We start from the raw sequence: 55,770 nt of genomic DNA, 5'->3' as shown, positions 1-55,770 counted from the left end.
CGGGCGGGCCTGCCGGCCGAGCTGGCCGAGGAGCTGACCGACGCCGAGCACCGGGTGGTGATCGCCCGCCGCGTCCACAACGACGCCGTCCGCGACACACTGCGGCTGCGGCGGCGGCGGAAGGTGCGCTACTTCCGCCTCGCGGGGACCGCGCCGTTGCCGGAGTACTTCGAGTTCGCCGAGCCGGAGGTCTGAGATGTGGTGGGTGGTCGTGGAGGAGCAGCGCGGCACGGGCGACGGCCGCAGCTGGTCGCTGTCGGAGACGTTTTCACAGCCCGACCAGGCGACGGCCGAGGCCGAGGCGCTGCGGCTGGCGCGCGAGTACCAGCCCGTCTACCCGTGGTCGCCGAAGTCGCGGAAGGTCCTGCGCGGCCCGGGCGGGTACCTGGTGATCGTCGAGGGCCGGACGTCGACGTTCCACTTCCGGTTGAGCGTGCTCGAAGAGCTCTGAAACCGTCCGTGGCCCGGCCGCGTCGGAACCGGCATGGGTGCAACGTGGTGGGTGGTCATCGAAGAGCAGGGCGGCATGGGCGACGGCCGCGGCTGGGGAGTCGCGGAGGCGACGCCGTACCCGGACCGCGAGAGCGCGGAGGGCGACGCGTACCTGCTCGCCAAGCAGCACCGGCCGCCGCGGCCGTCGTCGCCGCAGCACCGGCTGGTGCTGCGCGTGAGCGACGGCTACCTGGTGCTCGTGAAGGGCAAGACGGACCTGTGGCAGTTCCGCGTGACGGTGGGCGAGCAGGCCTGAGGCTGACACACTGGGCGGCATGAGCGAGACCTGCGACGTCGCCCACGGGGCGGCCCCGGCCGACCCGGGAGTGCGGACCCTGGTGGCGGTGTTCGCGTCGCCGGTTTCCCGGTTCCTGCTGAAGTTCGCGAAGGACCTCGGGTACCGCGTGGCGCTGTTCGAGCCCGATCCCGCGCGCGTCACCGACGTCCCCGAGGGCTTCGACGCGGACACCGTCCTGCCGCCGCTCGACGCAACCGCCGACGTCGTCGTGACCGACCACCACCGGCCCGAGCTGGGGCAGGTGCTGAAGGCCGCGCTCGAAGGCGAGCCGCGGTGGGTGGGGGTGCTCGGCAACCCGCGTCACCCGGGCCCGCACCTCGCGGCGCTGCGGGGACTGGGCGTCGCCGAGGCGGACATCGCCCGGGTGCACCGCCCGGTGGGGCTGAACATCGGCTCGCGCACCCCGCCGGAGATCGCCCTGGCCACGCTGGCCGGCCTCCTCGCCGACCGCAACAACCGCCCCGGCGGCTTCGACTTCACCTAGCAGACTGCCGCCGGCCGAGGACCGCCTGGATCCGGCCGAGGCCACCGCGAGCCCGGTCCTCCTCGGCCGCCAAGCCGACTTCGCCGGCCAGGACCAGCGCCGCGCGGTAGCAGCCGGCGGCGGCGTCGTGGCTGCCGGCCGACCAATGCGTGTCAGCCAGGTCGTTGAGCACGATGGTGCGCAGGTCGCGGGCACCGTTTGTGGCGGCCAAGGCCAGCGCTGCCGTGTGCAACCGCACTGCCTCGTGGGGCTTGCCGAGAGCCGCCTGAACCGTGCCCAAGCGCGTATGCGCCATCGTTTCGACGAACCCGGCGGAGGCTGCGCAGTCCGTGACGAGCTCGCAGAACAGGCGCTCGGCCTCCGGAAGCCGGCCTCGGCCGAGGTGGACCTGACCGAGGGCCAGGAGCGCGCGCAGTTCACCATCGCGGTCGCGCAGCGTTCTGGCCCGATCCAGGGCCAGCCGGAGTTGTTGCTCACCATCCTGGTAGCGCTCGAGGCGCAGGTGCAGCATGCCCTGGATGTAGTGGGCGTTGCCGACGCGCAGTAGCGGCCCGGTGCGTTCCACCGCCGGCAGTGCCTCGTCGAGAGTGCGCTGTGCCTCGGCGTACCTGCCCGCCTGCGCGTACAGATTGGCGAGCCCGAGGAGCGTGGTCGCCGTGCGCTGGTCGTCTTCCAGAGCGCGGAAGGTTTCCAGCGCGGCCTGCATGTCCTGCTCAGCCTGCCGGTACCCACCCATCGACTGGTGCAGCGCGCCCATCCTGGCGAGCGCCCGGCCCTCGGCGAGGGTGACCGCGGCAGCGCCGGCGACCGTTATGGCTTCCGTGTAGTGCTTGCGTGCTTCGGCAACCCTGCCCAGGTGGTGCTCCGCAGCGCCCAGCTCGACCAGGATGTGCGCTTGGGCGGTCTGGTCGTCGGCGCGGCGCGCGGCCTGCAGCGCCGCGTGCTGGGCTGTTCGCCGCTCCGCGGCGTGGTGCGCCTGGGAGTGAAAGGGCGCCAGCGCCCGCGCCAACCGCATCGCCTCGCCGTCCAGTCCGGCCACTGTCGCCGCCTCGACGGCGGCCACGAGGCTTGGCCGCTCCGCTTCCCACCACGCCAGCGCCTGCGTGCGGTCGGCGAGTGGCGGCAAGCCGTCCGCACCGGAGCGCGGGCCGGGGAACCGCGGCGGGTCGACGACCTTGCCCGCCGCGTCCAGTGCCCGCACGTAGTGCGTCACCAACCTGCGCAGGGCTGCCTTTCGCTCCGGCTCCGGCTCGTCGCGGGCCAGAATCGTGTTCGCGTGCCCGCGCAGCAGGTCGTGACACGTGTACCGGCCAGGAGTGTGCTCGCGCCGCAGATGAGCCTCCGCCAGCTCCTCCAGCACCCGCCACGCCTCCGGCACGGCGCACCCGAACAGCGCCGCCGCCGCGTGCACGCCCACGTCGGGACCGTGGTGCAGGCCGAGCAACCGGAAAGCTCGCTGCTGACCGGCGGTGAGCCTGCGGTAAGAAACCTCGAACGCGTCCGCGACACTGCGGCTGCCCACCGACAGCTCGGCCGGTCGCCTTTGATGGTCGCGGAGCAGGTCCGCGAGATCGGTGGCCGACCAGGAGTCGTGGTGTCGCAACCGAGTTCCCGCGAGCCTGATCGCCAAGGGCAGTCGGCCGCACAGCTCCACCACCTCGGCCGCAGCGCGGTCGTGCGTCACCGGACGACGAGACACCCGGACCAGCAGCTCCCGTGCTTCGGCCTCGGACAGCGGCTCCAGCGACAGGTGGTCGGCCCCATCAAGCTCGGGCAACCGCCATCGGCCGGTGACCAGGACCAGATGGCCCGGCGAGCCGGGCAGCAGCGGCACGAGCTGACGGGCGTCCAGCACGTTGTCGAGGACGATCAGTACCCGCCGGCCGGCCAGCCACGACCGCCACAGCGCCGACGACTGACCGGTGTCGCGGGGAAGAGCCTCGTCGGGCACTCCCGTCCTGCGAAGCAGGTCGTGCAGGGCGACGTGCGGCGTGGTCGGTTCCCGGTCCGGGGTGTGGCCGTGCAGGTCCAGGAACAACTGGCCGTCGGGGAACCACTCGGTGCACCGGTGCGCCAGGTGGACGGCGAGCGCGGACTTCCCGGCCCCGGCCATCCCGGTCACCACCACGATCGCGGTCGCGCTCCTGCGCTGAGCGACGAACTCCAGGCATCCGGCCACCTCGTCGGCCCGTCCGGTGAAATCCGGCAAGTCGTACGGCAATGACCGGAGAGCGGGACCCGGAGCAGCCGCTGTCGGATCATCCGGTGGCAGCTGCGCCGACGAGGGAGGCCGGTGCGAAGCACCCACCACCCGGCGCTCGGCCGGCTCGAGCAGCTCGCCCGGCGGCGCGGCGCGGCCGGCGAAGCCGGGGACATCGGCGGATAGGTGGGCGATCGGCCGCTGTTTCCCGGCCGCGGTGGCCAGGCCGAGCGCCGGGTCCGCGCGCAGGATCTGCGCGTGCACGCGCTGGAGGCCGGGCCCGGGATCGACGCCGAGTTCCTCGGCCAGCAGGCGCTGGATGTCGCGGAACACGGCGAGTGCGTCGCCTTGGCGGCCGCTGCGGTAGAGCGCGGTCATCAGCAGCTCCCGCGCGCGTTCGCGGTACGGGTGCTCGTCGGTGAGCCGGGTCAGCTCGGGGATGGCCGGCGCGTGTTCCCCGCGCAGCAGATCGAGTTCGGCGAGGTCTTCCAGGGCGCCGAGGCGGTATTCCTCCAGCCGGGCGCGTTCGGTGGCGGCCGCGGGGGTGTCGATGCCGTCGAAGGCGGGTCCGCGCCACAGCCTCATCGCCTCGGCGAGGTGCTGTCGGGCGACGGCCAGATCTCCGCTGCGCTTCGTCTCGCTCGCCTGAACGAGGCCGTCGGCGAACTGGGAGCTGTCGAGCCGGTCAGGGGCGACGCGGAGCAGGTACCCGGTGCCCACCGTCTGCAGCGACGCGCCATCGAGGCCGAGCGACCGGCGCACGGTGCCGACGTACTTCTGGACGAGGTTGACCGCGCTCCTCGGCGGTTTCCCGCCCCAGGCGCCCTCGATGATCTGCTCGCGGTCCACCGGCTGGTTCGCGTGCAGCAGCAGCACCCCGAGCACCCGCAGGCACTTACCGGGGCCCACTTCGACCGGAGCCGTGCCGCGCCAGGCCGTGACCGGTCCGAGCACACCGAATCGCACACCAGTCATGCCAACGCGCCCCCTCCCGCGGCCGAGCGTACCTCCGGCCGGCCACGTTCGCGGCCTGCCACCGTCTACCGGGGCGCGGTTGCCCTCCCTACCGTGATCACCTGGACCAGGGCATTGTCGACACACCCCGGCCGGTTCCCGTAACTCGCGTGATTGAAGCCGTAACTCGCGTGATCGGAGCCGTAACTCGCGTGATTGAAGCCGTACCGCCTCGAATCACGCGAGTTACGGGCTCGATCACGCGAGATCCGGCTCTGCTCACGCGAGATCCGGCTAGTGGACGGCCATGCCCTCCGGCATCGGCTCGAACCTCGCGTGCTGCCGGGTGAACGTGGCCGTGCCCGAGGTCATCGAGCGCAGGTCGATCAGGTACCGCACCAGCTCCGTCGCCGGGACCTCCGCGCGGATCACCGTCCGGCCGCCTTCGCCCGCCTCCGTGCCCAGCACCCGGCCGCGCCGGGACGACAGGTCGCCGAGGACCGTGCCCAGGTGCTCGTCCGGCAGCCGGATCGCCACCTCCTCCAGGGGCTCCAGCATCGTGATGTGCCCGCTCGCCGCGGCCTCGCGCAGGGCCAGCGCGCCCGCCGTCTGGAACGCCGCGTCCGAGGAGTCCACGCTGTGGGCCTTGCCGTCGACCAGCGTGACCTTGACGTCGACGACCGGGTGCCCGTCGGCCAGCCCGCGCTGCAGCTGGGCGCGCACGCCCTTCTCCACGCTCGGGATGAACTGGTGCGGCACCGAACCGCCGACGACCTTGTCGACGAACTGGAACCCGCTGCCGCGCGGCAGCGGCTCGACCTCGATGTCGCAGACGGCGAACTGGCCGTGCCCGCCTGACTGCTTCACGTGCCGCCCGTGTCCCTTGGCCGGCTTGGCGAACGTCGAGCGCAGGCTGATCTTCACCGGTTCGGTGTCGACGTCCGCGCCGCCTGCGCGCAGCCTCGACAGCACCACGTCGGCGTGGGCTTCGCCCATGCACCACAGCACCAGCTGGCCGGTCTCGGCGTTGCGGTCCAGCCGCAGGGTCGGGTCGCCCGCGACGAGGCGGGAGAGGTTGCGGGCCAGGGTGTCCTCGTCGCTGCGGGTCTTGGCGACCACGGCCACCGGCAGCAGCGGTTCCGGCATCGCCCACGGCTCCATGAGCAGCGGGTCGTCGGGCGAGGAGACGGTGTCGCCGGTCTCGGCCGAGCCGACCTTCGTCAGCGCGCAGAGGTCGCCCGCGACGCAATAGGGCACTTCCCGCAGGGCCGAGCCGAGCGGGGAATACAGGTGGGCGACGCGCTCGTCGGCGTCGTGGTCCTCGTGGCCGCGCTCGGCGAGGCCGTGCCCGGACACGTGCACCGGCCGCTCGGGGCGCAGCGTCCCGGAGAACACCCGGACGAGGGACACCCGGCCGACGTAGGAGTCCACCGCCGTCCGGACGACCTCAGCGGCGAGGGGGCCCGCGGGGTCGGCGGTGATCGCGGCGTGCTCGCCGCCGTCCGGGGTGGTGACGTCGGGGGGCCGGTGCTCCAGCGGGGAGGGGAACGCGCGGACGATGCCGTCGAGCACCTCGGCCAGGCCGAGGCCGCTGGTCGAGCACACCGGGATGACGGGGTGGAAGGACCCGCGCGCGACCGCGGTCTCCAGGTCGGCGATCAGGGTGGCCTCGGCGATCTCTTCGCCGGCGAGGTAGCGGTCCATCAGGGACTCGTCCTCGCTCTCGGCGATGATCCCTTCGATCAGCTCGTTGCGGGCCTCGGCCATCCGCTCCAGGTCGGTCGCGGCGGGCTCGCCGAGCTTCGGCGGGTGCCCGCCGGAGTAGTCGAAGTACCGCTGGGTGATCAGCCCGACCAGGCCGTCGCCCGCGGGCAGGTACAGCGGCAGCACCCCGGCGCCGAACGCGGTCTGGCAGGCGGCGATCTCGGCCATCGCGTCGGCCCGGTGGTGGTCGAGCCGGGAGACGACGACCGCGCGCGGCATCCCGACCGCGGCGCACTCCTCCCACACCGCGACCGTCGCCGCGTCGACGCCCTCGGCCGCGGAGACGACGAACAGCGCCGCGTCGGCGGCGCGCAGCCCGGCCCGCAGCTCCCCGACGAAGTCCGCGTACCCGGGTGTGTCGATCAGGTTGATCTTGTGGCCCTGGTGCAGCACGGGCGCGACCGAAAGGCCGACCGAGCGCTGCTGGCGGACCGCCGCCGGGTCGTGGTCGCACACCGTCGTGCCGTCGACCACCGAGCCCGCCCGCGGCACCGTGCCGGAAGCGGCGAGCAGGGCTTCGGCGAGGGTGGTCTTCCCGGAACCGGCCGGACCGACGAGCACGACGTTGCGGACCTTGGCGGGGTCGTCCACAGCGACGGCGGCCCCGGTGTCGGCGTTCTTGGCTTGTCTGTCTGCCATGACGACTCCTCGGCGAACGGCTGGTGTACGGGATGTGTCCTCGATCACACACCCGCTACCCTGGTCACGGCAAGACAGGGCTCCCGGTACCAGCCGAATGCCCGGGGGAGTGGCGTGGACAGGCGGGCGTTCTTGCGGATTTCCGGAGCAGTACCGGTGGCGGGCCTGGCCGGCCGCCCGCCGTCCGGCGATTGGGAGCGGCTCCGCGGGCGGCTCACGGGGCCGCTGCACCGGCCCGGCGACCCCGGCTACCCGGAGGCCAAGCAGGGCTTCTTCACGATGTACGACGCCCGGATGCCGTCGGCCGTGGTCGGTGCCGCGCGCGTCGAGGACGTCCAGGCCGCCGTCGCTTTCGCCGCCCGGCACCGGTTGCCGGTCGCGGCGCGCAGCGGCGGGCACAGCTACCCCGGCTACTCCACAGTGGACGGCGGCATCGTCGTGGACCTCAGCCGCTTCTCGGGCATCGAGGTGCGTCCGGACGGCCGCGCGGTGATCGGTGCCGGCGCCCGGCTGGGGCCGATCGCCACGACGCTCGCGGCGGCCGGCCGGGTGCTCCCGGCGGGCAGCTGCGACACGGTCGGCATCGCCGGGCTCACCCTCGGCGGCGGGGTCGGCGTGCTCGACCGCCGGTACGGCCTGACCTGCGACCACCTGGAGGCGGCGCGGATCGTCACGGCCGACGGCCGGGTGCGCACGGTGTCGGGCTCGGCGGAACCCGACCTGTTCTGGGCGCTGCGCGGCGGGGGTGGCGGCAACTTCGGGATCGTCACCGGGTTCACGTTCCGGACCGTGCCGATCGCCGACGTCGCCACCTTCCGGCTGGTCTTCCCGGCGGGCACCCAGGCGGCGCTGCTCGCCGCCTGGCAGGAGTGGCAGCCGTCGATGCCGGACGAGCTGTGGTCCGGCGCCAACCTCGACGCGGCCACCGCCGCCGTCGCCGGCACGTTCCTCGGCGCGCAAGCCCGGATGAACGAGCTGGTCGACGACCTGGTCCGCCGCGTCGGCACCCCGCCGGCCGAGCGGGACGGGCGGGTGCTGGACCACGTCCGCGCGATGCGGTCGTTCGACGACCCGGAGTCCCGGCCCGGGGCCGCCGTGGCGCGGGCGGCGTACGTCGGGACCTCGCGCATGCTGCTGCGGCCCGTCACCGACCCGGCCGCGGTCGTCGAGCTGCTGACCCGGGCGCCGCGCGTCGGCACGCTCATCGACGCCGGCGGCGGCGCGATCGCCCGCGTCGGCGCCCGCGAAACGGCCTTTCCGCACCGGTCCGCCCTGGCGAGCTTCCAGTTCCTGCACGGCGCCGCACCCGAGGACGGCGGCGAAGCCGAGGCGCGGCGCGCGCTGGCCGCCGTGCGCGACGGGCTGGGACCGGAGTTCGGCACCACCGGGTACGTCAACTACCTCGACCCGGAGATGCCGGACTGGGCGCAGGCGTACTACGGGGTGAACCTGCCGCGGCTGCGCGCGGTCGCCCGGAAGTATGACCCGCGAAGAATCTTCGCGTTCCCGCAAGGGCTCTCGTCGCCCCGCTCGACTGTCCACAAGGGAGAGTTCTAGACTGCGCCGGATTCTCCCCGGCAGGAGGCAGCAGTGCTCGACCTGGCATTCTCCACAGAGGACCTGGCGCACACCCGGTTCGCGTTCTCCCCGGCCTGGGAGGTCGTCGCGAGCGTCCGCGTCCTCAACTCCCCGGGGCAGCACGCCCTGCACCTGCCGTGGATCAAGCGCGCCACCGCGGCGCTCGACGAGGCCGGCCTGGACATCGGGCTGCTGCGCGACCTCGTCCCGCTGCGGCACCTGCCCGGTTTCCTCGCCGGGACGCCGTCGACGCCGCTGCCCGAGCTGGCCGACGAGCTCGCCGACCTGCGGGACGTGCCCGGCCGCCTCGTCCGGCGCGAGCTGGACGCGATGGCCGGGCCGCGCTCGCCCGCCCTGGCCCGCTTCCACCGCGAGCCGGAGGCCGGCCTCGAGCGGCTCGCGACGCTGATGGAGCGGTACTGGCACCTCGTGCTGGCCCCGGACTGGCCCCGGATCCGCGCGCTGCTCGAGGGCGACGTGCTGTACCGGTCCCGGCTGCTGGCCCAGGGCGGGGCCGCGGAGCTGTTCAACGACCTCACCCCGCTGATCCACTGGCAGGCCGGCACGCTCACGGTGGCGCACCGGCACCTGCACGCCGCCGTGCCGCTCGACGGGCGCGGCCTCGTGCTGGTGCCTTCGGCGTTCGTCTGGCCCCGGGTGTTCTCCAAGACCGACGCGCGCTGGCAGCCGGTGCTGCGCTACCCGCCGCGCGGGATCGCCACGCTGTGGGAGACCGGCACGGCCACCGCACCCGGCGCGCTGGCCGCCGTCGTGGGCCGCGGCCGCGCGATGCTCCTGACGGAGCTCGCCGCGCCGGCGTCCACCGCCGAACTGGCCCGCCGGACCGGGCTGAGCGCCGGGGCGGTGTCGCAGCACCTCGGCGTCCTCAAAGCTGCGGGCCTGGTCAGCGGGCACCGTGCCGGACGTCACGTGCTCTACGTGCGCACTTCGCTCGCGGAAGCCCTGGTCGCGGGCACCGGCGAAGTGGACTGCTGAGATACCCGCGTACTGGCCTGCCTGAAGAGGCCACCCCGGACCTACCCTCGGACTCGTCCACCCCCGAACCGTGTCGAAAGGCCTCGTCGTGTCCGAGCAGCAGCCCACCCCTTCCAGCGGCACCGTCCAGTCCGTCACCGGCACCGCCAAGGTGAAGCGCGGCATGGCCGAGATGCTCAAGGGCGGCGTGATCATGGACGTGGTCACCGCCGAGCAGGCCAAGATCGCCGAAGACGCCGGCGCGGTCGCGGTGATGGCGCTGGAGCGCGTGCCCGCCGACATCCGCGCCCAGGGCGGCGTCGCCCGGATGAGCGACCCCGACCTGATCGACGGCATCATCGAGACCGTCTCGATCCCGGTGATGGCGAAGGCCCGCATCGGCCACTTCGTCGAGGCGCAGGTCCTGCAGTCCCTCGGCGTGGACTACGTCGACGAGTCCGAGGTCCTCACCCCGGCCGACTACGCCAACCACATCGACAAGTGGGCGTTCACCGTGCCCTTCGTCTGCGGCGCGACCAACCTGGGCGAGGCGCTGCGGCGCATCACCGAAGGCGCGGCGATGATCCGCTCCAAGGGCGAGGCGGGCACCGGCGACGTCTCCAACGCCACCACGCACATGCGCAAGATCCGCCAGGAGATCCGCCGGCTGCAGAACCTGCCCGAGGACGAGCTGTTCGTCGCCGCCAAGGAGCTGCAGGCGCCGTACGAGCTGGTCCGCGAGGTGGCGCAGGCGGGCAAGCTGCCGGTGGTGCTGTTCACCGCGGGCGGCATCGCCACCCCGGCCGACGCGGCGATGATGATGCAGCTGGGCGCCGAGGGCGTGTTCGTCGGCTCGGGCATCTTCAAGTCCGGCAACCCGGCCCAGCGCGCCGAGGCGATCGTCAAGGCGACGACGTTCTACGACGACCCGGACGTGCTCGCGAAGGTTTCGCGCGGCCTGGGCGAGGCCATGGTCGGCATCAACGTCGAGGAGCTCCCGGAGCCGCACCGCCTCGCCGAGCGCGGCTGGTGACCTCCTAGAGGTATTCGGAGATCTCGACGCCGTACGTACCCGGCTCGAGGGCTTCGAAGATGTGCGGCACGTCCCCGGGGTAGCAGATGTAGTCCCCGGGCAGGAGTTCCTCCGGGGCGTCCAGGACACCGATGCGCGCCCGGCCCGCACAGAGCACGATGTGCTCGACCACCCCGGTCATGTGCGGGTCGGAGCGCCGGGGCGTGCCCGGCTCGCCGCGGACGACGTAGATGTCGCGGCGGGCGCCGGTGGGGCAGGCCGACAGGAGCGTGCACGCGTAGTCGGCGTGTTCGGCGAACACCGTCGGCCCCTTGCCCGCGCGGACCACCCGGACCTTCGGCCGGTCCGGTTCGACCAGCCGGGAAAAGGGTACGTCGAGAGCGACGCCGAGGGCCCACAACGTCTCGACGCTCGGGTTGCCGGTACCCGACTCGAGCTGCGAGAGCGTCGACTTGGCCAGGCCGGCGCGGCGCGCCACCTCGGTCAGGGACAGCCCGGCCCGGGTTCGTTCGCGGCGCAGTGACGCCGCGATGATTTCCAGCGGCGCCCCGGTGGCTTCCTGAGACATCCTGTTCGCTCCATCGGTCTGTTCGTTCGCCTTGACGAACACGTGGCCTGGCGTTCACCATAGAACACATGCGTTCGATATGGCGAACACTCGATCGGGGCCTCGCCCGTGACATCGGCCTGGTCTGTCTGGCCGATTGTCTCGTGGGGGTGTCCTACGGCGCCATCGCGGTGAGCTCCGGCTTCCCCCTGTGGCTGCCGATGCTGATGTCGCTGCTGGTCTTCGCCGGGGCGTCGCAGTTCATGTTCATCGGGATCGTGGCCGCGGGCGGCAACCCGTTCGCCGCCGTGCTGGCCGGGCTGCTGGCCAACACGCGGCACCTGCCGTTCGGGTTCGCGATCGGGGACGTGCTGGGGACGCGGTGGCCCGCCCGGCTGCTGGGCAGCCACCTGATGAGCGACGAGACGGTGGCGTTCGCGATGGCCCAGGACGAAGCCCCGCGCCGCCGCGCGGCCTACTGGGCCTGCGGGCTGGGCATCTTCGTCTTCTGGAACACCGGGGTGCTGATCGGGGCGTTCGCCGGGACGGCGATCACCGACACCGACGTGTTCGGCCTCGACGCCGCCTTCCCGGCGGTGCTGCTGGCGCTGGTGCTGCCGTCGCTGCGCGACAAGGCGGCCCGGCTGCCGGTGCTGGTGGGGGTGCTGGTCGCGCTGGCCGCGACGCCGTTCCTGCCCGCCGGGCTGCCGGTGCTGCTCGCGCTGGCCGGGGTGCTGGTGGGCGTCGCCGCGAAGGACCCGAAGCTGCAGGAGGCGAGCTGATGGACGGGACGGAACTGCTGATCGCCACGGCGGTGCTGGCCGTGGGCACGTTCGCCTTCCGGTTCGCCGGCCCGGTGCTGCGCAGCCGGGTGAAGCTGTCCCCGAAGGCGGAACGGCTGATGGCGCTGGCGGCGGTGGTGCTGCTGGCGGCGCTGGTCGCGGTCAGCGCGCTGACCGAGGGACACGGCTTCGCGGGCATCGCCCGGCCGGCGGGGGTGCTGGTCGCCGGGGTCCTGGCGTGGCGGAAGGCGCCGTTCGCGCTGGTGGTGGTGGCGGCCGCGGCCACGGCAGCACTGCTGCGGCTGGCCGGGGTCCCCTGAGCGCCGGTCTGCCGTTGTTGTCCGGTTGCCAGCGCCCCAATGTGGCGTTGGGTGCGTTCAACGCACCCAATGTGGCGTTCGGTGCGTCAGATGCACCCAATGCCACATTGGGGCGCTCGGGGCGTGGGCCACGCGGGAAGCCGGGCGCCGGCGGCCGCGTGGCCGGGGAGCGGTTCTGACCTGCCGGTCCGCCGTGGGGCCGGTGCGTCTAGGCTGGTGGGAAGGTCTTTCGGGAGGTCGGGTGTCGTCGGAACCGGTCATCGGTGTGCTCGCCATGCAGGGCGCCGTGCGGGAGCACGTCGCCATGCTGGAAGAAGCCGGTGCGCGTGCCACGCCGGTGCGGCGGGCCGGTGAGCTGTCCGAAGTGGACGGTCTGGTGCTGCCCGGTGGCGAGTCGACCACCATGTCGCGGCTGCTGGAGAGCTTCGAACTGCTGGAACCCCTGCGGGCGCGGATCGCCGACGGCCTGCCCGCGTTCGGCTCGTGCGCCGGGATGATCCTGCTCGCGCGGCAGACCCTCGACGGGCGGCCGGACCAGCAGCAGCTCGGCGGGCTCGACGTCGTCGTCCGGCGCAACGCCTTCGGCAGGCAGGTCGACTCCTTCGAGGCCGACCTGGACTTCGCGGGCATAAAAACGGCGCCGGTGCACGCCGTGTTCATCCGGGCTCCGTGGGTCGAGAAGGCCGGCGACGGCGTCGAGGTGCTGGCCACGGTCAGCGGCGTGCCCGGCGTGGACGACGACACCGCTAGGATCGTCGCGGTCCGGCAAGGGGCGGTGCTGGCGACCGCGTTCCACCCGGAACTGACGCCCGACGTGCGGGTGCACCGGCTGTTCGTCGACCTCGTGCGACAGGCTGCCTGAGACGCGGTGCCCGGCCGGGGTACGGAACAGATGGAGGAGAGATGAGCGGCCACTCCAAGTGGGCCACCACGAAGCACAAGAAGGCCAACCTCGACGCGAAGCGCGGCAAGCTCTTCGCGCGGTTGATCAAGAACATCGAGGTGGCCGCCCGCACGGGCACCGGTGGTGGCGACCCGGATGGCAACCCCACGCTCTACGACGCCATCCAGAAGGCCAAGAAGAACTCGGTCCCGCAGGACAACATCGAGCGCGCCCGCAAGCGCGGCGCCGGTGAAGAGGCCGGCGGCGCCGACTGGCAGAACATCACGTACGAGGGTTACGGCCCCAACGGCGTGGCGGTGCTGATCGAGTGCCTCACCGACAACAAGAACCGCGCCGCGATGGAGGTCCGCACCGCGCTCACGCGCAACAACGGCTCCCTCGCCGACCCGGGGTCGGTCGCCTACATGTTCAACCGCAAGGGCGTGGTGATCATGCCGAAGGGCGGCGCCACCGAGGACGACGTCCTCATGGCGGTGCTCGATGCCGGCGCCGAAGAGGTCAACGACCTCGACGAGAGCTTCGAAATCGTCTGCGAGGGCGGCGACCTGGTGCCGGTGCGCAAGGCGCTCCAGGAGGCCGGGTTCGAGTACGAGTCGGCGGAGCTCACGTTCCTCCCGACGGTGAGCGTCCCGCTCGACGCGGACGGCGCGAAGAAGGTCTTCAAGCTGATCGACGCCCTCGAAGACTGCGACGACGTCCAGAACGTCTACGCGAACTTCGATGTCTCCGACGAGGTGCTCGCCGAAGTCGGCTGACTTTTCCCTTGCGTCACACCGCTTTTGGGCCCGGGCCGGAAACTTTCCGGCCCGGGCCCTGGGCTCGGGCGGGCGAGTCGGGCACAATGTGCGCCGTGACCTCGACGACCCCCGCCGCTGCCGCCGACATCACGGCCGAGCTGTCCGCGGACGAACTGCGCCTCATCGAATGGATCGAGGAGCAGGCGAAGGAACGCGGCAACGCGGTCATCACCGTCGCCGCCGACGACGAAGGTGCCGGCTACTGCTTCACCGCCTGTGCGTGGGCGCTGCACCACGTGCCGGAAGCCGTCGTGGTCGGGCTGCCCGACCACATGGGCCAGGTCCTGCTCGACGCCTACGTCGACCGCGCGGCCAACGGCGAGATCTTCGAGGTCGGCAAGCGCTACGACGACTTCTTCGAAGGCGTCCCGGTGGTCCTCGAGCGCGTCCACAAGGGGCACTACCCCGAGTACTTCGGCACGGCGTTCCTCATCTACCCGGACGGTGACTTCCCGGCCCTGCAGCTGATCGTCGCGACGCCGGAGGGCAAGTTCCCGTGGCACCCGGACGCGCCCGAGGGGTTCGCGCGGTGGCAGCCGGTGCTGACCGGGAGCGGCGACCCCGAGAGCTGGACCCCCGGGGTCGACGGCCCCTAGAACTTCCGCAGGTCGGCGGCCGCTTCCGGATACTCCAGGGCCAGCTCCGCCGCGGCGGCGAACTCCACGCAGTCGTCGGTGTAGGGCGGCACCACGACCGTGCCCAGCAGGCTCCACGAACCGCGCGTGACCGCCGCCTGCCACGTCCCGGCGGGCACGACGACCTGCGGCCGCTCGCCGGCGGCGACGTCGGTGCCCAGCACCGGCCGCTCGACCGAACCGTCCGGGTGCAGCAGCAGCATCGCGACCGGCGCCCCCGCGTGGTGCACCCAGACCTCGGTGCGGTCCAGCCGGTGCGGCGCGGAGCGCTCCGGCGCGACGAGCAGGTAGTAGATCGCCGAACCGGCCTCGGCCCGCCAGCTCTGCGCCCACCGCCCCCCTTCGACGGGCAGCGGCTCGAGGCCCAGGTGGGTGACGAAATCCGACGGCTCCGGCATGTCACCCATCCTGCCGCAGACGCGCCCAGTAGCCTGCAAGCTCGAACTGGTGTTCGCGGCGGGAGGAAAACGGGTGCGGGTGCTCGGGGTCGACCCCGGTCTGACCAGGTGCGGCCTGGGGGTGGTCGACGGCGGCAAGGGCCGGGCCGTCCGCTGCGTCGCCGTCGACGTCGTGCGGACGCCGCCGGACGCCGATCTGGCGCACCGCCTGCTCGGCATCTCCGACGAGGTCGAGCGGTGGATGGACCGGTACAAACCGGCCGCGGTGGCGGTCGAGCGCGTCTTCGCCCAGCACAACGTCCGGACCGCGATGGGGACCGCGCAGGCCGGCGGGGTGGTCGCACTCGCCGCCGCGCGCCGGGGGCTGCCCGTCGTGTTCCACACCCCGAGCGAGGTCAAGGCCGCCGTCAGCGGGTCGGGCCGGGCGGACAAGGCGCAGGTCACCGCCATGGTGATGCGCCTGCTGAACCTCGAAGTCGCGCCCCACCCCGCCGACGCCGCCGACGCGCTCGCCCTGGCCATCTGCCACCTCTGGCGGGAGCCGATGCGGGCCCGGCTCGCCGAGGCCGAAGCCCGCGCCGCCGAGATGGCGCGCACCCACAAAGCCCGGCTCGCCGCGGCGGCGAAGCAAGCGAAGAACCCTGGAGCAGCACGATGATCTCGTCGGTACGCGGAGAAGTCCTGTCGGTCAGCCTGGACCACGTCGTGGTCGAGGTCGGCGGGGTCGGCTTCGCCGTGCAGGCCACCCCCGCGACGCTGGCGACCCTGCGCCGCGGCGAAGAGGCCCAGCTGCACACCGCGCTGGTCGTGCGCGAGGACTCGCTGACGCTGTTCGGCTTCGCCGACGCCGACGCGCGGGAGCTGTTCGGGCTGCTGCAGACGGTGTCCGGGATCGGGCCGCGCCTGGCGCTGGCCACCCTCGCCGTGCTGGATCCGGACAAGCTGCGGGCCGCGCTGGTGGAAGGCAACATCACCGTGCTGACCTCGGTGCCCGGCATCGGCCGCAAGGGCGCCGAACGGCTCACCCTGGAGCTGCGCGACAAGGTCACCGCGCTCGCCGGCGCCGGCGACACCCCGGCCGTCACCGCCCCCGGCGCCCTGCGCGCGGAGGTCGTCGAGGCGCTGGCCGGGCTCGGCTTCCCGGCCAAACAGGCCGAACAGGCCGTGGACAAGGTCATCGCCGACGGCGACGGCCACACGACGGCGAGCGTGCTGCGCGCGGCGCTGGCCACCCTCGGCCGGAAGCGGTAGGACACGGCCGTGGAGTATGAAGCGGTGGAAGAGGACGAGGCGCTCTCGGCGTGGGCCCAGACCGGCGAGGAGAACGTCGAAGGCACCCTGCGGCCCCGCAAGCTCGACGAGTTCGTCGGTCAGCCGCGCGTGCGCGAACAGCTGGAGCTGGTGCTGGAGAGTGCGCGCCGCCGCGGCGTGCCGCCCGACCACGTCCTGCTGTCCGGCCCGCCCGGGCTGGGCAAGACGTCGATGGCGATGATCGTCGCCGCCGAGCTGAACGCGGCCATCCGGATCACCTCCGGCCCGGCGCTGGAACGCGCCGGCGACCTGGCCGCGATGCTGTCCAACCTCGCGCCCGGCGACGTCCTGTTCATCGACGAGATCCACCGGATCGCCCGGCCCGCCGAGGAGATGCTCTACCTGGCGATGGAGGACTTCCGCGTCGACGTCGTGGTCGGCAAGGGCCCGGGCGCCACCAGCATCCCGCTGGAGATCGCGCCGTTCACGCTGGTCGGCGCGACCACCCGGTCCGGCTCGCTGACCGGCCCGCTGCGCGACCGGTTCGGCTTTACCGGCCAGATGGAGTTCTACACCGACGCCGAGCTGGAGCTGGTCGTCCGCCGGGCCGCGACGATCCTCGACATCCCGATCGACCGCGACGGCTGCGCGGAGATCGCCCGCCGCTCGCGGGGCACGCCCCGGATCGCGAACCGGCTGCTGCGGCGCGTCCGCGACTACGCCGAGGTCCGCGCCGACGGCAAGGTGACCCGCGAGGTCGCCCGCGCCGCGCTGGCCGTCTACGACGTCGACGACCTGGGCCTCGACCGCCTCGACCGGGCCGTGCTCACCGCGCTGACCAGGTCGTTCGGCGGCGGGCCGGTGGGGATCTCGACGCTGGCGGTGGCCGTGGGGGAGGAGGCGACCACCGTGGAAGAGGTGTGCGAGCCCTACCTCGTGCGCGCCGGTATGCTCGCCCGCACCCCGCGTGGCCGCGTCGCGACGGCGACCGCGTGGGAACACCTCGGCATGGTGCCTCCCGCGGACCTCCCGGGGCGCCCGGACCAGGGCGGGCCGTCGCTGTTCGAGCAGGACTGAGTTCGAACAGGCCAAGCGGCCCGTACCGGCGGGTGGGTGCTGGCGTCCGCGCTGGTACCTGGCACACTTGACCGGAGCACATACCCAAAAACCGGACATTTCGGCTGGGCCCGGGTGTCCGTCGAACGGAGAAATATGCAACAGCTATTGCTGCCCCTGCTGCTCGTGCTCGTCCTCGCGGTGCCGCTGGTGATGAGCACGCGAAAGCAGAAGAAGCAGCAGGCCGCGCAGCAGGAACTGCAGAGCAGCCTGGCGCCCGGTGACCGTGTGATGACCACGTCCGGTCTCTACGGCACCGTCGCCGACGCCTCCGGCGACAACACCATCGACATCGAGATCGCGCCCGGTGTCGTCACCACCTGGCTGCGGCTCGCGGTCCGCGAGAAGGTCGAGCCGGTCGTCGAGACCGAGGAGGACTCCGTCGAGGACGCGGAGATCCCGGCCGCGGAGCCGGCGATCATCGAGTCGACCTCCGGCATCAAGGACGACGAGCCGCAGACCACCGCGCAGGTCGCGCCGCCGCTGGAGCACGGCAAGAAGTAAGCACTCCGGGGCACTCCTGGGCGGGGACGGGAATCCCGACGAAAGTCGGTACGGCCTCGCACGCCGGGCTCACGCAGCACCGAGTACTGTCTCGGTGCTGCGTGCGTGTCCGCCGTCATACCCGCGCCCGGGAGTGAATCGCACACAGTCCCTCCCGGTAACCCTCCGGGCGGGCACCGCAACGTTGGGGTCCACCCCGTCCGAGGAGACCGAAGCACCGTGGCAGCTTCAGCCGGGCATCTCCGCCCGGGACGCTATCTCGCCCTGTTCGCCTTGATCGTGATCGTCTTGTACGCGCTGGTGTTCCTCACCGGCAACCACAAGCCGACCCCGAAACTGGGCATCGACCTGCAGGGCGGCACCCGGGTCACGCTCACCGCCCGCACCCCCGACGGCGGCCAGCCGACCCGTGAGTCCCTGAACCAGGCGCGCCAGATCATCGAACGGCGCGTCAACGGGATCGGCGTCAGCGGCACCGAGGTCCTCCTCGACGGCAACAACGTCGTCATCACGGTCCCCGGCGAGCAGGGCGACCAGGCGAAGAACCTGGGCAAGACCGCGAAGCTGGGCTTCCGGAAGGTCGTCTCGGCCGCCACCCAGCCGGTGGTGCCCCCGCAGACGACCACCCCGCCGCCGGCCGCGACCCCGCCGACCTCGGGGGCCCCGAGCTCGTCGACGGCGCCTTCGTCCTCGGGCGCCCCGACGACGAGCAAGGCCGCCGGTGGCGGCGCGCCGGGCGCCGCGCCCGCGCAGCAGCCCAGCACCACGCCGGCCGCCCCGAGCAGCAGCACCCCGCCGCCGCCCGCGTCCACCCCGGCGCCGGCACCCGCGGACGGCTCGGTCGACGCGCAGACCGCGCAGGAGATCCAGGCCGCCAAGGCGGTCCGGCAGAACCCGCAGCTGATCGGCGCCGACGGCCAGCCGAACCAGGAGCTCGTCTCGAAGGCGATGGCGGCGCTCACCTGCGCGCCGAACGCCAAGGACCCCCTCGAGGGCAACGACGACCCGAAGCTGCCGCTGGTCGCCTGCGGTGACCACGACACGTACAAGTACCTGCTGGAGCCGGAGTTCCTGCCGGGCACCGAGATCGCCGACTCGACCTCGGGCTACGACCAGCAGCGCGGCCAGTGGGTGGTGAACCTCAGCTTCAAGGGCGAGGGCACCAAGACCTGGGCCGACTTCACCTCGAAGAACACCGGCCAGCAGGCCGCGTTCGTGCTCGACACGCAGGTCGTCTCCGCGCCGAACATCCAGGTGGCCATCCTCGACGGCAACACCCAGATCACCGGCAAGTTCACCCAGTCCGAGGCGAAGAACCTCTCGGACATCCTCAAGTACGGCTCGCTGCCGCTGTCGTTCGCGTCCTCGGACGCGACCACGGTGTCGGCGACCCTCGGCCTGGCCTCGCTGGAGGCCGGTCTGATCGCCGGCGGCATCGGCCTGCTGGTCGTGTTCGTCTACTGCCTGTTCTACTACCGGCTGCTCGGCGTGCTCACCATCCTGTCGCTGGCCCTGTCCGGCGCACTGGTGTTCGCGGTGCTGGTGCTGCTCGGCCGCTGGATCGGCTACACGCTGGACCTCGCGGGCATCGCCGGCCTGATCATCGCCATCGGTATCACGGCGGACTCGTTCGTCATCTACTTCGAACGGCTCAAGGACGAAATACGGGAGGGCCGGACGTTCCGGTCCGCGGTGCCACGCGGCTGGGTCCGCGCCCGGCGCACCATCCTGGCTTCGGACGCGGTGAGCTTCCTGGCCGCGGCCATCCTGTACGTCATCGCGGTCGGCGACGTCCAGGGCTTCGCGTTCACCCTCGGCATGTCCACGGTGCTCGACCTGGTCGTCGTGTACCTGGTGACGCACCCGCTGGTGGCCATGGTGTCCACGTCCAAGAACGCGTTCCTGTCCAATCCGAGGCACCTGGGCCTCGGCGCCGTGCAGCAACTGGGTTCGCAGCGGAAGAAGGCCACCTCGGTCGGCCGCGCGAACGTGAAGGAGGCCTGACGTGGGGGTCGAAGAACTGGGCACCGACGCCGAAGGCAACGCCAAGGTGGCGGCCAAGCCCGGCAAGAGGGAAAGCGTCTTCCACCGGCTGTACGTCGGCACGGGCGCGTTCGACGTCGTCGGCAAGCGCAAGCGCTGGTACGCCTTCTTCGGCGCGCTGGTGCTGGTGTGCCTGCTGTCGATGATCGTCCGCGGCTTCAACCTCGGCATCGAGTTCGAGGGCGGCACGCAGATCCAGATGCCCGCCGACGGCATCCACGGCGTGATCACCGAGGACCAGGCCAAGGCGTCGTTCCAGAAGGCGCTCGGCCACCCGGCCGCGGAGGCGCAGAAGGTCGGCACGGGCGCCGCGTCGACCATCCAGATCCGCACCGAGACGCTGAACGCGGCCGACGTCGCCAAGCTCAAGCAGGGCCTGTTCCAGGACCTGGGCCCGAAGGGCGGCAACGGCCAGCCCAGCGTCCAGGCGATCAGCGACAGCGCGGTGAGCGCGTCCTGGGGCGGGGAGATCTCGCAGAAGGCGCTGCTCGCGCTCGCGGTGTTCCTCGTCGCGGTGGTCATCTTCCTGGCGATCTACTTTGACCTGCGGATGGCCGCGGCCGCGCTGGTCTCGCTGCTGCACGACATCCTGGTCACCGCGGGGGTGTACTCGCTGATCGGCTTCGAGGTGACCCCGGCGACCGTGATCGGCCTGCTGACCATCCTCGGGTTCTCGCTGTACGACACGGTGGTGGTGTTCGACAAGGTCCGCGAGAACACGCGCGGCCTGCTCGGGCTGACCCGCCGCACGTACGGCGAAGCCGCGAACCTCGCGCTGAACCAGACCCTGATGCGGTCGTTCAACACGGCGTTCATCGCGCTGCTGCCGATCCTGGGCCTGCTGGTCGTCGGCTACGTGCTGCTCGGCTCGGGCACGCTGCAGGACCTGGCGCTGGTGCAGCTGACCGGCACCCTGGTCGGCGTCCTCTCGTCGGTCGCGCTGGCCACCCCGCTGCTGGTCGACTTCAAGATGCGCGACCCGAAGTACCGGCAGCAGGCCGAGCGGGTCCACCAGCGCCGGGCCAGCCAGGAGCGCAAGGCGGCGGCGGGCGAGGACTTCGACGCCTCGGACGACGACGCATTGGCGAAGGAACTGCGCAAGGAGAAGGCGTACGCGGCCGCGGCCAGCGTCCCCGCCCGGATCCAGAAGCAGCGCCCGGCCGGGAAGCGGAAGCGCTGACGTGCAGCTCGACGACGCCCTCGGCCTGATCGCCGAGGTGCCGGACTTCCCCGAGCCCGGCGTGCTGTTCCGCGACCTGAGCCCGCTCTTCGCGGACGCGGGTGCGTTCAAAGCGGTGACCGACGCGCTGGCGGGCACCCTCGACGATCGGGTCGAGGCGCTCGCCGGCGTGGAGGCCCGCGGGTTCCTCCTCGCCGCGGCCGTCGGGTACGCCCGCGGCCTCGGCGTGGTGCTGATCCGCAAGCCCGGCAAGCTGCCGCAGGTGGCGGGCCGCGTCGACTACGCACTGGAGTACGGCACGGCGACGGTGGAGCTGCCGGCCGGTGTGGTGCGGCCGGGCCAGCGGATCGCGGTCCTCGACGACGTCCTCGCCACGGGCGGCACGGTGGCGGCCACCGGCAAGCTCCTGGAGGACGCGGGCGCGGTGGTCGACAGCGTGTCGGTGGTTCTGGAACTGGCCGCCCTCGGCGGCCGCCAGGTCCTCGGAGACCGGAAGGTCCACGCCCTCCAGGTCTGCTGACCCCCCGACCCGCGTGACCGAACCCGGAACTCGCGTGATTGGGCCCGGAACTCGCGTGATTGGAGCCGGAACTCGCGAGTTCCGGCTCCAATCACGCCGGTTACGGCCCCGATCACGCGAGTTCCGGGCCGGATCACGCGGGTGACGGGTTCCGGCACGCCGGGATGCGGGGAACCGGCTGGTGACGGGCCCCACATCCCCCTGAACGGGCGCACCCGAGAGGGCTACGAGGCGCAACGGCTACCCTGGTGGTCCGAAGGCCGCACGAGCAGCAGGAGGTGCGGGTGAGCCAGGAGCTCGACGCCGCGGTGCCCGCGAAGCAGGGCGCCCAGCAGAACGGGCAGCCGGCGGCGGCACAGCCCGCGCCGCCGAAGCCGAACGGCGCGGCGCCGAACCCGTCCGCGACCCGGCGGGTCCGGGCGCGTCTCGCCCGGCGGATCACCGCGCAGCGCGCCGCCCCGGTCAAGCAGGTCCTCGAGCCGCTGGCCGTCATCCACCGCGAGCTCCACCCGAACGGCGACCTCGGGCTGCTGCAGCGCGCCTACGACGTCGCCGAGGAACTGCACCGCAACCAGCGGCGCAAGTCCGGCGACCCGTACATCACCCACCCGCTCGCCGTCGCCACCATCCTCGCCGAGCTCGGCATGGACACCACCACGCTCGTCGCGGCGCTGCTGCACGACACGGTCGAGGACACCGGCTACGCCGTCGAGAGCCTGAAGGCCGACTTCGGCGACAAGGTCGCCGAGCTCGTCGACGGCGTCACGAAGCTGGACAAGGTGCAGCTCGGCTCGTCCGCCGAGGCCGAGACCATCCGCAAGATGGTCATCGCGATGGCCAAGGACCCCCGGGTGCTGGTCATCAAGCTCGCCGACCGGCTGCACAACATGCGCACCATGCGCTTCCTGCCGCCGGAGAAGCAGGCCCGCAAGGCCCGCGAGACCCTCGAGGTGCTCGCGCCGCTGGCCCACCGGCTCGGCATGGCCACGGTCAAGTGGGAGCTGGAAGACCTCGCGTTCGCGATCCTGCAGCCCAAGAAGTACGACGAAATAGTGCGCCTGGTCGCCGACCGCGCGCCCTCGCGCGACATCTACCTGCGGTCGGTCATCACCGACCTGACCAGCAACCTCGTGTCGTCGCGGATCACCGCGAAGGTCGAGGGCCGGCCGAAGCACTACTACTCGATCCACCAGAAGATGATCGTCCGCGGCCGCGACCTGGACGACATCCACGACCTGGTCGGCGTGCGGATCCTCGTCGAGGACGTCCGCGACTGCTACGCCGCGATGGGTGTCGTGCACGCGCTGTGGCAGCCGGTGCCCGGCCGGTTCAAGGACTACATCGCGCAGCCGCGGTTCGGCGTCTACCAGTCGCTGCACACGACGGTAATCGGTCCCGACGGCAAGCCCCTCGAGGTGCAGATCCGCACCTACGAGATGCACCGCACCGCCGAATACGGCATCGCCGCGCACTGGCGGTACAAGGAGACCAAGGGCACCCACAACGGCAACGCCGTGGACGTCGACGAGATGGCGTGGATGCGCCAGCTCCTCGACTGGCAGCGGGAGGCGGCGGATCCGGGCGACTTCCTCGAGTCGCTGCGTTACGAGCTGGCCTCGCGCGAGATCTTCGTGTTCACGCCCAAGGGCGACGTGATCACGCTCCCGGTCGAATCGACGCCGGTCGACTTCGCCTACGCCGTGCACACCGAGGTCGGGCACCGCTGCATCGGCGCCCGCGTCAACGGCCGGCTGGTCGCCCTCGAACGCAAGCTGGAAAACGGCGAAGTCGTCGAGATCTTCACGTCGAAGGCGGAGAACGCCGGCCCGTCGCGCGACTGGCTGCAGTTCGCCGGCTCGCCGAAGGCCCGCGCGAAGATCCGGCAGTGGTTCGCCAAGGAACGCCGCGACGAGGCGATCGAAGGCGGCAAGGAAGCCATCACCAAGGAGATCCGCAAGGTCGGCCTGCCGATCCAGCGGCTGGTCTCCGCGGAGTCCATGGGCGCGGTGGCCACCGAGCTGCGCCACGCCGACATCTCTTCGCTGTACGCGGCGGTCGGCGAGGGCCACACGAGCGCGAAGCACGTCGTGTCGCGCCTGGTGGCGCTGATCGGCGGCGTCGACGCGGCCGAGGAGGAGCTCGCCGAGCGCGCGACGCCGTCCACGGTGACCCGGCGCCGCGGTTCCAACGACGTCGGTGTGGTGGTCAAGGGCGCCAGCGACGTCTGGGCGAAGCTCGCCCGCTGCTGCACCCCGGTGCCGGGCGACGAGATCCTCGGCTTCGTGACCCGCGGCGGCGGGGTTTCGGTGCACCGCACCGACTGCACGAACGCCGGCGACCTGCAGTCCCAGCCCGAGCGGCTGGTCGAAGTCGAGTGGGCGCCTTCGGCGTCCTCGGTGTTCCTGGTGGCCATCCAGGTCGAGGCGCTCGACCGGCACCGCCTGCTGTCGGACGTCACCAAGGTGCTGGCCGACGAAAGGGTCAACATCCTGTCGGCCTCGGTGACGACGTCCCGCGACCGGGTCGCGGTCAGCCGGTTCTCGTTCGAGATGGGCGACCCGAAGCACCTGGGCCACGTCCTCAAGGTGGTGCGCGGCGTGGAGGGCGTCTACGACGTCTACCGCGTGACGTCGGCTTCCTGAGTCAGAAGGCGGCGGAGACCAGCGCGCCCAGCGGCGGCAGCGCCTGGGCGAGCGCCCCACCCAGGCCCGCGCCGCGGGGACGGCTGAGGGCGAGCAGGTCCGAGACACCGAGGGCGATCCCGGCCAGCAGCATGAACCCGCAGCAGTAGAGCACCAGCCAGCGCCCGGCGCCGTCCTGGCCCGTGTGCAGCAGGACCAGCCCCAGCACCGGGCCGGCGGCGAGGAACAGGTTGTACCAGCCGACGTTGAACGACCACAGCCGGGTCGCGGGCAGGTTCGCGGTGGGGATCTTGAAGATGCCCTCGTGCACGCCGGGCCGTTCGAACAGCACCACCTCCCACGTGAACGCCAGCAGGTGCACCAGCACCGCCAGGACGGCGAAGACCTGCGCGACGGCGTTCACGGCACGAGCTCGATGCCGTGGCGCCCGGCGATCTCCGGGATCCGGTCCACTGTGGCCCGGTCGACGGCGCGGAAGAACCGGCCCATCCCGCCGGTCAGGCACAGCACGAGGAACTGCGCCGACGGCGTGTGCACCGTGAAGGTGTTGACCGCGCCCGCCGGGATGCTGATCGACGCGCCGGGGCCGAGGTCGTGGAGTTCGCCGTCGACGTAGACCGTGATGCGCCCGTGCAGCACGTAGAAGCTCTTCGCCCAGGGCTCGGTGTGCGGCGGGACGGCCGGGCCGCGCGGGGCGTCGACCTCGAACACCTCGTAGGCGCCGCCGGTGTGCTCCGCGCCGACCTTGACGGTGATCCGCGCGTCCTTGCTGTCGAGTTCCGGGCCTTCGCCCGGGGCGGTGAAGTGGGTCATGCCGAGGACGCTAGGAATTCCGGCGGCGGGGGACCATCCCGGGAAAGTGGGATATCCGGCCCGCCCCGGGCGGCGCATACTGCGTCCATGTGGGAAGGCCGGGCGCAGGGAGTGCGGCGCGAGGTCGCCGCCCTCGCGACGGCGGGCCTCGGCGTCGCCGAGCTGCACGCCGCCGCCATCGAGCTGGTCGACCGCGTGGTGCCGGCGGAGCTGACGTGCTGGGCTTCGCTGGATCCGGACACCGCGGTGATCAGCTCGATGACCAGCGGCCGGGCCCGCATCCCCGGCGAGTACGAGCCGCTGCTGGCGACGTACGAGTACGACGGCGCGCAGCCGCACACCTTCGCCGAGCTGGCGCGGCGGCCGGTGCCGGTGGCGCGCCTGTCCGACCTGCCCCGCCGGGCCGTCGAGCGCAGCGGCCGGTGGACCGAGGTCTGGCGCCCGCTGGGGCTCGGCCACGAGCTGCGGGCGGTGTTCCGGGTGGACGGCACGTCGTGGGCTGCGGCCGGCCTGGTGCGGCGCGGGGAGTTCAGCGATCGTGAGGTCGAGTTCCTGCTGTCGGTCGCCCCGGCACTGGCGGCGGCGACGCGGGTGGCCGCGCGCTCGCGGGCCGCGGGGGAGCGGGCGGAACCGGCGATCGTGGTCGTCGGCCCGGACGGCAGGCACCGGGCGGCCACCGCGGCGGCCGCGGGGTGGCGGTCCGAATTGGACGAGATCGCCCCGGGCCGCTTCGCGGTCCTGCTGCGCGCGGTGGTCACCGGCGCCCGCGCGGCGGCGACGGGCACGTTCCGCGCCCGGGTCCGCGACGCCCACGGCGGGTGGATCGTGCTGCACGCCGGCCGGCTGGTGGCCGGCGAGGACGACGGCGAGACGGTGGTGACGATCGACCGCGCCTCCGGCGCCGAGCTGCTGGGCGTGCTGCTCGCGGCCTACGGCCTGACCGCCCGCGAGCGCGACGTCTGCCGCGAGGTGCTGGCCGGAAAGTCCACAGTGGACATCGCCGCCCGGCTGGCGATCTCGGCGCACACGGTGCAGGACCACCTCAAGTCGGTGTTCGGCAAGGTGGGCGTCCGCAGCCGCGGGGAACTGACCGCGAAGCTGATGTCCTGACGATTCCGGCCGGGCACGAAGGGATATCGGTCGCATTCCGGCCGGAAATGCGGTGCCGCTTTCCGCCGCCTGCATGATACCTTCCGCAAATTGCGGGGAGCGGGCTGTCCGGCGCGCGGGGCCCCGCCTGACAAGGGGGCGGCATGGCCGACGACACCACGCGCTACCTGTGCGCGGCGTCCTACCTCGATCCCGCTTACAGCAAGCGGGCCATCACCGAGTTCCTCGTCGAGCCCACCCGTCCGGTCCCGCCGTCACCGGGGCTCGACGCGGGTCGCGTGCTCACCGAGGCGGTCCGGGCGCGGGCGCGCCGGAAGAACTTCGACGGGCTGCTGGTGCTGCTCATGGCCGTCGTCATCGGGCTGTTGTGGGACAACCCCCTGCTCTACGGCTGGATCGTGCTGTCGCTGGTGCTCGTCGCCGCGCGAGCGGGGAAGAGCGCGTCCGTGCTGGAGAAGGGGATCAACCCCAAGACGGTGGTCGTGCTCGGCGTGGCGATCGTCGTCGCCTGGCTGCTGCTGTCCTATTCGGACGAGATCTTCGGCTCCGGGAGCCGGTACTCCTCCCCCTACCGCTACGACGTCGATTACGACTACGACGATTCTCCGGGTGGCGACACCGCCCGGACCGTCATCGGTCTCGTGCTCGCGGTGGTCGTGTGCGTGGCCGTGACGATCGAGCGCTGGTCCCTGTGGAACCTGCTGACGACGCGCTTCAAGCGGTTCGGCGGGGCCGCGGACGGCGGCGGCAGCCTCACCGGGCTGTTCACCGAAGACTTCCGCGGCCAGCTCGCCCGCTACCAGGGTGGTGCGGCGCCCACCGAGGCGCCGGGGGCGCCGTTGGTGGTGTACCGCGGGTACAACCCGTTCGTCGGCGCCGGTTTCCGCCGTGACGCCTGGTCGATGGCGATCCCGCTGGAGCGGCTCGAGGACGGCGAAGGCCGGCCGAAGCTGACGACCGAGGCGTTGTACGACGGGATCCGCGCGGCGATCGCGGACCTCCGCCACGCGAACGCGCTTTCGCCGGACCACCGGCTCGGCGGGCTGACCGTGACCGAGGCGGTGTTCACCCCGGCCACGGAGCTCGTCGACCACCTCGGCGAGCCGGAAGCCGCCGCCTACCTGCCGGACATCGAGCGCCCGCCGCACACCCGGCTCACCGCGGCCGACGTCGCCCGGCTCCGCACGGAACCGAAGGAGTGGGCGCGCTACTACCTGACCTTCCAGGTGGAGACCTGGGACCGGGACCTGGTGCTCACGACGTTCCTGCACGTCGCGGTGGACGACACGACGCTGTACGTCGAGTGGACGCCGTTCATGCTGCCGCCGATCCGGGCCGAGTACCGCGTGGTGGACAAGATGCGGCCGGACTCGCTGCGCCCGCTCGGCCAGGGCCTGCTGGCCTGGCTGGAAATGCCGGCGAGCCTGCCGAGGCGGATCTCGAACCTCGCGTCGTGGATCCGGCAGCCGAAGCGCGAACCCGGCGTCCTGGACCCGGACCGCTACGGCGCCGCGAGCACGCTGCGCGAACTCGCTTCGGTGAACCTGTTCACCGACTACTTCCAGCTCGTCGACATCCAACGCTACGAGAAGATCATCGAAAGCCGGCTCCTGCCGGCCATCGGCAAGCTCCTCGGCGACGCCGGCTTCTCGACGGCGAAGTTCGAAGAGCAGGCGGCGGTCGTGATCAACAACGACGTCACCATCCGCGGCGACAACCGCGGGCCGATCACCCAGACCGGGCTGCGCACCCCGCGCCCCGCCCGCCCGCGGCCCCCGGCCGCTTGACCAGGACGGACACCTGATGGGCCACCGCATCACGAACAAGGTCAGCATCGGCGGCGACAACTCCGGCCGCATCACCCAGACCGGCGTCGAAGCCGGCGGCGCGGAAACCGCGGTCTCGTCGTTGCTCGGACTGGTCGAGCGGCTGACGACCGAGGTGCGCGGCGGGGACCTCGCCAAGCAGGAGGTCCTGGAGGACACGCTGACCGACCTGGCGGCCGACTTGCGCGAGGGCGAGGCCGCGGAGCCGGCCGTGGTGCGCAGCCGCTGGGAGAAGGTCAAGGGCTTGCTGGGCGGGCTGGCGCAGTTCTCCGAACTGGTCGCCAAGATCTCCGAGCAGGTGCAGAAGATCTTCGGCTAGAGGAACTTCCGCAGCAGGGCGTTCACCTCGTCCGGCCGTTCCATCGACGGCAGGTGCCCGGTGTCGGCCAGCTCGACGAGTTCCGCGCGGGGCAACGATTCCGCCAGGTGCGCGGACAGCTCGACCAGCCCCCGCGCGTCCGACGTCCCGATCACCACCAGGGCGGGCGTGGTGATCTCGGCGAGCCGGTGCCGGGTGTCCGGGATCCGTTCCGTCCACTGTGGAGTGGTCCAGTCGTGCCGGTACACCTGCTCGCACATTTCCCGTACCCGCGCGACCATGGCGGGGGGCAGGACCGAGACGTCCCGGTCCGGCCCCGCGACCAGGTACCGGATGTTGGCTTCGGCCATGGCCCGGACGTCCGCCGGGTCGACGTCGCCTTCCCGGGCCTGGTAGCGGGCGAACCGGTCGGCGGGGACAGCCTCGGCCCCCAGCCGCGCGAAGTCCGCCAGCATGTGGTCCGGCCAGACGTGGCCGGTCAGGCCGGAGCCGAGCAGGGCGAGCCGGGTGATCCGCTCCGGCGCGGCGAGCGTGGCGTCCAGTGCGCACGCCCCGCCCATCGACGCCCCGACCAGCGCGGCCTGCTCGATCCCCCGGGCGTCGAGCAAGGCCAGCAGGTCCTCGTAGTGGGCGTGTTCGCCGTTCTCACCGCGGGTCTCCCCGAAACCGCGGCGGTCGTAGCGGATCACCCGGTGGGTGGCGGCGAGCTCGGTGAACTGTGCGTCCCACATCCGGCGGTCGCCGAGTGCGGCGTGCAGCAGCACGACCGCGGGCCCCTCTCCCGCCTCGTCGTAGCCGAACGCGGTCCCGTCCACTTCGATCGTCGCCATGGCCCCAAACTAACCACCCGACCGCGTCACACACCGCCGGTTTCGCTGAGGGCGAGAAGCTAGGGTGCGGTTCATGACCGACGGATTCGACCTGACGCGCGACGGTGCAGTCGCCCGCCTCACGCTGACGCGGCCGGAAAAGATGAACGCCATCACCTACGGCATGTGGTCGGCGATCCCGGACGTCGTGGCCGGGGTGGAGGCCGACCCGGCGCTGAAGGTGCTGGTGATCGCCGGGGCCGGCGAGCACTTCTCCGCGGGCGCCGACATCAGCGAGTTCGGGGAGCTGCGCACCACGGCGGAAGGTGCGGCGAGCTACGACAAGGCCGTCGAGGGCGCGGTCGCCGCCCTCACCGCGATGCGGAAGCCGTCGGTCGCGATGATCCAGGGCAACTGCATCGGCGGCGGCTGCCAGATCTCGGTCGCCTGCGACTTCCGGTTCGGCGCCGGCGGCGCGCGGTTCGGCATCACCCCGGCGAAGCTCGGGATCGTCTACCACTTCGACTCGACGCGCCAGCTCGTCTCGCTCGTCGGCCCGGCCCACGCCAAGTACTTCCTCCTGTCCGGCGAGCTGATCACGGCCTCCCGCGCCCGCGAAATCGGCCTGCTCAACGACGTCTTCCCGGCCGGTGACCTCGAGACCTCGACGCTGGCCTTCGTCGAGACGTTGTGCTCGCGCTCCCAGGCGTCCGTCCGCGGCATGAACCGGATCATCGAAAAGATCGTCGCCGGGCAGGAAACCCCGGACGCCGAGGTCGAGGAAATCCGCGCCGATGCCCTGCACGGCGAGGACTACGCGGAAGGCGTCGCCGCGTTCCTCGAGCGGCGGCCGCCGCGGTTCACCTTCCGCTGACCGGCCTTCAGGCGTCGAGGTAGGCGCGGAAGTGCTCGGCGACGACGTCGGTGACGCCGGCCGGGTCGAGCTTGCCGTCGATCTCGATGACGCGGATGCCCAGGTCCCGCGCCGCCCGCACGGCGTGGGCGGCGAGCATCCGGTCGCGCGTCAGCCGGGTGCGCTGCACCGGGATCGCGGGTCCGTCCGGCCGGTGCCGGAGCTGGTGCTGGCGGAACAGCTCGGTCGGCACGAGCACCACCATGCGGCCGGGGGAGTCCACGAGCGGGGCGACCAGTTCCGGCCGCAGGCCCCGGCCTTCGGCGACGATCGGGCGCGGCGAGGTCAGCGCGCGCAGGTCGTCGACGGCGCAGCGGAAGCGGTGCCCGAACTCGGCCATCATCGCGGTCAGCTGGTCGCCGGCCGGGAGGTCGTCCGGCAGCGGGGTGCCGGGCCGGGCCCGGTCGTCGTGGTGGTAGGTCGTCAGGCCGTGCCGCTCGGCCAGCAGCCGCGCCACGGTGGACTTCCCGGTCCACGGAGCGCCGCCGATCCACAGCGCTTTCCCGACGGTGCCGAACGGATCCCAGGTCATGAGACGACTATCGCGGGCCCGGCCGCCCGATGGCCAGTGTTCCGGCGCCGGTTGATCCGTTCAGCGCAGAGTGACCCGGCACGCACATCCCGAGGTCACGAGGCGTTCCCGTCGCCGTCGACCACGAGCACCGTCGAGCTGTCCGCGAAGTCGGGTTCCGGGCCGATCCGGAAGTGGAACCGCGAGCCCGGCCGGACCGCGGCGATCACCTGGTTTTCGGCCGTGTCGAGCACGATGATCGCGAGCTCGGAGGTGATCGGCTCCGGGCGCAGCACGACGTCCGGACGCGGTTCGGGGACCACGATCGGCAGCGGCAGGGTGCCGCTGACCGAACCGGAGGCGAAGTCCTCCTCCTCGCGCGCGGGCGGTTCGAACGGCGACGGCGGGAGCAGCTGCGGGCGCCGCCGCCACCAGAGCCCGGCGAGCAGGCCGGTGAGCAGGCCACCGGAGCCGCTGACGGCCGAAGCCAGCCCGACGCCGAGACCGGACGTCTCTTCGGCAGGAGCGGGCGTCGCGGCCGGGGTGACGGGCGGGGCCGACGGCAGCGGGCCGAACTGCACGCCCGGCTCCGGGGCGGCGTCGTCGGGCAGCTGGAGCACCTGACCGGGCTCGATCGCCGCCGGATCGGTGAACGGCGTGCCGTCCGGCCGCAGCCTGCCCTGGTTGAGCCGGAAGATCTCCGGGAAGCGCCGCCCGTCGCCGAGCGCGCGCTCGGCGATCTTGAACAGCGTGATGTCCTCCGGGTTGTCGGCGTGCGGCACGATGAAGTACTTGACCGGCGCCGGTGGCGGGGGATCGCTCTGCGCGAACGCGGGGCCGCCGGCGAGCACGGCGAAGAGGACGCCGGCGCAGCCGGCCTGACCGGCCCGCCCGAGGACGCGGCGGACCGCGGGAACCCGGTTTTCGACCATCGTCGGCACCTCTCCCCGGCGACCCCGGCGGGTCAGGCGGTGTTGCCCCTCTACACGGGGCCGGTGCGGACGCGGTTCAGATCTTGTCCGGCGGCACGGTTTCGTACGCCTCGGCGAGCAGCTCCACCGCGCGGTCCGCGGGCGGCAGCACGAGATCGTCGACCGCGGCGACCGCACGGCCCGGCGTCTCGGAATTCGTCAGGAAGACGGCGTCGAAGTCACGCAGGTCGGCGGGCCGGACTTCGCGCCGCTCCTGCGGCACGCCGAGCCGTCGCAGCGCTTCCTGCTGCACCAGCATCGTGATCCCGGGCAGCATCGGGGCTTCCGGCCACACGATCGTGTCCCCGGCGAGGAAACCGGCGTTCCAGATCGACGCCTCGCTGATCCGGCCCTGGCGGTCGACGAACAACGCGTCGTCGAAGCCGGCCAGGCGGGCCTGCCGGGATTCGTGGATCAGGCCGAAGGTGCCGAGGTGCTTCACCTGCGGCAGATCGCGCTCGTAGCGCACGGTCCGCAGGCGCAGCGGCGCCGGGTCGGGCGGGCGCGGCGGCCCCGTCCGGACCAGGATCTCCGGGGTCATCGGCTCGTCGAACGCCCGCGGGAACACGACGACCCGGACCGAGAGCGCGGGTTCGCCCGCGACCGCCCGCCGGACGTAGGAGCGGACGAGCTCGACGTCGAGGTCGGTGCCGAACAGCAGCCGCGTGCTCGCCGCCAGCCGCTCGAGGTGGAAGGCGAGCCCGCGGACCCGCCCGTCCCGGACCTGCATCGCGGTGAAGTGGCCGTAGGAGACCATTCCCGCGAGCGCGGCGTCCGGGCCGAGCGGATCCCCGTTCAGCTCGATGCGGGACAGCGCCACTACTGGACGGTGACCCCGGTGAACTTGACCTGCTTGGTCGGCGCTCCGGTGCCGTCCTGCGGGTTCGGGTTCGCGATGCCGGCCTTCGCCACCGCGTCGAGCACCTTCAGGCCCTCGTCGCTGATGCTGCCGAACACCGAGTAGTCCGCCGGGAGGCCGTCGGCGTTGCCGTAGACCATGAAGAACTGGCTGCCGCCGGAGTTCGGGGCCTGCGTCTTCGCCATGGCGAGGATGCCGCGCCCGTACTTGATCTCCGGGAACGCCTCGTCCGGCATCGTGTAGCCGGGGCCGCCCTGGCCGTCGGTGGTCGGGTCGCCGGTGGCCGCGGGGTCGCCGCACTGCAGCATCTGCAAGCCCTCGGTGCCGAGCCGGTGGCACATGGTGTCGTTGTAGAAGTTCTGCTTGGCGAGGCTGATGAAGCTCTGCACCGCGCAGGGGGCGAGCGCGCGGTCGAGCGTCAGCGGGATGTCGCCCGCGGTGCTCTTGAGCGTCACGTTCACCGTGCCGGTCGACGGGACGTTCTTGCCGTCGGGCGCGTTCACCTTCTTCGGCGCCTTGCCCGTCGCGTCGGCCTTGAAGTCGCACGTCGTCGGGTTCGGCAGCGGGGTCGCCCGCTTCGGCAGCGCGGTGCGCTGCGTCGGGATCTGGAGATCGGTCGGCGGCGGGGCGGCCGAGGACGACGACGCCGCGGCGTTGGTGCTGTCGCCGCTGTTCGCGCTCACGATCCACACGACGACACCGGCGACGACGAGGACGGCCACACCGACCACACCAGCCCCGATCATCCGGCGTCGCTTCTGCTGCTCCAATCGGCGCTCGAGTTGCCTCTCGAGCTTGCGCTTCGCAGCTTCGCGGCGCTGCTGGTTGGTCGCCACCCCGTACCCTCCCAGGTTTCCGCTCGTGTCACACGTCTGAGGTAGCGGCAGTGTATGGGCACAGCCTGTGAGGACCATGTACAGGGCCCGCTAGTCTCAACCCGATCGTGATCGGCGCCATCCGGCGCGGATGTCCGGGGAGGCGTTCGGTGCTCGTCGTCGGGTTCGGCAGCGGCCCGCTGCAGGCCAACTGCTACCTGCTGGCGGAAGCCGCCGGCGGGCCGTGCGTGGTCGTCGATCCGGGGCAGGAGGTGGCCGCGCCGCTGGCCACCGCGCTCGAGGAGCACCGGCTGGTGCCGTCGGCGCTGCTGGCCACCCACGGGCACCCGGACCACGTCGCTTCGGCCGCGGAGCTGTCGGCCGAGCACGGCGTCCCGGTGCACCTGCACCCCGCCGACGCTCCGCTGTACGACGGCGCCAGCGTGCCGCTGGAGCCGGGCGCGTTCGCCGGGTTGGACATCGACGTCCGGCACGTGCCCGGCCACACCCCGGGATCGGTGGTCCTCGGCTTGCGGACGGCCGAGGGCGGCCGGCTCGCGCTGACCGGCGACACGTTGTTCGCCGGGTCGATCGGCCGCGGGGACGTGGCGGAGGCGGTGCGGGACCTGCTGGCGGCGTTCCCGGACGACACGGTGGTGCTGCCGGGCCACGGCCCGGCGACGACGATCGGCCGGGAACGCGCGGGCAACCCGTTCCTCGCCGGGACGGGGGCGTGAGCATGGCGCAGGAGCCGTCCGAGCGGGTGGCGCTGTTCGAGGAGGACCCGCGCGGCCGTCGCCGCCGCGGGATCTCGGGCCTGATCGGCGTGGTGATCGTCGCCGCGGCGTTCGGCGGGATCGCCGGCCTGATCGGCGGCACGGTGACCGGCCTGGTCGTCGCGCTGGTGATCGCCCTGCCGCTGCTGTACGTGATGGCGGTGAGCATCCGCCGCCGCGTCTGGCTGGAGGGCTCGACGCTGCTCGTGCGCACGTGGGGGCTGCGCCGCGTCGACCTGGTGACCGCGACCCGCCTCGACCTCGTCATCGGCGACGTCCGCGGCAACCGCACGGTGAGCCTGCTGGTCAACGCCGGGCAGCGGGGCAAGGTGGCGAAGGTCGACCTCGCCGTGTTCTCCGGGACCGGCGGACGCGAGCTGGGCATCCTGCAGCTGCGGAAGCTCGCGAACGCACTGATGAACAACACCGAGGCGAACGGCCTGGTGTTCGGCGAGCTGCTGGTCGCCGAGCTGAAGGCGGAGGCGCGCGGATCCGGCGTGGCCGAGCGCCCGCTCTACCGGCTGGCGTCGGTGGCGCCGTCGGGCAAGTACGTGCAGCGCTTCACGATGGAGGCGGTCAGCCGCTTCGTGGCGACGCTGGACTGAGTGACGCTGGACTGAGTCACGCCGGCGTGCCGCCGAGGTGCCCGGCCGGCTCGCGGGAGGCGATCAGGGCGGCCAGGACGGTGGTCACCGGCACGGCCGCGACGATGCCGACGCTGCCGGCGAGCGTGCGGATGATCTCCTGCGCGATGTCCTCACTGCCGAGCAGGGCACCGAGCCCGACCCCGGAGATCGACGAGTACAGCAGCACCGGCAGCGCGGCCCCGGCGTAGGCCATCACGAGCGTGTTGACCGCCGAACCGACGTGGTCGCGGCCGATCCGCAGGCCCGAGCGGTACAGCTCCCGCCAGGTCAGGTCCGGGTTGGCGCGGCGGAGCTCCCAGACCGCGCTGGTCTGGGTGACGGTCACGTCGTCGAGCACGCCGAGCGCGCCGATCACGACGCCGGCGAGCAGCAGCCCCCGCGCGTCGATGCCGTGACCGAGCGACCCGATCAGCGTCGACGTGCTGTCGTCGAGCCCGGTCAGCGAGGCCGCGGCGGAGAAGATCGCGGACAGGACGCCGATGAGGGCGAGGCTGACGAGCGTGCCGAGCACGGCCGCGGACGTCCGCGCGGACAGGCCGTGGGTCAGGTACAGCGCGATGAACATGATCGCGCCCGCGCCGGCGATGGCCACGACCAGCGGGTTTTCCCCGGCGAGGATGGCGGGGAGGATGAACAGCGCGATGACGACGAAGGACAGCCCGAGCGCGACGAGCGCGGCAACGCCCTGCCAGCGGCCCAGCACCAGCACGGCGACGGCGAAGAGCGCGGCCAGCACGAGCAGCGGGGTGCCGCGCTGGAAGTCGACCAGCTGGAAGCTCGCCGGATCCCCGGCGTTCCCGCCGTTGTAGGCGAGCACCACGGCGTCCCCGGCGGCGAAGCGCGGTGTGCTGGGCTCGATCGGCACGGTCAGCCGCAGCGGCTTCCCGCTGGCCGGGCCGTCGGTCATGGTGAGCTCGACGGTCAGGCAGGGTTTCGCGTTCGGGTCCGTCTGGTCGCCGACCTGCACCTGGCCCTGGGCGAGGCAGGGGCCGGTGGCGGTGGCCCCGACGTCGGCGTGCACGGGGGTGCCCTGGGGGACGACGCTGGTGGGGGAGGCCTTGCCCCAGGGGTAGAGGACGATCATCCCGACGACGGTGGCGAGGGCGAGCGGAGCCAGCAGCCAGATCAGCAGCAGCCGGACGCGGCGCGACGCCGGGGCGGCGGGGCCGTGGTTGTGGCCGTGGCCATGGCCGTGTCCGGTGGGCGCGGGTCCGGTTTCTGCCGCGGTTTTGCGCCGAGGGCGGGCGCCGGGGTCGGGAACCCGCTGCGGTCCGGTGTCTCCGCGGCGGGTGCGTGGTGCCGCTGCGTCCCCGCGTCCGGTTTCACCCGGAATCCGCTGCGGCCCGGTGTGGCGGGCGGCGCGCTGGGGCCCGGTGTCGGTTCGCTTGTCCTCGGCGGGGATCCGCTGGGCGCCCGTCGTCCCCGACGGAAGGCGCTGGGACCCCGTCTCGGTACGGCGGCGGGCGGGGTCGGCCGCGCGGCGGGCGTCCTCGGACGGGGCCCGGCGGGCAGGTTTCCGGGGCGTAACCGGCGTTCCGGACGTGCCGTGGCCCGGCGAAAGGGACACCTCGTCCGTGATCCGGCGGATCGGGCCGGTTTCGTCGTCGTCGAGGTCGGGGCGGTCCACCCGCACATCCTGACAGCGGGATCCGGCATCCCGCGCGAGGGGCCGCCGACGGCCCGGTTCGTCCCGATGCGCCGTGCTCGGAACCGCAACTCGCGTGATTGGAACCGTAAGTCGCGTGATTGGAACCGCAACTCGCGTGATCAGGGACGTGACTCGCGTGATCGAGCGCGTATCTCACGTGATCAGAAGGGCATCACACGTGATTGGGCGGGCATCTCACGTGATCAGAAGGGCATCTCGCGTGATTGGTGGGGCATCTCGGGGCTCAGCCGTAGGCTTGGCGGATGTGGACGCGGCGGTAAGCCGAAGGCGGCGTGTCGAAGTGGTCGAGGAACGCCTGGCGGAGGGTTTCCGTCGAGCCGAAGCCGCAGCGGCGGGCGATCGTGGCCAGCGGGAGGTCGGTGCCCGACAGCAGGCGCGCCGCGTGTTCCGTGCGGATCGTGCGGACGTAGCGGCCCGGGGTGGTGCCGAGGTGGGCGTCGAACAGGCGGGTCAGCTGGCGGGTGCCGATCCCGGCGCGGGCCGCGAGGGCCGGGGTGCCGAGGTCGGCGTCGAGGTGCTCGGCGATGTACGCGGTGAGGTCGCGGACTTCGCGGTGCTCCGGCGGCGGCCCGGTCAGGAAGAGGCTGACCTGGGCCTGGTTCCCCGGCCGCTGCAGGTACGTGACCAGGGCGCGGGCCGCCTCGCGGGCCAGCGACGGGCCGTGGTCGGCCTCCACCAGCGACAGCGTCAGGTCGAGCCCGCTCGTCACGCCCGCGGCCGTGTAGACGTTGCCGTGGCGGACGTACAGCGGCACCGGGTCCACCGTCACCGACGGGTAGTCGCGGGCCAGCCGCGCCGCGTACCGCCAGTGCGTCGTCGCGCGGCGGCCGTTGAGCAGCCCGGCCGCCGCCAGCACCTCCGCGCCCGTGCACACCGACGCGACCCGGCGGCTGGTCCGGGCGAGCCGCCGGACGTGGGCCAGGATGCGCTCGTCGGCCGCCGCGGCCGTGCTGCCCCAGCCGCCGGCGACGACCAGCGTGTCGAGATCGCCGGCGACCTGGTCGAGCCGCAGGTGCGGCTGCAGCGTCAGCCCGGAGCAGGTGCGGATGCCGTGCCCGTCGACCGAAGCCAGCTGCAGCTCGTACGGCGGCCGCGCGCCGAGCCGGTTCGCGGCGTCGAACACGTCGGCGGGGCAGGCGATGTCCAGCAGCTCGGCGTCGGCGTAACCGACGATCGCGACCCGTCTGGGTGAGCCTGGCATGATCGAACGCTAGCAGCCCGACCGGCGCTCGGACGTGGTTCGCAGGAATTCGGACATCCGGGCCGCCCGCCACCCGGAGTCTCCCCAAGCTCGGCAGCATGACCGATGAGCAGAAGACCATCGCCTTCGTCGTGTACCCCGGCCTCACGCCGCTGGACCTCGTGGGGCCGCTTCAGGTGCTGAGCGCGCTGGCGCAGCTGAATCCCGCCTACCGGACCGTCGTCGTCGGTGCCACGAAGGACACCGTCGGCACCGACACGCCGCTGCGGATCGCTCCCGGCCACACGTTCGACGAGGTGCCGTCCCCCTTCGCGGTGCTGGTGCCCGGCGGCACCGTGCCGACGTTGCAGGCGATGTCGGACGAACACCTCCTCACCTGGCTGCGCACGGCGGCCGAAGGCGCCGAACTGGTGACGTCGGTCTGCACCGGCTCGCTCGTCCTCGGCGCGGCGGGGCTCCTGGAAGGCAGGCGGGCGACGACGCACTGGATGTTCCGCGACCTGCTGACCGCGCTCGGCGCGACCCCGGTGGCACGGCGGTGGGTCGAGGACGGCCCGGTGATCACCGCGGCGGGTGTCTCGGCCGGCATCGACCTGGCGCTGCACCTGGTGGAACGGCTGGCCGGACGGCAGCTCGCGACGACCGTCCAGTTCGCCATCGAGTACGACCCCGAGCCGCCGCAGGGCGCTCTCGACTGGGCGAACCAGCCCTACGGCGACCTTAAGCCGCTGCGCGAGCACACGCTGCGCGAGGGGCTGGCGGCGAACCCGGCGCTGCGGGACAAGCTGCTCGCCCACGCCTGAGGCGAACGTCGTCGGCCATCCGGGTGAGCGGGGTTCCCCCGGCGCGCCGGAAGGTTAGATTCAGCTCGCTCGATCAGGTGATCTCGCGGGTGGGGTGTTGTAGCCGTGCGGTTCCAGGTCCTCGGCCCGTTGACGGCCACCGTCGCACTGCCGTCGGCGGCCCAGCCGCGGCGGCTGCTCGCCGTCCTCCTCGCCCGCCCCGGCCGGTTCGTCGGCCGCGACACGCTGGTCGACGAGCTGTGGCCGGACGGGGCGCCGTCGAGCGCCGCGGCGGTCGTCCAGGTCACCGTGTCGAAGCTGCGCAAGACGCTCTCGCCCGGTCTCGGGGCCGCCGAGGCCGGGCAGCGGCTGCGGTCCGGGCCGCGGGGCTACGCCCTGTCGGTCGAGCCGGGGGAGCTGGACGCGGACGACTTCCTCGCGCTGCTGGCTTCGGGCGCCGACGACCGGGCGCAGCGCCGCCGCACGCTCGAACGGGCCCTGGCGTGCTGGCGGGGCGACGCGTTCGCCGACGTCGCGGGCGGGCCGCTGCTGGAGGCGCACAAGCTGTGGCTGGAGGACCGACGGTCGGCCGCGCTGCTGCAGCTGGTCGAGCTGGAGCTCGCCGACGGCGACGGCCGGTCCGTCGTCGAACGGCTCGACCCAGTGGTCGCGGCGCGGCCGGCCGACGAACGGTTCGCCGCCCGGCTCGCCGCCGCGCTCGGCGCCGTCGGCCGCCGCGAGTCGGCACTGGAGGTGCTCCGCCGGACCCGGCGGGCGCTGTGGGACGAGGCGGGTGTGTGGCCGGGCGCCGACCTCGTCGCGGTGTACCGCCGGATCGCCGGCACGGAGTGGACGACGCCGGGGCCGCCCGCCCAGCTCCCGCCCGCGGTGCCCGACTTCACCGGGCGCGGCGCCGAGCTCGCCGGCGTCGCCCGCGCGCTGCGGGGCCCGGCCCCGGTCGTGCTGCACGGGGCCGCCGGGGCCGGGAAGTCCGCGCTGGCGGTCCAGGCCGCGTGGCGGGCCCGCCGCCGGTTCCCCGACGGCCAGCTGACCGCTTCGCTGCGCACCGCGGACGGGACACCGGCCGAGCCGGCGACCGTGCTGACGGGGCTCCTGCGCCGGCTCGGCGCAACACCGGCCGAGCTGGCCGACCGGGCGGGCCTGACCGGGCTCTGGCGCGGGTACACCGCCGACCGGCGGCTGCTCGTGCTGCTCGAGGACGCCGCGTCCGAGGCCCAGGTGCGCGCCCTGCTGCCGAGCGGGCCCGGCTGCGCCACGCTGGTCACCACGCGCCGGGAGCTGCCGGGACTGTGCGGCGCGCGGGCGATCCCGGTGCCATCACTGTCCACAGAGGACGCCTGGGCGTTGCTGGCGGCGATCGCGGGCGAACCGAGGCTGCGGGAGGAACCCGAAGCGGCGCAACGGCTCATCGAGCACTGCGGCGGCCTTGCGCTCGCCGTCCGGATCGCCGGGGTGAAGCTCGCGACGCGGCCGAACCAGCGCGTCGCCGACCTCGCCGCGCGGCTCGCCGACGGCCGCCGCCGGCTCGACGAGCTCACCGCCGGCGACCTCGGCGTCCGCGCCGCGGTGACGTCGGCGCTGCGGGACCGTTCCGCCGCCGACGTGACCCTGTTGCGGCTGCTCGGCGCCTTCGGTGTCCCCCTCCCCGACTGGAGCGCCGCGGCCCTGCTCGACCGGCCCCTCGGCGAAGCCCGCGACCGGCTCGACGAGCTGGCCGCGGCCCACCTGCTGGACCCGGCCGGGACGCGGTGGGCGGTGCCGCCGTTCGTGCGGCTGGTGCTGGCCGAGCACCCGGCCGGCACCGACGAGCCCGCGCTGCGCCGGGCGTGCGAAGCCGCGCTGGTGCACGCCGAACACGCCCGGGGCCGCCGGGTACCCGGCTCGAAGCCGGATCCGGTCCTCGCGCGGCGGATCGCGGCCGATCCGGCGGCCTGGGCAGCCGAGGAGACCGGTCACCTCGCGGCCGCCGTCCGCGTGGCGGGCGCGCACGGCTGGCACGAGCTGACCGAACGGCTCGCGGACGCCTGCACGGCGCTGGCGGGCACCCCGTGGCTCGGCCACGCCGCCCGCGCCGTCTCGGTGCTCGGGCTGGCGGCGGCGCGGCGCCGCCGTGACCCGCGCGCGGAGGCCGAGAAGCTCCACAACCTCGGCGCGGTGCATCTGCAGCACGGCCATTGGCGCCGGGCGCGGAACTACTTCGTCATGGCCGAACACCGCTACCGCGCGCTGGACGACCCGCAGGGCACCGGCGCGGTGCTGGCCGCGCTCGCCGACGTCCACCTCGACGGCGGTGACCCGCGGGCCGCCGAGGCCGAGCTGCGGGAAGCGCTCGGCCTGTTGCGCGACTGCGGGGACCGCCGCGGGCAGGCGGCCGCGGCGGCGCAGCTGGGCTCGCTGGCCGAGGACGTCGGCGACGTCCGGCGCGCGGTCGAGAGCTTCGAGGTGAGCATGCTGCTCGCCCGCGAATGCGACGACGGCCGCTGGCACGACCAGGCCGCCAAGCGCTACGCCGACGTCCTGCGCCGGCACGGCGGCCAGGACCAGGCGGCGGACCTGCTCGCCGGCGCGCTCGGCGGTGCCGTCCGCACGCGCGAGCGGCACTGGGAGGCACACGTCCTGCGCAGCCTCGGCGACCTGCACACCGACGCCGGGGAACTCGCCGACGGGCAGCGCTGCCTGACGCGGTCGCTGGCGCTGTTCGAGCAGATCGGGCACCGGCACGCCGCCGCCTACACCCACCGCAGCCTGGCCGAGGCGCGCCGCCGAGCGGGCGACCCGGCGGGCGCGCGGCGGCACCTGCTGCTCGCGCTGGGCGTGTTCCGGGAGCTGCGCGACCGCCGCGGCGCCGGGTACGCCCTGCTCGGCCTGGGCCGCACGCAGGCCGGGGACGGCAACGCCGCCGAGGCGGCGCGGCTGCTGCGCACTTCGGCCGGCTTGTTCCGCGACCTCGGGTTCCCGCTGTGGGAGCTGCGGGCGCTGCGGGACCTCAACGCCGTCACCAGCGCGTCCCCGGACCACGACCGGACTCGTGAAGTCTTGGCGAAGATCAAGACCTGACGGCGGCCCGCCCGGTGCGCGGCGGCCGGGGTTTGGCGAAGTTATGGCCGTCCCGATTTGGCTCACCGGCGTTCGGATCGTCGCAGGAGAGGAAGGCAACTCATGCCGGGACAACGGATGCTGGCGCGGGCGGCACTGGGGCTCACCGCCACCGCGGCGACGGCGGTCTTCGCCACCATCGGCACCGCGTCGGCGAGCGTCGAGGTCACCAAGCTCACCCAGGCGCAGGCGGCGTCGCAGCTGTCGGCGGCCGGGGTGACGCACTCGTCGAGCGGCGGCTGCACCAACCGGAACAACTCGACCTGCACGTCGTACGAGCAGATCAACCAGAGCACGGTCAGCGGCGTCATCACGCTGAAGCGGGCCAGCGGCTGCGCCGTCAACATCACCGGCGGCACCGAGACCGGGCACGCGTCCGGCACCTACAGCCACTGGAACGGCTACAAGGTGGACATTTCGCACAACAGCTGCATCGACTCCTACATCAAGAACAGCTTCGGCTACATCGGCCTGCGCGGCGACGGCTACCCGCAGTGGAAGGCGGGATCCGGCAACCTGTACTGCGACGAGGGCAACCACTGGGACATCACGTACTACACCTGCGGCTGCTGAGCCCCGGCCGGGACCTGCCCCGGGCGGGCAGGTCCCGGGCACCGTCGCCCCGCCCCGCCGATCCAGAACCACCTGAGCGAACCGCTCCCCACAACGGAAGGTTCCCGCCCTCGGCGGTTGCGCTCACCGCCGAGCCACCCGGCAACCCCCGATCGGCCCTCCTTGCGCAGCGGGGGAGAAGAGCCCACCGGCTCCCGGTTCGTACGGTCGGGGCGCACCCGAGTCGGATCGGCACAAGGAGCGCGGATGACCCTCGCAGAATCGGCGCGGCCGGACTCGGCCGCTCGGCCCGCGGATTCCCGGCGGTGGGCCGCGCTCGTCCTGCTCTGCACCGCCAACTTCATGGTGATCCTCGACGCCCAGAGCGTGATCATGGGCGTCCCGCTCATCGCCGCGGATCTGGGGCTGTCGCCGGTCGAGGCGCAGTGGGTCCTCTCCGGGAACCTGCTCACCTTCGGCGGGCTGCTCCTGCTGGGCGGGCGGGCCGCCGACCTGCTCGGACGCCGCAAGGTCTTCATGCTCGGGACCGCGCTCTTCCTGCTCGTGTCGGTGCTCTCCGCGCTCGCCACGGCCGGGCCGCTGCTGCTCGTCGCGCGGGCGCTGCACGGTGTTTCGGCCGCGCTGATGGCCCCGACCGCGCTGGCGATCCTCACCGACATGTTCCCCGAGGGCCGCGAACGGAACCGGGCGCTGGCCGCGTGGTCCGCGATCGCCGCCATGGGGGCCACCATCGGCCTGCTGCTCGGCGGGGCGCTGCTCGGGTGGTTCGGCTGGCCGTCGCTGTTCTTCGTCAACGTGCCGGTGGCGCTGCTCATGCTGGTGCTGAGCCCGGTGCTGCTGCGCGAAAGCCGGGACGCCTCGGCGCACCGCACGCTCGGCGTCGCGGGCGCGGTCCTCAGCACCGCCGCGCTCGGCCTGCTCGTGTACCTGCTCGTCGAAGCGCCCGAACAGGGCTGGACCAGCTTCCCCATCCTCGGCCTCGCCGTGGTCTTCGTGGTCCTGACCGCGGTCACCATCGCCGTCGACCGGCGCTCGGCCGCGCCGATGCTGCCCGCGCGGCTGTTCCGGTCGCCCACCGTCCTCGGCGGCAACGTCTTGACCGTCCTGATCGCGATGCTCGCCTTCGGCATGTCCGTCGTGCTTTCCCAGTACTCCCTGGGCGTGCTGGGCTACACGCCGATCCGGTTCGGCCTGAGCCAGTCGGTGATGCCGATCGCCTCCGTCCTCGGCGCCTACGCCGCGCAGAAGGCACTGGCCCGGCTGGCCGTCCGGCCCGTCGCCGTCACCGCCTTCGTGCTGCTCGCGATCGGCAGCGCCCTGCTGATCGGCATCTCGCCCGACGCCGGCTACCTGACGACGGTGTTCCCCGGGCTGGTCCTGTTCGGGCTCGGGCTCGGCGTCGGCCCGGTCGCGCTGGTGGCCGCCGCCCTCACCGGCGTGACGCCGGCCGACGCCGGCATCGCCTCCGGGATCAACGTGGCGGCCTTCCAGGTCGGCGGAGCGCTCGGGGTGGCGGTGGTCTCGACGATCATCGCCGCCAACATCGCCGCGACGCCGGGGCCGTCCGGCGCGCTCGCCGGGTTCCACGCGGGCATGGCCGCCTGCGCCGGGTTCGGGGTCGCCGGCGTGGTGGTCGCCTTCGCGCTGCTGAGGAAGGCCCGTCGCGGGAACTTGACCGCGGTGCCGCGCCCGCACTGACCAAGCTCAGTCCGCGATGAACAGCCAATCGCCCGTACCGCCGCCCTGCCGGTACGGGCTGTCGGCCCGCTTCGCGACGACGCCGGGCAGGCCGTGCTGGCGGGCGGCTCCGGCAACGGCCTCGCCGCCGCCGGAGTAGTACCGCGGGACCTGCCAGTGCCGGTCCTCGATCCCCAGGCCCTCGAGCAGTTCCCGGCGTTTGGTGTAGGGCAGGTCGAGCGTCGGGTGGCCGTCGAGGTGCAGGACGTCGGAGGCGAAGTAGAAGACCGGGCAGCTGGTCTTGAGCCGTTTGGCGGCCGCGCCGTCGGCCCGGCGGCGCTCGTCGAGGCCGCCGGGGTGGGGCTTGCCGTCCTTGACCACGACGACTTCGCCGTCCAGCAGCACTTCCGTCGATCCGAGCTGTTCGCCCAGCTTGTGCAGCTCGGGGTAGCGGCCGGTGACGTCGGCGCCGGTTTCGTCGTGCGCGGTGACGCGGCCGCCGCAGACGAGCAGCATCGTGCGCAGGCCGCCCCAGGCGAATTCGTAGGCCCACTCGTCGTCGTCCGGCGGCAGCCCGCCGGGGACCGCCGTCATCGGCTCCAGGAACTCCGGCGCGTCCTCGTGCCCGGGTTCGGCGGGGTCGAGGCGCCGCAGCGTCCAGTCGCGGCCGTCCTCGTCGTGCCGGTTGACGAACAGGTACTTGCCGCGCGCGCGTCCGCCGTGGAAGACGACTTCGACCTTGTGGTCGTTCCAGTGCAGGGTTTCGTACTTCCCGGTGTCCCACACGGTCATCCGGCCGCCGCCGTACTCGCCCGCGGGGATCTCGCCGGAGAAGGTGAGGTACTCCATGGGGTGGTCCTCGGTGTGCACCGCGAGCCGGGGCACGCCGGGGGAGAGCGGCAGGCCCTTCGGCACCGCCCACGAGACGAGCACGCCGTCGCGTTCCAGCCGGAAGTCCCAGTGCAGCCGGGTGGCGTGGTGCTCCTGGATGACGAAGAGGTTGTTGTCCCCGGGGACGGGCGGGCCGTCCGGCCAGGGCTCGGAGGTGCGGTCGCGGGCACGCTTGCCGCGGTACTCCTCGAGTTTGTCGGCCATGGGCCCCCGGTACCCCTTCCGCTCGAAGAGCTTCCAGGGTACCGGGGCGACGACGTCAGTCGGTTTCCGCCACGGCTTCCGCGAACTGCGCGGCGTAGAGCCGCGAGTAGGCACCGCCGCTGTGCAGCAGCGTTTCGTGGTCGCCCTGCTCGACGATCTGCCCGTGCTCCATCACCAGGATCACGTCCGCGTCGCGGATCGTGGAGAGGCGGTGGGCGATGACGAAGCTCGTGCGGCCGCTGCGCAGCGAGTTCATCGCCCGCTGGATGAGCACCTCGGTGCGGGTGTCGACCGAGCTGGTCGCCTCGTCCAGGATGAGGATCACCGGCTTGGCCAGGAACGCCCGCGCGACCGTGATCAGCTGCTTTTCGCCCGCGCTGACCGTGCCGCCCTCGTCGTCGAGCACCGTCTCGTACCCGTCCGGCAAGGTCCGCACGAAGCGGTCCACGTGCGTCGCCTTCGCCGCGTCGACGATCTCTTCGCGGCTCGGGTCGTCCGCGCCGTAGGCGATGTTCTCCGCGATCGTGCCGCCGAACAGCCACGCGTCCTGCAGCACCATGCCGGTCTGGTCGCGCAGCTCTTCGCGGTTCATCTTCGCGATGTCGACGCCGTCGAGCGTGATCCGCCCGCTGTCGAGCTCGTAGAACCGCATGAGCAGGTTGACCAGCGTCGTCTTCCCGGCACCGGTCGGGCCGACGATCGCCACCGTCTGACCGGGTTCGACGGTCAGCGAAAGGTTGTCGATCAGCGGCTTGTCCGGCAGGTAGCGGAAGGAGACGTCCTGGAACTCGACGCGCCCGCGGATCACGGACGGCCGCTGCGGCTCCGCCGGCTCCGGGGCCTGCTCCTCGGCGTCGAGCAGCGCGAACACCCGCTCGGCCGAGGCGACGCCGGACTGCAGCAGGTTCGCCATGCTGGCGATCTGCGTCACCGGCTGGCTGAACTGGCGCGAGTACTGGATGAACGCCTGCACCTCGCCGAGCGTGAGGCTGCCCGACGCGACGCGCAGCGCGCCGATCACCGCCACCAGCACGTAACTGAGGTTGCCGATGAACATCATGGCCGGCTGGATCATCCCGGAGATGAACTGCGCCTTGAAGCTCGCCTGGTAGAGCGTTTCGTTCTGCTTGTCGAAGATCGCCGCGGACTCGTCGCGGCGGCCGAACACCTTGACCAGCGAGTGCCCGGTGTACATCTCCTCGACGTGGGCGTTGAGCTTCCCCGTCGTCGACCACTGCTTGATGAAGTTCGGCTGCGCCCGCTTCCCGACCTTGGCGGCCACGACCGCCGACAGCGGCACGGTCAGCAGCGCGATCAGCGCCAGCAGCGGCGAGATCAGGAACATCATGATCAGCACGCCGATCACCGTCAGCAGCGACGAGACGATCTGCGACAGCGTCTGCTGCAGCGACTGCGCGAGGTTGTCGATGTCGTTGGTGACGCGGGAAAGCACCTCGCCGCGCGGCTGGCGGTCGAAGTACTTCAGCGGCAGCCGCGCGAACTTGTCCTCGACCTCCTGGCGCAGCCGGTACACCGCCTGCTGCACCAGGGTCGTCGTCAGCCGGGCCTGGATGAGCCCGAAGAACGACGAGATGACGAACAGGGCCAGCACGGTCAGCAGGATCTGCCCGACCTTGTCGAAGTCGATGCCGACGCCGGGCACGAGGTCGACGCGGCTGTAGATGTCGGCGAGCGTGCTGTCGCCGCGGGCCCGCAGACCGGCGACGACCTGCTCCTTGGTGACCCCCGGCGGCACCTGCTTGCCGAGCACGCCGGCGAGGATCGCGTCGGTGGCCTGGCCGAGGATCTTCGGTCCGATCACGGTCAGCGTGACGCTGGCCGCACCGAGCACGAGGACGCCGATCAGGGCCACCCGCTGCGGTCTCAGCAGCTGCAGCAGCCGTTTCAGGGACCCCTTGAAGTCCAGTGGCTTCTCGGGCGGCGCGCCGCCGCCCATGAAGCGGGCACCGGGTCCGGCGGCCGCGGCCCCGGTGTTGCGGTGCCGTTGCGCGGTGGGCCGTTCCCCGGCTTCGGTGACGGCGGCCTTGGGCGTTTCGGTGGTGCTCACGCCGCCTCCTGTTCGGTGAGCTGGGACAGCACGATCTCCCGGTAGGTGTTGTTGCCGTCCATGAGTTCGTGGTGGGTGCCGGTGCCGACGACGCGGCCTTCGTCGAGGACGATGATCCGGTCGGCGCCCCGGATCGTGCTGACCCGCTGCGCCACGATGACCACCGTCGCGTCCTTCGTCTCCGACACCAGCGCGCGGCGCAGGGCCGCGTCGGTCGCGTAGTCCAGTGCCGAGAACGAGTCGTCGAACAGGTAGATCTCCGGTTTGTGCACCAGCATCCGGGCGATCGCGAGCCGCTGCCGCTGGCCGCCCGAGACGTTCGTGCCGCCCTGGGCGATCGGCGCCTCGAGGCCCTCGGCCATCGCTTCGACGAATTCCTTGCCCTGCGCCACCTCCAGCGCGTGCCACAGTTCTTCGTCGGTCGCGTCCGGGTTGCCGTAACGCAGGTTGCTCGCCACCGTGCCGGCGAACAGGTACGGCTTCTGCGGGACGAGCCCGACCGCACGGGCGAGCACCGCCGGGTCGAGGTCGCGCACGTCGACGCCGTCGACCTTCACCGTGCCGCGGGTGGCGTCCATCAGGCGGGGGATCAGGTTGAGCAGCGTGGTCTTGCCGGTACCGGTCGACCCGATCACGGCGGTGGTCTCACCGGGCCGCCCGATCAGCGAAATGTCCTGCAGCACCGGCTTTTCCGCGCCGGGGTAGCGGAATTCGACGTTCGCCAGCTCCAGGTGCCCGCGCACCGCGCCCGGGCGGATCGGCGACACCGGCGGGCGGACGCTCGACTCGGTGTCCAGCACCTCGCTGATCCGCTCGGCGCTGACCTCCGCGCGCGGCACCATCATGAACATGAACGTGGCCATCATGACGGCCATCAGGATCTGCAGCAGGTAGGACAGGAACGCCGTCATGGCGCCGATCTGCATGCTGCCGGAGTCGATGCGCTGCCCGCCGAACCATAGCACCGCGACGCTGGAGGCGTTCATCACCAGCATCACGATCGGGAACATCAGCGCCATCAGCCGCCCGACCCGCAGCGACACGGTGAGCAGCTCGTCGTTGGCGACGTCGAAGCGCTGCCGTTCGTGGGAGTCGCGCACGAACGCCCGGATCACGCGGATGCCCATGATCTGCTCGCGCAGGATCTGGTTGATCCGGTCGATCCGCACCTGCATCAGCCGGAACGCGGGACGCATCTTCGCGATGACCAGCCCGACCGAAACCGCCAGCACGGGCACGATCACCAGCAGCAGCGACGACAGCGGCACGTCGAGGTTCAGCGCCAGGATGATGCCGCCGACGCACATGATCGGCGCGGACACCATCAGCGTCAGCGTCATCAGCACCAGCATCTGGATCTGCTGGACGTCGTTGGTGGTGCGGGTGATCAGCGACGGCGTGCCGAACTGGCCGACCTCGCGGGCCGAGAAGTCCTGCACCCGGTGGAAGACGCCGGCCCGGATGTCCCGGCCGATCGCCATCGCCGTGCGCGCGCCGAAGTACACCGCGCCGATCGAGCCGGCGATCTGGGCCAGCGTGATGGCGAGCATCACCGCGCCGATCCGCAGGATGTAGGGCATGTCGCCCTTGATCAGGCCGTTGTCGACGATGTCGGCGTTCAGCGTCGGCAGGTAGAGCATGGCGATCGTCTGCACGAGCTGCAGCCCGACGATCACCCACAGCGTGCCCCGGTACGGGCGCAGGTGGCTGCGCAGGAGCTTGACTAGCACAACGGTTCCCCCAGTGGAGTGGTGGTGTTCGGTTCGGGATTTCCTCCGGCGCCGCCGGTCAGGGTCGGCATCCCGGCGGCCAGCTCGTCCAGCAGCCGCTCCAGGGTCGGCAGGAGCGGTTCGCCTTCGGTGAACCAGTTCACGAAGGCGACGCGGACGGCGCTTTCCACCGAGGAGGCCATCAGCCGGCACAGCAGGTGGTCCACACCGCCCACCCGTTTCGCGATCGTTTCGGCGAGGACCTGCTCGACCGCCGCGTGGGCGTTCAGGAATTCGCCACGCAGCATGAGCTGGCCCATCAGCTCCCGGATACGCGCAACATACGCGCGATCCGGCTCGCCATCACGCGAATATTGCTCGAGGACCGCCTGTTTGACGGCCTCCCAGAGCGGCTCGCCCGCCGGCCGGGCGAGCAGGGCTTCGCGCATCCCCTCGTGGCGGTCGACCACGATCGAGCAGACCGCCTGCTCCTTGCTGGAGAAGTAGTTGTTGAACGTCCGCGGGGAGACGCCCACTTCGACGGCGATGTCCTCCACCCGGACGTTCTCCAGCCCGCGGTCCAGCGTGAGCCGCAGCGCGGCCTGCGCGAGGGCCCGGCGGGCCTCGCGCTTCTTCCGCTCCCGGAGGGTGAGCTTCGGTGGTTCTTCCGGCGGCATGAGCGGAGTGTAGCGAAAAACTTGCGGGCCACGCAAAAAAGTGCGGGCCCCGCAAGTTTGGGACGAATCGGGCACGACCTGGGATTTCGCGGTCGGGGCCTGCCTCAGCTGCGCGTTCGGCGTCCGTGTGCGCTCTGTTGCGAGCCGCAATTTGCAAAATTGAACCGAATGGCCTAATCCACTGCGCTCACCAGCGGCGACGCTCCGAAATCATGATCACACACGGCGATCGCGCGGGGACCGGCTGTGGACATCCCACGAACCTTTCTGCTTGCATGTCCCGCATCGCCGCCGGGGGCCGGCGTACCGAGCCGTTCCAGCACCACCGAAGTTCGTTCGACAAACCGTTCGTCCAGTACACACAGCCGCACCTGAGCAAGGAAGAAGTGGGACCACATGGCGAGCCGGGCCCGGGAACTCCTGGATCGATCACGCGTCCTGCTGGACCGCTCGCGCGTCGCCGCCGCGCAGTTCCTCACCGCGCCCCCGAAGCACCCGGGGTACACGCCCGCAGCGGGACCGGCGATCGCGGAGCTGTCCCGGCCGGAGCCGGTGGCGCCGCCGTCCGAAGACGGCGTGCTGGCCGAGATCTGCGCCAGCGTCGCCCTGCGTGACCTCAACCTCCTCGACCAGCTCCTCGCGCGGCTGGAGGAGCTGGAGGCGGGGGAGGAGGACCACCACCGCCTCGCCGAGCTCTACCAGCTCGACCACCTCGCCACCCGGCTGCGGCGCAACGCCGAGAACCTGCGCGTGCTGGCCGGGCAGGACACCACCGACGACGCCGCCCGCGCGACCTCGGTGCTCGACCTCATGCGCGAGGCGATGTCCTCGATCAACCACTACGCCCGGATCACCATCGGCCGCGTGGTCAACCTCGGCGTCGTCGGCTTCGCCGCGGAGGACCTGGGCCGGGTGCTGGCGGAGCTGTTCGACAACGCCGCCAACCAGTCGTCGCCCAGCTCGCCGGTGCACGTCAGCGCGCACCTGACCGAGCAGGGCAGCGTGCTCGTCCGGATCGAGGACGAGGGCATCGGCATCCCCGCCGACCGCGTCGGCGACCTCAACGCCCGCCTGGCCGCGGGCGGCGACCTCGACGACGCCGCGGCGCGGCACATGGGCCTCGCCGTGGTCGCCCGCCTGGCGGCCCGCCACGGCGTCACCGTGCGGCTCGACCGCCGCAGCCCGCACGGCACGGTGGCCACGGTGCTGCTGCCCACCGGTGTCGTCACCGAGCTCGCCGAGCACGCGTGGTCGGGCACCCGGACCGTCACCATGGAGCCGGTCAAGGCCGGGGCCGGCGCGGCACCGGCCACCGCCGCCGGGCTGCCGCGCCGCCGCTCCGGCACGCACTCCCGGGAGGCGCCGGAGCCGGCGCCGCGCAAGCCCAGCCCGCGGCCCCGCCCGGTCGAGCGGGCGGTCGGCGGGACCACGCCGAGCGGCTTGCCGCGCCGCGTGCCCGGCAGCATCCGCGCCGCCGCGCCGGAACCGCCGCCGCCACCGCCGTCGCCCCCGCCGGGCGAGGAGACCGCCGGGTCCGGGCACGAGCGGCTGCTCGCCGACCTCGGCGCGTTCGCCGACGGCGAGCAGGCGGCGCTGGCGGAGAACCGCACCCGGCAGGACGAGACGCCCGGAGGAACCGGCTCGTGAGCGCTCCCCACCCGGCCACGGCGAACTTCGCCTGGCTGCTCGACGACTTCGTGCGCAAGGTGCACGGGGTCAGCCACGCGCTGATCATGAGCGTGGACGGCTTCCCGCTCACCGCGTCGGATTCGGTCGGCGAGGCCGAGGCCGAACAGCTCGCGGCGATCGCCAGCGGCCTGCTCTCGCTGGCCGGCAACAGCGCGGCCCTGTTCGGGAAGGGCGCCTGCGAGCAGATCATCATCCGGCTCACCCACGGCTACTTCCTGTTCATGGGCATCGGCTCCGGTGCCGGGCTCGCGGTGCTGACCTCGGGCGAGGCGGACATGAAGGTGGTCGCCTACGAGATGACCCAGTTCATCACCAACGCCGGGCACGCGCTCACCCCCGAGGTGCGCGCGGAGCTGCGGCAGGTGCTGACCGCGCGCCGGCCCCGGACGTGAGGCCCGTGCCCGACCAGGCTTCCGGGGGTCCGGGGCGAAGCTCCGGATCGCCCGACGAGGAGGTGATGCCAGTGTCCACAGTGTCCGAAGTGTCCGGCTCGGCCACCCCGTTGCCGCGCCGGAGCCGCCGGATCCGCGCGTACGCGCTCACCGGCGGCCGCACCGGTACCCGGTACCAGCTGCTGGTGGAGACGCTGATCTCGGTGCCGCAGTACGACCCGGCGCTGAGCGACACGCTCATGCCCGAGTCGCGCTCGCTCTACGAACGCGCCCGGGCGCGGTGCTCGGTCGCCGAGCTGTCGGTCGGGCTGGACCTGCCGCTGGGTGTGGTGCGGGTGCTGCTCGGCGACCTCGCCTCCCAGGGCGCGGTGTTCGTCCACCCCACCGCGCACGCCTACCACCACGACACCAACGTGCTCGAGAGGATCCTTGATGGGCTCAAGCGGCTCCCCGCCTGAGGGCGATCTGCTGACGATCTCGGCGAAGATCGTCGTCGCCGGGGGCTTCGGTGTCGGCAAGACGACCTTCGTCGGCGCGGTCTCCGAGGTACCGCCGATGAGCAACGAGGCGTGGATGACCGAGGCCGGGGAAGGCATCGACGAGATCCCGCCCGGCGGCAAGTCGACCACGACCGTGGCGATGGACTTCGGGCGCATCACGCTGCGCCCGGACCTGCTGCTGTACCTGTTCGGCACGCCGGGGCAGGCGCGGTTCTGGTTCCTGTGGGACGACCTCAGCCGCGGTGCCCTCGGCGCCGTCGTGCTGGTCGACACCAGCCGGATCGACGAGTCGTTCGCGGCGATCAACTACTTCGAGAACGACTCGGAGCTGCCGTTCGTCGTGGCGGTCAACCAGTTCGAGGGCATGCCGGTGCACGACCTCGAAGAGGTGCGCGACGCACTGGCGCTCGACCCGGCCGTTCCGCTGGTGACCTGCGACGCCCGGGACCGCGCGTCGACGATCGCCACCCTGACCGAACTGGTCGGCCACACGCTGTCGCTGGCGGTGCTCTCCGGCCCGGCGGGCCGCGAGCTCGCCGGCAGCGCCCCGCACGCCTGAATCCCCGCACGTCTCACCCCGGAAGGTGAAGGGTCCCCATGCGCAAGGTCCTGGTCGTGGGCGCCGGGCAGTCCGGCCTGCAGCTGGCCCTCGGGCTGCAGGCGAAGGACTACGACGTCACGGTGATGTCCGCACGGACACCGGAGGAGATCCGGTCCGGGCGGGTGATGTCGACGCAGTGCATGTTCCACGACGCCCTGCAGCACGAGCGGGACCTCGGGCTGAACCTGTGGGAGGCCGAGACCGTCGACGTCGAAGGCCTCGGCGTCTCGGTGGCCGCGCCGGACGGCGGCCGCGCGCTCGACTGGTTCGCCGAGCTCGACCACCCCGCGCAGTCGGTCGACCAGCGGGTCAAGATGGCCGGCTGGCTCGAGCTGTTCGAAGACCGCGGCGGCAAGCTCGTCATCCACGGCGTGATGACGTCCGAACTGGACGCGCTGGCCCGGCTCTACGACCTGGTGATCATCTCGGCCGGCAAGGGCGAGCTGGTCCAGCTGTTCGACCGCGTGCCCGAGCGGTCGCCGTTCACGCAGCCGATGCGCGCGCTTTCGCTGGTCTACGCCCACGGGGTGGGCCGCCGGCCGGAGCACCCCGGGAAGGTGGGGGTGCGGTTCAACATCGTCCCCGGGGTCGGCGAGCTGTTCATGATCCCGGCGTACACGCTGAGCGGCAACTGCGACATCCTCTTCTTCGAAGGGGTGCCCGGCGGGCCGCTGGACTGCTTCGACGACCGCCCGGGCCCGGACGAGCACTTCCGGCGCGTGCTCGACCTGATGCGGCGGTTCGTGCCGTGGGAGTACGACCGCTGCCGCGACGCGGAGCTGACCGACGCGAAGGCGACGCTGGCCGGCGGGTACACGCCGGTGGTCCGCCACCCGGTCGGCACCGTGGGCGGCGGGGCGATCGTGCTGGGCATGGCCGACGTCGTCGTCGCGAACGACCCGATCACCGGCCAGGGCTCGAACAACGCGAGCCACTGCGCGGCGACCTACCTGGCCGCGATCCTCGAACGCGGGGACCGGCCGTTCGACGCGGAGTGGATGGAAGCGACGTTCGAGCGCTACTGGGAGTACGCCCGGCACGTGACCGAATGGACGAACGCGCTGCTCCTGCCGCCGCCCCCGCACGTGCTCCAGATCCTGGGGGTGGCGGGGCAGAACCCCGCCGTCGCGAGGCGGTTCGTGAACGGTTTCATGGACCCCTCCGACTTCCAGCACTGGTTCATGGACCCCGCACTCTGGGAGAAGTACCTGGCAGAGGTCTAGATCGCCGGAGGTGCTGGACTGTCGCGGAGGGACGATTCGGGCTACGGTTGTCACGTAGCGTGAAGGCGACAGGGTGGCACATCGGAGGTGCGTGGCATGCGGGCGATGTGGAAGGGCTCGGTGTCGTTCGGGCTGGTCAGCATCCCGATCCAGATGTACGCGGCCACCGAGAACAAGAACGTCTCCCTCCGGCAGGTGCACGAGGCCGACGGCGGCCGCATCCAGTACAAGCGGTTCTGCACGATCGACGGCCAGGAAGTGCCGTACGCCGAGATCGCCAAGGGCTACGAGCTGCCCGACGGCGAGATGGTGGTGATCACCGACGCGGAGATGGCCGAGCTGCCGCTGACCACCCAGCGCACGATCGACGTCCTGGAGTTCGTGCCGCTCGAGTCGATCGACCCGATCCAATACGACCGGACGTACTACCTGGAGCCGCAGAAGAACGCGGTGAAGCCGTACATCGTGCTGCGGGACGCGCTGCACAAGTCGAGCCAGGTGGCCGTGGCGAAGGTCGCCGTCCGGCAGCGGGAGAGCATGGCGGTGCTGCGCGTGCACGCCGACGTGCTGGTGATGACGACGATGCTGTGGCCGGACGAGGTCCGCGAACCCGACTTCCCCTTCCTGCGCGACGACCCGCCGCAGATCCGGCCGCAGGAGCTGTCCATGGCCGGGTCGCTGATCGACTCGCTGGCCGAGCCGGTGTTCGAGCCGGACAAGTACCGCGACCACTACCGCGAGGCCCTGGAAGAGATGATCGAGGCCAAGGTCGCGGGGGACGAGACGACCAAGCCCGCGGCGGTCACCGCCAAGGAGGGCGTCGTCGACCTGATGGCCGCGCTGCAGGCCAGTGTGGACGCCGCGAAGAAGTCGCGCCAGTCCTCTTCGGAGGCGTCCGATGAGGACGAAGAGCCGGTGAAGAAGAAGCCGGCCGCGCGCAAGCGGGCGCCGAAGTCCGCTTGAACCCACCCGGACGGGTGATCGGGCCGACACGCCGCCGGCGTACCGGGTGCGGACGCTTTCCGGTCCTACCTTGGGTGGACGTCGGCCACGAGCACGGAAAGGCGGCCGGTCATGGAATGCGCCTCTTGTCACGCGAGGATCGATCACTGCCACGGCACGCTGGTGGTGCACCCGGAAGGCGGGTTCGCCGAGTGCACCGATCCGGCCTGTCAGGACGGTGACCGCGTGCGGCACGCGCTGATCGTCGACTGCCAGGGCATCGGCAGCGGGTGCGGCTGTGCCGCCGCGCTGCGGAAATCCCTGCTGCACCAGGCTTCCTGAGCCTCCCGCCGGGACCCTGCGGGCCTTTCCGCCGGGTGGTCCGCACCCGCCGGGAAGGCCCGCACGGCGTCAAGGCCGTAACCCGATCGTGTATGCAGCTGTGTACACGGGCTTGGCGATGTGCTAACACTAACGAGGTCCTTCGGCTCTCCCTCCCCCTCGGAGCCGGAGGACCCTTTTCTTTTCCGGACGTGTCCGGTGTGGATAGGTCAGCGCCTGATGTACAGTTCACTGCATGGTGACCTGTGAGACGCGCGAGTCGGCGCTGGCCCGCATCGGCCGGGCCCTGTCCGACCCGACCCGCTGCCGGATCCTGACCGCACTGCTCGACGGTCCCGCCTATCCCGGGCGGCTGGCGACCGAGCTGGGGCTGAGCCGGTCGAACGTGTCGAACCACCTGTCGTGCCTGCGCGGCTGCGGGCTCGTCGTGGCCGGCTACGAGGGCCGTCAGGTGCGGTACGAGATCGCCGACGCCCACTTGGCCCGCGCGCTGCGGGAGCTCGTCCAGGTCGTTTTGGCGGTGGAACCGCGCGAAGCCTGTGAGGACGAGCGGGCGGCGCTGCGGTGAAACCGGAACCGGCCACGGAAACCTGCGCCGACGGCTGCTGCGCGGCACCCGCGGTGGAGCCGGATCGCCGGGCGCTGCTGGTGCGCCGGATCCGGCTGCTCGTGGCGGCGACCATCACCTACAACGTCGTCGAGGCCGTCGTCGCCCTGACCGCCGGTGCGGCGGCTTCGTCCGGGGCGCTGATCGGCTTCGGGCTGGACTCGGTGATCGAGGTCGCCTCGGCCGCCGCGGTCGCGTGGCAGTTCTCCGGCCACGATCCGGAAGCCCGGGAACGGCGGGCGTTGCAGGCGATCGCGATTTCCTTCTTCGCGCTCGCGATTTACGTCACAGGGGAAGCTGTCAGTACGTTTTTCACCGGCGAGCCGCCGGAAACCTCCCGGACCGGAATTGTGCTCGCGGCCATTTCCCTGGCCGTGATGCCCGCGCTTTCCGCGGCGCAGCGCCGGGCCGGGCGGGAACTGGCCTCCGCCAGCGCCGTCGCGGATTCGCGGCAGACTTTGCTCTGCGCTTACCTTTCCGC

General features: G+C 72.3%; 56 protein-coding genes (2 of these 56 running past the window's edge). 39 read left to right on the top strand and 17 right to left on the bottom strand.

What is annotated here, in order from left to right; all coding sequences use genetic code 11:
* The 4 genes in view from Q5425_RS25550 to Q5425_RS25535 are tightly spaced (at most 33 nt apart) and all read left to right on the top strand, a layout consistent with a single transcriptional unit that may run on beyond the window.
* Positions 1-195, top strand: the 3' portion of a protein-coding gene (locus Q5425_RS25550; protein WP_308674841.1) for an NUDIX hydrolase. 288 nt of this gene lie to the left of the window's left edge; only the last 195 of its 483 coding nucleotides appear in the window; the start codon falls outside the window, past its left edge; its stop codon occupies positions 193-195.
* Between the two features lies 1 nt (position 196).
* Positions 197-451, top strand: a complete 255-nt coding sequence (locus Q5425_RS25545) for a hypothetical protein (protein WP_308674840.1) — start codon at positions 197-199, stop codon at positions 449-451.
* Between the two features lie 33 nt (positions 452-484).
* Complete coding sequence (locus tag Q5425_RS25540; RefSeq protein WP_308674839.1) at positions 485-748, top strand: hypothetical protein; 264 nt, start codon at positions 485-487, stop codon at positions 746-748.
* Between the two features lie 19 nt (positions 749-767).
* Complete coding sequence (locus Q5425_RS25535; protein WP_308674838.1) at positions 768-1,274, top strand: XdhC family protein; 507 nt, start codon at positions 768-770, stop codon at positions 1,272-1,274.
* Here Q5425_RS25535 and Q5425_RS25530 read toward each other — a convergent pair.
* Positions 1,267-4,449, bottom strand: a complete 3,183-nt coding sequence (locus Q5425_RS25530) for a BTAD domain-containing putative transcriptional regulator (RefSeq protein WP_308674837.1) — start codon at positions 4,447-4,449, stop codon at positions 1,267-1,269. The two genes, Q5425_RS25535 and Q5425_RS25530, sit on opposite strands and share 8 nt — an antisense overlap.
* Before the next feature lie 273 nt (positions 4,450-4,722).
* A complete protein-coding gene (locus Q5425_RS25525) occupies positions 4,723-6,831 on the bottom strand; it encodes an elongation factor G-like protein EF-G2 (protein WP_308674836.1) in 2,109 nt (702 codons plus the stop codon).
* A gap of 114 nt (positions 6,832-6,945) precedes the next feature.
* Between Q5425_RS25525 and Q5425_RS25520 the strand changes: the two genes are divergently transcribed.
* The 3 genes from Q5425_RS25520 to pdxS all read left to right on the top strand — a co-directional run bounded on the left by Q5425_RS25520 (position 6,946) and on the right by pdxS (position 10,417).
* Positions 6,946-8,388, top strand: a complete 1,443-nt coding sequence (locus Q5425_RS25520) for an FAD-binding oxidoreductase (protein ID WP_308674835.1) — start codon at positions 6,946-6,948, stop codon at positions 8,386-8,388.
* Between the two features lie 33 nt (positions 8,389-8,421).
* Entirely contained in the window at positions 8,422-9,405 is a 984-nt protein-coding gene (locus Q5425_RS25515; protein WP_308674834.1) for a DUF5937 family protein, read from the top strand.
* An 88-nt stretch (positions 9,406-9,493) separates the two neighbouring features.
* On the top strand, positions 9,494-10,417 hold the full coding sequence (gene pdxS / locus Q5425_RS25510) for a pyridoxal 5'-phosphate synthase lyase subunit PdxS (protein ID WP_308674853.1): 924 nt from the start codon (positions 9,494-9,496) through the stop codon (positions 10,415-10,417).
* A 4-nt stretch (positions 10,418-10,421) separates the two neighbouring features.
* Here pdxS and Q5425_RS25505 read toward each other — a convergent pair whose 3' ends face one another.
* Complete coding sequence (locus Q5425_RS25505; protein WP_308674833.1) at positions 10,422-10,985, bottom strand: XRE family transcriptional regulator; 564 nt, start codon at positions 10,983-10,985, stop codon at positions 10,422-10,424.
* Between the two features lie 68 nt (positions 10,986-11,053).
* On the opposite strand from Q5425_RS25505, the gene Q5425_RS25500 reads away from it, so the two are divergent.
* The 5 genes from Q5425_RS25500 (at position 11,054) to Q5425_RS25480 (ending at position 14,363) form a co-directional block, all read left to right on the top strand.
* On the top strand, positions 11,054-11,746 hold the full coding sequence (locus tag Q5425_RS25500; RefSeq protein ID WP_308674832.1) for an AzlC family ABC transporter permease: 693 nt from the start codon (positions 11,054-11,056) through the stop codon (positions 11,744-11,746).
* Positions 11,746-12,066: an AzlD domain-containing protein gene (locus Q5425_RS25495; protein ID WP_308674831.1), complete on the top strand. Its 321-nt coding sequence runs from the start codon at positions 11,746-11,748 to the stop codon at positions 12,064-12,066. The genes Q5425_RS25500 and Q5425_RS25495 overlap by 1 nt, the downstream gene beginning before the upstream one ends.
* 241 nt (positions 12,067-12,307) lie before the next feature.
* Positions 12,308-12,928: a pyridoxal 5'-phosphate synthase glutaminase subunit PdxT gene (pdxT, locus tag Q5425_RS25490; RefSeq protein ID WP_308674830.1), complete on the top strand. Its 621-nt coding sequence runs from the start codon at positions 12,308-12,310 to the stop codon at positions 12,926-12,928.
* A 41-nt stretch (positions 12,929-12,969) separates the two neighbouring features.
* Positions 12,970-13,725 carry a YebC/PmpR family DNA-binding transcriptional regulator gene (locus Q5425_RS25485; protein WP_308674829.1) on the top strand — a complete coding sequence of 252 codons (756 nt, stop codon included), beginning with the start codon at positions 12,970-12,972 and terminating at the stop codon, positions 13,723-13,725.
* Positions 13,726-13,811: 86 nt separating this feature from the next.
* The gene (locus Q5425_RS25480) at positions 13,812-14,363 is read left to right on the top strand and encodes a DUF4262 domain-containing protein (RefSeq protein WP_308674828.1); all 552 of its coding nucleotides are present in this window, start codon (positions 13,812-13,814) and stop codon (positions 14,361-14,363) included.
* Here the strand turns inward: Q5425_RS25480 and Q5425_RS25475 are convergent.
* Positions 14,360-14,800: a cupin domain-containing protein gene (locus tag Q5425_RS25475; protein WP_308674827.1), complete on the bottom strand. Its 441-nt coding sequence runs from the start codon at positions 14,798-14,800 to the stop codon at positions 14,360-14,362. The genes Q5425_RS25480 and Q5425_RS25475 overlap by 4 nt on opposite strands.
* Before the next feature lie 73 nt (positions 14,801-14,873).
* Here Q5425_RS25475 and ruvC point away from each other — a divergent pair, with 73 nt between their 5' ends.
* The 8 genes from ruvC to Q5425_RS25435 all read left to right on the top strand — a co-directional run bounded on the left by ruvC (position 14,874) and on the right by Q5425_RS25435 (position 24,056).
* Positions 14,874-15,458 carry a crossover junction endodeoxyribonuclease RuvC gene (ruvC, locus tag Q5425_RS25470; RefSeq protein WP_247023922.1) on the top strand — a complete coding sequence of 195 codons (585 nt, stop codon included), beginning with the start codon at positions 14,874-14,876 and terminating at the stop codon, positions 15,456-15,458.
* On the top strand, positions 15,455-16,051 hold the full coding sequence (ruvA, locus tag Q5425_RS25465; RefSeq protein WP_308674826.1) for a Holliday junction branch migration protein RuvA: 597 nt from the start codon (positions 15,455-15,457) through the stop codon (positions 16,049-16,051). Before ruvC ends, ruvA begins: the two co-directional genes overlap by 4 nt.
* Before the next feature lie 9 nt (positions 16,052-16,060).
* Positions 16,061-17,128 carry a Holliday junction branch migration DNA helicase RuvB gene (gene ruvB / locus Q5425_RS25460; RefSeq protein WP_308674825.1) on the top strand — a complete coding sequence of 356 codons (1,068 nt, stop codon included), beginning with the start codon at positions 16,061-16,063 and terminating at the stop codon, positions 17,126-17,128.
* Positions 17,129-17,263: 135 nt separating this feature from the next.
* On the top strand, positions 17,264-17,671 hold the full coding sequence (gene yajC / locus Q5425_RS25455; RefSeq protein ID WP_308674824.1) for a preprotein translocase subunit YajC: 408 nt from the start codon (positions 17,264-17,266) through the stop codon (positions 17,669-17,671).
* A 219-nt stretch (positions 17,672-17,890) separates the two neighbouring features.
* Complete coding sequence (secD, locus tag Q5425_RS25450; protein ID WP_308674823.1) at positions 17,891-19,675, top strand: protein translocase subunit SecD; 1,785 nt, start codon at positions 17,891-17,893, stop codon at positions 19,673-19,675.
* Position 19,676: 1 nt separating this feature from the next.
* Positions 19,677-20,894, top strand: a complete 1,218-nt coding sequence (gene secF, locus Q5425_RS25445; RefSeq protein WP_308674822.1) for a protein translocase subunit SecF — start codon at positions 19,677-19,679, stop codon at positions 20,892-20,894.
* 1 nt (position 20,895) lies between these two features.
* Positions 20,896-21,414 carry an adenine phosphoribosyltransferase gene (locus tag Q5425_RS25440; RefSeq protein ID WP_308674821.1) on the top strand — a complete coding sequence of 173 codons (519 nt, stop codon included), beginning with the start codon at positions 20,896-20,898 and terminating at the stop codon, positions 21,412-21,414.
* A 284-nt stretch (positions 21,415-21,698) separates the two neighbouring features.
* Complete coding sequence (locus Q5425_RS25435; RefSeq protein ID WP_308674820.1) at positions 21,699-24,056, top strand: bifunctional (p)ppGpp synthetase/guanosine-3',5'-bis(diphosphate) 3'-pyrophosphohydrolase; 2,358 nt, start codon at positions 21,699-21,701, stop codon at positions 24,054-24,056.
* Between the two features lies 1 nt (position 24,057).
* On the opposite strand, the gene Q5425_RS25430 is transcribed toward Q5425_RS25435, so the two are convergent.
* On the bottom strand, positions 24,058-24,459 hold the full coding sequence (locus tag Q5425_RS25430; protein WP_308674819.1) for a DUF1304 domain-containing protein: 402 nt from the start codon (positions 24,457-24,459) through the stop codon (positions 24,058-24,060).
* Positions 24,456-24,869, bottom strand: coding sequence for a cupin domain-containing protein (locus Q5425_RS25425; protein ID WP_308674818.1), 414 nt, complete (start codon positions 24,867-24,869; stop codon positions 24,456-24,458). The genes Q5425_RS25430 and Q5425_RS25425 overlap by 4 nt, the downstream gene beginning before the upstream one ends.
* An 87-nt stretch (positions 24,870-24,956) precedes the next feature.
* On the opposite strand from Q5425_RS25425, the gene Q5425_RS25420 reads away from it, so the two are divergent.
* The 3 genes from Q5425_RS25420 to Q5425_RS25410 all read left to right on the top strand — a co-directional run bounded on the left by Q5425_RS25420 (position 24,957) and on the right by Q5425_RS25410 (position 28,124).
* Positions 24,957-25,979, top strand: coding sequence for a helix-turn-helix transcriptional regulator (locus Q5425_RS25420; protein ID WP_308674817.1), 1,023 nt, complete (start codon positions 24,957-24,959; stop codon positions 25,977-25,979).
* A gap of 143 nt (positions 25,980-26,122) precedes the next feature.
* Positions 26,123-27,766 carry a hypothetical protein gene (locus Q5425_RS25415; RefSeq protein WP_308674816.1) on the top strand — a complete coding sequence of 548 codons (1,644 nt, stop codon included), beginning with the start codon at positions 26,123-26,125 and terminating at the stop codon, positions 27,764-27,766.
* Positions 27,767-27,782: 16 nt separating this feature from the next.
* Positions 27,783-28,124: a hypothetical protein gene (locus tag Q5425_RS25410; protein WP_308674815.1), complete on the top strand. Its 342-nt coding sequence runs from the start codon at positions 27,783-27,785 to the stop codon at positions 28,122-28,124.
* On the opposite strand, the gene Q5425_RS25405 is transcribed toward Q5425_RS25410, so the two are convergent.
* The gene (locus Q5425_RS25405; RefSeq protein ID WP_308674814.1) at positions 28,121-28,954 is read right to left on the bottom strand and encodes an alpha/beta hydrolase; all 834 of its coding nucleotides are present in this window, start codon (positions 28,952-28,954) and stop codon (positions 28,121-28,123) included. The two genes, Q5425_RS25410 and Q5425_RS25405, sit on opposite strands and share 4 nt — an antisense overlap.
* A gap of 73 nt (positions 28,955-29,027) precedes the next feature.
* Between Q5425_RS25405 and Q5425_RS25400 the strand changes: the two genes are divergently transcribed.
* Positions 29,028-29,807: an enoyl-CoA hydratase-related protein gene (locus tag Q5425_RS25400; protein ID WP_308674813.1), complete on the top strand. Its 780-nt coding sequence runs from the start codon at positions 29,028-29,030 to the stop codon at positions 29,805-29,807.
* A 7-nt stretch (positions 29,808-29,814) separates the two neighbouring features.
* Here the strand turns inward: Q5425_RS25400 and Q5425_RS25395 are convergent, their stop codons facing one another.
* From Q5425_RS25395 to Q5425_RS25380, 4 genes are all read right to left on the bottom strand, one after another.
* Positions 29,815-30,378: a hypothetical protein gene (locus Q5425_RS25395; RefSeq protein WP_308674812.1), complete on the bottom strand. Its 564-nt coding sequence runs from the start codon at positions 30,376-30,378 to the stop codon at positions 29,815-29,817.
* 95 nt (positions 30,379-30,473) lie between these two features.
* On the bottom strand, positions 30,474-31,289 hold the full coding sequence (locus Q5425_RS25390; protein ID WP_308674811.1) for a hypothetical protein: 816 nt from the start codon (positions 31,287-31,289) through the stop codon (positions 30,474-30,476).
* A 76-nt stretch (positions 31,290-31,365) separates the two neighbouring features.
* A complete protein-coding gene (locus Q5425_RS25385; protein ID WP_308674810.1) occupies positions 31,366-32,148 on the bottom strand; it encodes an aminotransferase class IV family protein in 783 nt (260 codons plus the stop codon).
* Positions 32,148-33,023: a peptidylprolyl isomerase gene (locus Q5425_RS25380; protein ID WP_308674809.1), complete on the bottom strand. Its 876-nt coding sequence runs from the start codon at positions 33,021-33,023 to the stop codon at positions 32,148-32,150. Before Q5425_RS25380 ends, Q5425_RS25385 begins: the two co-directional genes overlap by 1 nt.
* A gap of 149 nt (positions 33,024-33,172) precedes the next feature.
* Here Q5425_RS25380 and Q5425_RS25375 point away from each other — a divergent pair, with 149 nt between their 5' ends.
* On the top strand, positions 33,173-33,739 hold the full coding sequence (locus Q5425_RS25375; protein ID WP_308674808.1) for an MBL fold metallo-hydrolase: 567 nt from the start codon (positions 33,173-33,175) through the stop codon (positions 33,737-33,739).
* A gap of 2 nt (positions 33,740-33,741) precedes the next feature.
* A complete protein-coding gene (locus Q5425_RS25370) occupies positions 33,742-34,383 on the top strand; it encodes a hypothetical protein (protein WP_308674852.1) in 642 nt (213 codons plus the stop codon).
* A 16-nt stretch (positions 34,384-34,399) separates the two neighbouring features.
* Here Q5425_RS25370 and Q5425_RS25365 read toward each other — a convergent pair whose 3' ends face one another.
* Together Q5425_RS25365 and Q5425_RS25360 are read right to left on the bottom strand one after the other, a co-directional pair.
* On the bottom strand, positions 34,400-36,052 hold the full coding sequence (locus Q5425_RS25365) for a YibE/F family protein (RefSeq protein ID WP_308674807.1): 1,653 nt from the start codon (positions 36,050-36,052) through the stop codon (positions 34,400-34,402).
* A 265-nt stretch (positions 36,053-36,317) separates the two neighbouring features.
* Positions 36,318-37,295, bottom strand: a complete 978-nt coding sequence (locus Q5425_RS25360) for a GlxA family transcriptional regulator (protein WP_308674806.1) — start codon at positions 37,293-37,295, stop codon at positions 36,318-36,320.
* A gap of 98 nt (positions 37,296-37,393) precedes the next feature.
* On the opposite strand from Q5425_RS25360, the gene Q5425_RS25355 reads away from it, so the two are divergent.
* The 4 genes from Q5425_RS25355 (at position 37,394) to Q5425_RS25340 (ending at position 43,465) form a co-directional block, all read left to right on the top strand.
* A complete protein-coding gene (locus Q5425_RS25355) occupies positions 37,394-38,098 on the top strand; it encodes a DJ-1/PfpI family protein (protein WP_308674805.1) in 705 nt (234 codons plus the stop codon).
* A gap of 105 nt (positions 38,099-38,203) precedes the next feature.
* Positions 38,204-41,155 carry a BTAD domain-containing putative transcriptional regulator gene (locus Q5425_RS25350; RefSeq protein ID WP_308674804.1) on the top strand — a complete coding sequence of 984 codons (2,952 nt, stop codon included), beginning with the start codon at positions 38,204-38,206 and terminating at the stop codon, positions 41,153-41,155.
* A 102-nt stretch (positions 41,156-41,257) separates the two neighbouring features.
* Positions 41,258-41,767: a hypothetical protein gene (locus Q5425_RS25345; protein ID WP_308674803.1), complete on the top strand. Its 510-nt coding sequence runs from the start codon at positions 41,258-41,260 to the stop codon at positions 41,765-41,767.
* A 246-nt stretch (positions 41,768-42,013) separates the two neighbouring features.
* Complete coding sequence (locus tag Q5425_RS25340) at positions 42,014-43,465, top strand: MFS transporter (protein WP_308674802.1); 1,452 nt, start codon at positions 42,014-42,016, stop codon at positions 43,463-43,465.
* Between the two features lie 6 nt (positions 43,466-43,471).
* Here Q5425_RS25340 and Q5425_RS25335 read toward each other — a convergent pair whose 3' ends face one another.
* From Q5425_RS25335 to Q5425_RS25320, 4 genes are read right to left on the bottom strand one after another with little or no spacing between them, the layout of a single operon-like run.
* Positions 43,472-44,539, bottom strand: coding sequence for a DNA polymerase ligase N-terminal domain-containing protein (locus Q5425_RS25335; protein WP_308674801.1), 1,068 nt, complete (start codon positions 44,537-44,539; stop codon positions 43,472-43,474).
* A gap of 55 nt (positions 44,540-44,594) precedes the next feature.
* The gene (locus Q5425_RS25330; RefSeq protein WP_308674800.1) at positions 44,595-46,607 is read right to left on the bottom strand and encodes an ABC transporter ATP-binding protein; all 2,013 of its coding nucleotides are present in this window, start codon (positions 46,605-46,607) and stop codon (positions 44,595-44,597) included.
* Positions 46,604-48,337 (bottom strand): ABC transporter ATP-binding protein, encoded by a 1,734-nt coding sequence (locus Q5425_RS25325; RefSeq protein ID WP_308674799.1) that lies wholly within the window; start codon positions 48,335-48,337, stop codon positions 46,604-46,606. Before Q5425_RS25325 ends, Q5425_RS25330 begins: the two co-directional genes overlap by 4 nt.
* Complete coding sequence (locus Q5425_RS25320; protein ID WP_308674798.1) at positions 48,331-48,993, bottom strand: TetR/AcrR family transcriptional regulator; 663 nt, start codon at positions 48,991-48,993, stop codon at positions 48,331-48,333. The genes Q5425_RS25325 and Q5425_RS25320 overlap by 7 nt, the downstream gene beginning before the upstream one ends.
* Before the next feature lie 396 nt (positions 48,994-49,389).
* On the opposite strand from Q5425_RS25320, the gene Q5425_RS25315 reads away from it, so the two are divergent.
* The 9 genes from Q5425_RS25315 to Q5425_RS25275 all read left to right on the top strand — a co-directional run.
* Positions 49,390-50,640, top strand: a complete 1,251-nt coding sequence (locus Q5425_RS25315) for an ATP-binding protein (RefSeq protein ID WP_308674797.1) — start codon at positions 49,390-49,392, stop codon at positions 50,638-50,640.
* Positions 50,637-51,074, top strand: a complete 438-nt coding sequence (locus Q5425_RS25310) for a roadblock/LC7 domain-containing protein (protein WP_308674796.1) — start codon at positions 50,637-50,639, stop codon at positions 51,072-51,074. The genes Q5425_RS25315 and Q5425_RS25310 overlap by 4 nt, the downstream gene beginning before the upstream one ends.
* 65 nt (positions 51,075-51,139) lie before the next feature.
* Positions 51,140-51,532, top strand: a complete 393-nt coding sequence (locus Q5425_RS25305; RefSeq protein WP_308674795.1) for a DUF742 domain-containing protein — start codon at positions 51,140-51,142, stop codon at positions 51,530-51,532.
* Complete coding sequence (locus tag Q5425_RS25300) at positions 51,507-52,133, top strand: ATP/GTP-binding protein (RefSeq protein ID WP_308674794.1); 627 nt, start codon at positions 51,507-51,509, stop codon at positions 52,131-52,133. Before Q5425_RS25305 ends, Q5425_RS25300 begins: the two co-directional genes overlap by 26 nt.
* A gap of 38 nt (positions 52,134-52,171) precedes the next feature.
* On the top strand, positions 52,172-53,398 hold the full coding sequence (locus Q5425_RS25295) for a styrene monooxygenase/indole monooxygenase family protein (protein WP_308674793.1): 1,227 nt from the start codon (positions 52,172-52,174) through the stop codon (positions 53,396-53,398).
* Between the two features lie 96 nt (positions 53,399-53,494).
* Entirely contained in the window at positions 53,495-54,361 is an 867-nt protein-coding gene (locus tag Q5425_RS25290) for a Ku protein (RefSeq protein ID WP_308674792.1), read from the top strand.
* Between the two features lie 162 nt (positions 54,362-54,523).
* Entirely contained in the window at positions 54,524-54,682 is a 159-nt protein-coding gene (locus Q5425_RS25285; protein ID WP_396135237.1) for a hypothetical protein, read from the top strand.
* Between the two features lie 235 nt (positions 54,683-54,917).
* Positions 54,918-55,250, top strand: a complete 333-nt coding sequence (locus tag Q5425_RS25280) for a metalloregulator ArsR/SmtB family transcription factor (protein ID WP_308674790.1) — start codon at positions 54,918-54,920, stop codon at positions 55,248-55,250.
* A protein-coding gene (locus tag Q5425_RS25275) for a cation transporter (protein ID WP_308674789.1) crosses the window boundary here: on the top strand, positions 55,247-55,770 show its 5' portion. Its footprint extends 133 nt past the window's final position; 524 of the gene's 657 nt are visible here — the first part of the coding sequence; the start codon lies at positions 55,247-55,249; the stop codon falls past the right edge of the window. Before Q5425_RS25280 ends, Q5425_RS25275 begins: the two co-directional genes overlap by 4 nt.

Source organism: Amycolatopsis sp. A133 (assembly GCF_031082405.1).
Taxonomy (GTDB): Bacteria; Actinomycetota; Actinomycetes; order Mycobacteriales; family Pseudonocardiaceae; genus Amycolatopsis.
This window is presented reverse-complemented; position numbering and strand designations above follow the sequence as displayed.

What these genes read in the sequence shown, in the direction of transcription:
- Q5425_RS25545 (WP_308674840.1), top strand. Translation starts at nt 197, where the DNA reads ATGTGGTGGGTGGTCGTGGAGGAGCAGCGCGGCACGGGCGACGGCCGC.
- Q5425_RS25540 (WP_308674839.1), top strand. Translation starts at nt 485, where the DNA reads ATGGGTGCAACGTGGTGGGTGGTCATCGAAGAGCAGGGCGGCATGGGC.
- Q5425_RS25535 (WP_308674838.1), top strand. Translation starts at nt 768, where the DNA reads ATGAGCGAGACCTGCGACGTCGCCCACGGGGCGGCCCCGGCCGACCCG.
- Q5425_RS25530 (WP_308674837.1), bottom strand. Translation starts at nt 4,449, where the DNA reads ATGACTGGTGTGCGATTCGGTGTGCTCGGACCGGTCACGGCCTGGCGC.
- Q5425_RS25525 (WP_308674836.1), bottom strand. Translation starts at nt 6,831, where the DNA reads ATGGCAGACAGACAAGCCAAGAACGCCGACACCGGGGCCGCCGTCGCT.
- Q5425_RS25505 (WP_308674833.1), bottom strand. Translation starts at nt 10,985, where the DNA reads ATGTCTCAGGAAGCCACCGGGGCGCCGCTGGAAATCATCGCGGCGTCA.
- Q5425_RS25500 (WP_308674832.1), top strand. Translation starts at nt 11,054, where the DNA reads ATGCGTTCGATATGGCGAACACTCGATCGGGGCCTCGCCCGTGACATC.
- Q5425_RS25495 (WP_308674831.1), top strand. Translation starts at nt 11,746, where the DNA reads ATGGACGGGACGGAACTGCTGATCGCCACGGCGGTGCTGGCCGTGGGC.
- Q5425_RS25485 (WP_308674829.1), top strand. Translation starts at nt 12,970, where the DNA reads ATGAGCGGCCACTCCAAGTGGGCCACCACGAAGCACAAGAAGGCCAAC.
- Q5425_RS25480 (WP_308674828.1), top strand. Translation starts at nt 13,812, where the DNA reads ATGTGCGCCGTGACCTCGACGACCCCCGCCGCTGCCGCCGACATCACG.
- Q5425_RS25475 (WP_308674827.1), bottom strand. Translation starts at nt 14,800, where the DNA reads ATGCCGGAGCCGTCGGATTTCGTCACCCACCTGGGCCTCGAGCCGCTG.
- ruvA (WP_308674826.1), top strand. Translation starts at nt 15,455, where the DNA reads ATGATCTCGTCGGTACGCGGAGAAGTCCTGTCGGTCAGCCTGGACCAC.
- yajC (WP_308674824.1), top strand. Translation starts at nt 17,264, where the DNA reads ATGCAACAGCTATTGCTGCCCCTGCTGCTCGTGCTCGTCCTCGCGGTG.
- Q5425_RS25425 (WP_308674818.1), bottom strand. Translation starts at nt 24,869, where the DNA reads ATGACCCACTTCACCGCCCCGGGCGAAGGCCCGGAACTCGACAGCAAG.
- Q5425_RS25420 (WP_308674817.1), top strand. Translation starts at nt 24,957, where the DNA reads ATGTGGGAAGGCCGGGCGCAGGGAGTGCGGCGCGAGGTCGCCGCCCTC.
- Q5425_RS25415 (WP_308674816.1), top strand. Translation starts at nt 26,123, where the DNA reads ATGGCCGACGACACCACGCGCTACCTGTGCGCGGCGTCCTACCTCGAT.
- Q5425_RS25410 (WP_308674815.1), top strand. Translation starts at nt 27,783, where the DNA reads ATGGGCCACCGCATCACGAACAAGGTCAGCATCGGCGGCGACAACTCC.
- Q5425_RS25405 (WP_308674814.1), bottom strand. Translation starts at nt 28,954, where the DNA reads ATGGCGACGATCGAAGTGGACGGGACCGCGTTCGGCTACGACGAGGCG.
- Q5425_RS25400 (WP_308674813.1), top strand. Translation starts at nt 29,028, where the DNA reads ATGACCGACGGATTCGACCTGACGCGCGACGGTGCAGTCGCCCGCCTC.
- Q5425_RS25395 (WP_308674812.1), bottom strand. Translation starts at nt 30,378, where the DNA reads ATGACCTGGGATCCGTTCGGCACCGTCGGGAAAGCGCTGTGGATCGGC.
- Q5425_RS25390 (WP_308674811.1), bottom strand. Translation starts at nt 31,289, where the DNA reads ATGGTCGAAAACCGGGTTCCCGCGGTCCGCCGCGTCCTCGGGCGGGCC.
- Q5425_RS25370 (WP_308674852.1), top strand. Translation starts at nt 33,742, where the DNA reads ATGGCGCAGGAGCCGTCCGAGCGGGTGGCGCTGTTCGAGGAGGACCCG.
- Q5425_RS25360 (WP_308674806.1), bottom strand. Translation starts at nt 37,295, where the DNA reads ATGCCAGGCTCACCCAGACGGGTCGCGATCGTCGGTTACGCCGACGCC.
- Q5425_RS25355 (WP_308674805.1), top strand. Translation starts at nt 37,394, where the DNA reads ATGACCGATGAGCAGAAGACCATCGCCTTCGTCGTGTACCCCGGCCTC.
- Q5425_RS25345 (WP_308674803.1), top strand. Translation starts at nt 41,258, where the DNA reads ATGCCGGGACAACGGATGCTGGCGCGGGCGGCACTGGGGCTCACCGCC.
- Q5425_RS25340 (WP_308674802.1), top strand. Translation starts at nt 42,014, where the DNA reads ATGACCCTCGCAGAATCGGCGCGGCCGGACTCGGCCGCTCGGCCCGCG.
- Q5425_RS25335 (WP_308674801.1), bottom strand. Translation starts at nt 44,539, where the DNA reads ATGGCCGACAAACTCGAGGAGTACCGCGGCAAGCGTGCCCGCGACCGC.
- Q5425_RS25320 (WP_308674798.1), bottom strand. Translation starts at nt 48,993, where the DNA reads ATGCCGCCGGAAGAACCACCGAAGCTCACCCTCCGGGAGCGGAAGAAG.
- Q5425_RS25315 (WP_308674797.1), top strand. Translation starts at nt 49,390, where the DNA reads ATGGCGAGCCGGGCCCGGGAACTCCTGGATCGATCACGCGTCCTGCTG.
- Q5425_RS25305 (WP_308674795.1), top strand. Translation starts at nt 51,140, where the DNA reads ATGCCAGTGTCCACAGTGTCCGAAGTGTCCGGCTCGGCCACCCCGTTG.
- Q5425_RS25300 (WP_308674794.1), top strand. Translation starts at nt 51,507, where the DNA reads ATGGGCTCAAGCGGCTCCCCGCCTGAGGGCGATCTGCTGACGATCTCG.
- Q5425_RS25295 (WP_308674793.1), top strand. Translation starts at nt 52,172, where the DNA reads ATGCGCAAGGTCCTGGTCGTGGGCGCCGGGCAGTCCGGCCTGCAGCTG.
- Q5425_RS25290 (WP_308674792.1), top strand. Translation starts at nt 53,495, where the DNA reads ATGCGGGCGATGTGGAAGGGCTCGGTGTCGTTCGGGCTGGTCAGCATC.
- Q5425_RS25280 (WP_308674790.1), top strand. Translation starts at nt 54,918, where the DNA reads ATGGTGACCTGTGAGACGCGCGAGTCGGCGCTGGCCCGCATCGGCCGG.